33 protein-coding genes are annotated in these 41,662 nt (G+C 65.7%); 10 read left to right on the forward strand and 23 right to left on the reverse strand.

Features of this window, described 5'->3' with window-relative positions:
• The first annotated feature begins 362 nt into the window (after positions 1 to 362).
• Entirely contained in the window at positions 363 to 902 is a 540-nt protein-coding gene (locus ACHFFA_RS01305; protein WP_394269034.1) for a hypothetical protein, read from the forward strand.
• A gap of 200 nt (positions 903 to 1,102) precedes the next feature.
• Complete coding sequence (locus ACHFFA_RS01310; protein WP_394269035.1) at positions 1,103 to 4,183, forward strand: TonB-dependent receptor domain-containing protein; 3,081 nt, start codon at positions 1,103 to 1,105, stop codon at positions 4,181 to 4,183.
• Between the two features lie 90 nt (positions 4,184 to 4,273).
• Here the strand turns inward: ACHFFA_RS01310 and clpB are convergent, their stop codons facing one another.
• Entirely contained in the window at positions 4,274 to 6,853 is a 2,580-nt protein-coding gene (gene clpB, locus ACHFFA_RS01315) for an ATP-dependent chaperone ClpB (RefSeq protein WP_394269036.1), read from the reverse strand.
• A 145-nt stretch (positions 6,854 to 6,998) separates the two neighbouring features.
• On the reverse strand, positions 6,999 to 8,450 hold the full coding sequence (locus ACHFFA_RS01320; RefSeq protein WP_394269037.1) for a helicase HerA domain-containing protein: 1,452 nt from the start codon (positions 8,448 to 8,450) through the stop codon (positions 6,999 to 7,001).
• 166 nt (positions 8,451 to 8,616) lie between these two features.
• Here ACHFFA_RS01320 and ACHFFA_RS01325 point away from each other — a divergent pair, with 166 nt between their 5' ends.
• Together ACHFFA_RS01325 and ACHFFA_RS01330 are read left to right on the forward strand one after the other, a co-directional pair.
• Positions 8,617 to 11,526, forward strand: coding sequence for a M16 family metallopeptidase (locus tag ACHFFA_RS01325; RefSeq protein ID WP_394269038.1), 2,910 nt, complete (start codon positions 8,617 to 8,619; stop codon positions 11,524 to 11,526).
• A 62-nt stretch (positions 11,527 to 11,588) separates the two neighbouring features.
• Entirely contained in the window at positions 11,589 to 11,894 is a 306-nt protein-coding gene (locus tag ACHFFA_RS01330; protein ID WP_394269039.1) for a hypothetical protein, read from the forward strand.
• A gap of 57 nt (positions 11,895 to 11,951) precedes the next feature.
• Here the strand turns inward: ACHFFA_RS01330 and ACHFFA_RS01335 are convergent, their stop codons facing one another.
• The 9 genes from ACHFFA_RS01335 to rpsU all read right to left on the reverse strand — a co-directional run bounded on the left by ACHFFA_RS01335 (position 11,952) and on the right by rpsU (position 23,538).
• A complete protein-coding gene (locus tag ACHFFA_RS01335; RefSeq protein ID WP_394269040.1) occupies positions 11,952 to 12,413 on the reverse strand; it encodes a tRNA (cytidine(34)-2'-O)-methyltransferase in 462 nt (153 codons plus the stop codon).
• A 92-nt stretch (positions 12,414 to 12,505) separates the two neighbouring features.
• Positions 12,506 to 14,017, reverse strand: coding sequence for an Asp-tRNA(Asn)/Glu-tRNA(Gln) amidotransferase subunit GatB (gene gatB, locus ACHFFA_RS01340; RefSeq protein WP_394269041.1), 1,512 nt, complete (start codon positions 14,015 to 14,017; stop codon positions 12,506 to 12,508).
• 46 nt (positions 14,018 to 14,063) lie between these two features.
• A complete protein-coding gene (locus ACHFFA_RS01345; protein WP_394269042.1) occupies positions 14,064 to 18,116 on the reverse strand; it encodes an AMP-binding protein in 4,053 nt (1,350 codons plus the stop codon).
• A 156-nt stretch (positions 18,117 to 18,272) separates the two neighbouring features.
• Positions 18,273 to 19,058 (reverse strand): FkbM family methyltransferase, encoded by a 786-nt coding sequence (locus ACHFFA_RS01350; protein ID WP_394269043.1) that lies wholly within the window; start codon positions 19,056 to 19,058, stop codon positions 18,273 to 18,275.
• A complete protein-coding gene (gene gatA / locus ACHFFA_RS01355) occupies positions 19,046 to 20,533 on the reverse strand; it encodes an Asp-tRNA(Asn)/Glu-tRNA(Gln) amidotransferase subunit GatA (RefSeq protein WP_394269044.1) in 1,488 nt (495 codons plus the stop codon). Before gatA ends, ACHFFA_RS01350 begins: the two co-directional genes overlap by 13 nt.
• Positions 20,534 to 20,535: 2 nt before the next feature.
• Positions 20,536 to 20,838 (reverse strand): Asp-tRNA(Asn)/Glu-tRNA(Gln) amidotransferase subunit GatC, encoded by a 303-nt coding sequence (gene gatC, locus ACHFFA_RS01360; protein WP_394269045.1) that lies wholly within the window; start codon positions 20,836 to 20,838, stop codon positions 20,536 to 20,538.
• 11 nt (positions 20,839 to 20,849) lie between these two features.
• On the reverse strand, positions 20,850 to 22,610 hold the full coding sequence (locus ACHFFA_RS01365) for a DUF4153 domain-containing protein (protein WP_394269046.1): 1,761 nt from the start codon (positions 22,608 to 22,610) through the stop codon (positions 20,850 to 20,852).
• A gap of 9 nt (positions 22,611 to 22,619) precedes the next feature.
• Positions 22,620 to 23,186, reverse strand: coding sequence for an FKBP-type peptidyl-prolyl cis-trans isomerase (locus ACHFFA_RS01370; RefSeq protein WP_394269047.1), 567 nt, complete (start codon positions 23,184 to 23,186; stop codon positions 22,620 to 22,622).
• Positions 23,187 to 23,331: 145 nt separating this feature from the next.
• Positions 23,332 to 23,538, reverse strand: coding sequence for a 30S ribosomal protein S21 (rpsU, locus tag ACHFFA_RS01375; protein ID WP_279349533.1), 207 nt, complete (start codon positions 23,536 to 23,538; stop codon positions 23,332 to 23,334).
• Positions 23,539 to 23,852: 314 nt separating this feature from the next.
• Between rpsU and ACHFFA_RS01380 the strand changes: the two genes are divergently transcribed.
• From ACHFFA_RS01380 to ACHFFA_RS01395, 4 genes are read left to right on the forward strand one after another with little or no spacing between them, the layout of a single operon-like run.
• Positions 23,853 to 24,971 (forward strand): RluA family pseudouridine synthase, encoded by a 1,119-nt coding sequence (locus ACHFFA_RS01380; protein ID WP_394269048.1) that lies wholly within the window; start codon positions 23,853 to 23,855, stop codon positions 24,969 to 24,971.
• A gap of 4 nt (positions 24,972 to 24,975) precedes the next feature.
• Positions 24,976 to 25,629: an HAD-IA family hydrolase gene (locus ACHFFA_RS01385; protein ID WP_394269049.1), complete on the forward strand. Its 654-nt coding sequence runs from the start codon at positions 24,976 to 24,978 to the stop codon at positions 25,627 to 25,629.
• Complete coding sequence (locus ACHFFA_RS01390) at positions 25,626 to 25,847, forward strand: hypothetical protein (RefSeq protein WP_394269050.1); 222 nt, start codon at positions 25,626 to 25,628, stop codon at positions 25,845 to 25,847. Before ACHFFA_RS01385 ends, ACHFFA_RS01390 begins: the two co-directional genes overlap by 4 nt.
• On the forward strand, positions 25,844 to 26,557 hold the full coding sequence (locus tag ACHFFA_RS01395) for an ATP12 family chaperone protein (protein WP_394269051.1): 714 nt from the start codon (positions 25,844 to 25,846) through the stop codon (positions 26,555 to 26,557). Before ACHFFA_RS01390 ends, ACHFFA_RS01395 begins: the two co-directional genes overlap by 4 nt.
• A gap of 34 nt (positions 26,558 to 26,591) precedes the next feature.
• Here ACHFFA_RS01395 and ACHFFA_RS01400 read toward each other — a convergent pair whose 3' ends face one another.
• From ACHFFA_RS01400 to ACHFFA_RS01425, 6 genes are all read right to left on the reverse strand, one after another.
• The gene (locus ACHFFA_RS01400; protein WP_394269052.1) at positions 26,592 to 26,762 is read right to left on the reverse strand and encodes a CsbD family protein; all 171 of its coding nucleotides are present in this window, start codon (positions 26,760 to 26,762) and stop codon (positions 26,592 to 26,594) included.
• A 78-nt stretch (positions 26,763 to 26,840) separates the two neighbouring features.
• Complete coding sequence (locus tag ACHFFA_RS01405) at positions 26,841 to 27,485, reverse strand: DsbA family protein (RefSeq protein WP_394269053.1); 645 nt, start codon at positions 27,483 to 27,485, stop codon at positions 26,841 to 26,843.
• Positions 27,486 to 27,489: 4 nt separating this feature from the next.
• A complete protein-coding gene (locus tag ACHFFA_RS01410; RefSeq protein WP_394269054.1) occupies positions 27,490 to 28,074 on the reverse strand; it encodes an ABC-type transport auxiliary lipoprotein family protein in 585 nt (194 codons plus the stop codon).
• A gap of 11 nt (positions 28,075 to 28,085) precedes the next feature.
• A complete protein-coding gene (locus ACHFFA_RS01415) occupies positions 28,086 to 29,036 on the reverse strand; it encodes an MlaD family protein (protein ID WP_394269055.1) in 951 nt (316 codons plus the stop codon).
• Positions 29,037 to 29,039: 3 nt separating this feature from the next.
• Complete coding sequence (locus ACHFFA_RS01420; protein WP_394269056.1) at positions 29,040 to 29,942, reverse strand: ABC transporter ATP-binding protein; 903 nt, start codon at positions 29,940 to 29,942, stop codon at positions 29,040 to 29,042.
• The gene (locus ACHFFA_RS01425; protein WP_394269057.1) at positions 29,942 to 31,054 is read right to left on the reverse strand and encodes an MlaE family lipid ABC transporter permease subunit; all 1,113 of its coding nucleotides are present in this window, start codon (positions 31,052 to 31,054) and stop codon (positions 29,942 to 29,944) included. The genes ACHFFA_RS01420 and ACHFFA_RS01425 overlap by 1 nt, the downstream gene beginning before the upstream one ends.
• Positions 31,055 to 31,144: 90 nt before the next feature.
• Between ACHFFA_RS01425 and ACHFFA_RS01430 the strand changes: the two genes are divergently transcribed.
• Positions 31,145 to 33,868, forward strand: a complete 2,724-nt coding sequence (locus tag ACHFFA_RS01430) for a valine--tRNA ligase (protein ID WP_394269058.1) — start codon at positions 31,145 to 31,147, stop codon at positions 33,866 to 33,868.
• Position 33,869: 1 nt separating this feature from the next.
• Positions 33,870 to 34,604 carry a 7-carboxy-7-deazaguanine synthase QueE gene (locus ACHFFA_RS01435; protein ID WP_394269059.1) on the forward strand — a complete coding sequence of 245 codons (735 nt, stop codon included), beginning with the start codon at positions 33,870 to 33,872 and terminating at the stop codon, positions 34,602 to 34,604.
• A gap of 18 nt (positions 34,605 to 34,622) precedes the next feature.
• On the opposite strand, the gene ACHFFA_RS01440 is transcribed toward ACHFFA_RS01435, so the two are convergent.
• From ACHFFA_RS01440 to ACHFFA_RS01465, 6 genes are all read right to left on the reverse strand, one after another.
• Positions 34,623 to 36,599 carry an ATP-binding protein gene (locus ACHFFA_RS01440; protein ID WP_394269060.1) on the reverse strand — a complete coding sequence of 659 codons (1,977 nt, stop codon included), beginning with the start codon at positions 36,597 to 36,599 and terminating at the stop codon, positions 34,623 to 34,625.
• 107 nt (positions 36,600 to 36,706) lie between these two features.
• Positions 36,707 to 37,417, reverse strand: coding sequence for a TIGR02186 family protein (locus ACHFFA_RS01445; RefSeq protein WP_394269065.1), 711 nt, complete (start codon positions 37,415 to 37,417; stop codon positions 36,707 to 36,709).
• A gap of 47 nt (positions 37,418 to 37,464) precedes the next feature.
• A complete protein-coding gene (locus ACHFFA_RS01450; RefSeq protein WP_394269061.1) occupies positions 37,465 to 38,370 on the reverse strand; it encodes a sulfite exporter TauE/SafE family protein in 906 nt (301 codons plus the stop codon).
• A 45-nt stretch (positions 38,371 to 38,415) separates the two neighbouring features.
• Positions 38,416 to 39,471: a hypothetical protein gene (locus ACHFFA_RS01455; protein ID WP_394269062.1), complete on the reverse strand. Its 1,056-nt coding sequence runs from the start codon at positions 39,469 to 39,471 to the stop codon at positions 38,416 to 38,418.
• A gap of 2 nt (positions 39,472 to 39,473) precedes the next feature.
• Positions 39,474 to 40,022, reverse strand: coding sequence for a hypothetical protein (locus ACHFFA_RS01460; RefSeq protein WP_394269063.1), 549 nt, complete (start codon positions 40,020 to 40,022; stop codon positions 39,474 to 39,476).
• A 1,039-nt stretch (positions 40,023 to 41,061) separates the two neighbouring features.
• Positions 41,062 to 41,662, reverse strand: a 601-nt coding sequence (locus ACHFFA_RS01465; protein WP_394269064.1) for a carbonic anhydrase family protein, incomplete at its 5' end; no start/stop codon positions are given.

The raw sequence follows: 41,662 nt of genomic DNA on the forward strand, positions 1-41,662 counted from the left end.
GTGGCGGCCGCCGGCTCGGTGCCGGGTTCGTTGATCTGCTCGTCCGACTGCGCGAACGCCGGCGTGGCGATGAGCGCGCCAGCCATCACCGTGCTAGCGAGCAGCGCGGTCTTCTTGAACTGATAAGACATGCTTGTCCCCTTTGATGCGAGAGCGACGGTGCACCCCCCGAATACCGGAACTTCTTCCGATTAGGCGCGCTCTTGGCAAACGAGACCCGTCCGCGCAATGATGCGCGGGCGGTTTTGCCTGCGTATATCCCCGAGTGTTGCATTCTTGAAACATTAGCCGGCTCGCGCTTCGGGACGCGTGCCGCTAGGTTCGCCCTGTCAATTTCCGCGAGCACAAGGATCGAACCGACCATGATCTTCCCCGCCTCATTCCATAAGCGCGCTACCTTCGCCGTCATCGCCGCGCCCTTGCTGGTCGTCACGGCTTCGCCCGCGGGTGCGCAGGACAGCGCGGCCGCCGGGCTCGTCGACGCCCTCGCCGCGTGTCGCTCCGTCTCTGCTGCGGAAGAGCGGCTGGCCTGTTACGACCGCGCCTCGGCGGCTCTTGTCGCGGCCAGCGAAAGCGGCGAGGTTCAGGTCGTCGGCCGCGAGGATATCCGCAAGACGCGCCGCGGCCTGTTCGGCTTCAGCCTGCCGCGCACGGGCCTGTTCGGCGGCGACGGCGGGGCCGAGGAAACGGCTATCACCAGCACCATCACCCAGGCTCGCCGGGTCGGCCGCGAGGAATGGCTGATCACCATCGAGGAAGGCAGCGTCTGGCGCGTCGGCGATGCTCCCCAGCGTTTCCGTCCGAGGGCCGGAAGCACGGTCGAGATCGAGCGAGCGGCAATGGGCTCGTTCTGGATCAGGGTGGACGGCACGACCGGGGTCAAGGGCCGCAGGGTCGAATGACCGGCCGATCGGCCCAAAAGCAAGGTGTGTCCAAATGGCACCACCTGCCGGCCAATTGTTCAATTCTTTCGCTCGAGGTTGCTTTCCCGTTTCGAAAATGAATTATCCGGCCCCTTCCAGTGAGTAACCGCGGCATCGAGCGGGCGGACCTGGATCGCAATCTCGGCGTACCGCCTCGGCGGACCAGACAAGGGGCCAATATGAATCAGATTTCACTTCTCACCACGCTGCGCGCTGGGTTGCTGGCAGGTGCCGGCCTCTTTGCGTTCAGCCTTGCGCCGGCCGCGGCGGCACAGAGCGCCGGCGACAATCCGCCGGACTGCCCCGATGAAAACAACGACGGCGTCTGCGACGATGAATCGACGCTGAGCAATGCCGATACAAGCGCCGAAACGCCGAACGCGATCGTCGTCACCGGCTCGCGCATTCGTCGCAACGAATATTCGACGGTCGAGCCCATCACGGTCATCACCGCCGAGGAAATCACCCAGGCCGGTTTCAACTCCGCGACCGACGCGTTGCAGAGCGGTGCGGTCACGCAGGGTTCGGGCCAGATCAACAATTACTATGCGGGCTTCGTGACCGATGGCGGCACCGGTGCGAACACGCTCGGTCTGCGCGGCCTCGGCCCGGCACGTACGCTGATCCTGCTCAACGGCCGCCGCCTGGCGCCCGCCGGGACGCGCGGCGCCGTGCTTTCGGCCGACCTCAATGTCCTGCCGACCGCGATCGTCGAGCGCATCGAAATCCTCAAGGCCGGTGCCTCGTCGGTCTACGGTTCGGACGCGATCGCCGGCGTAGTCAACATTATCACCGACAACCAGATCCGCGGCCTTTCGCTCGAAGCGCAGGTCAATGTACCCGAAGTCGGCGCCGGTACGGACTACCGCGTTGCCGCCACGTTCGGCTTCGGCAACGATCGCCTCGATGTCATCGGCTCGCTCGAATATCGTCAGCGTCAGGGCCTCCGGCTGAACGACCAGGACTGGTTCAACTGCCCCATTCCGGGCTATCTCGACGGCGAAGGTTCGGAATTCGGATCCGGCGATCCATTCCCGATCGGCGATCCGCGCAACTGCTTCACGCTCGACAATGGCGGCGTGACGATCAACACGCTCGGCCTGCCGACCCGTCTGGGCGTCGGTCGCACCAGCGGCCTTCCCGGATCGTTCAATCGCTTCGTCCCCGATGCAAGCAACGTCGACGGCCCGACTCCGGGCTTCCTCGGCGTCGGCACGTATGACCGCGACACGTTCGATCCGGCCAGCCAGCAGGAATATCTCGTCACTCCGGTCAAGATCTACACCGGGTTCCTGCAGGCATCCTACGATATCGACTCGCTTGGCCAGGCGGAAATCTATGGGGAAGTGCTCGCCACCCGTCGCAAGTCGGAAGCGCCGCTCTATCGCCAGCTTTCGCTCGACTATCTCCAGGGCAGCCCGCTGATCCCCGAAGAGTTCCGTAACGGCGCCTTTCTTGCACCCAACAGCACGTCGAGCGGCCAGATCGTGGCGGCCCGCGCCTTCATCGGCTTCGGTCTCACCGATTCGTCGCAGAAGGTCGACTACGTGCGTGCCGGCGGCGGTATTCGCGGCAACTTCTTCCTGTCCGACTGGCGTTACGACATCTACGTCGGCAAGTCGTGGACCGATGGCGAAGCCCAGATCGAATCGTTCCTGACCGATCGCCTGGCCAATTCGCTCAACGTAGTCCAGAACGAAGACGGCACGTTCAGCTGCGCCAGCGCAGCCAGCAACCCGTCCTGCGTTGCCGCACCGGTGCTCAACGCCGACACCATCGGTGGCCGTCTGCCGCAGGCATTCCGCGATTACATCCTCGCCAACACCATCAGCACCAACATCTTCCGTGAAACAACCTTCGCGGTGGGACTTGACGGTCCGATCATGACGCTGCCCGGTGGTGACGTGCAGCTCGCAGTCGGTGCGGAATACCGCAAGCAGCGGATCGATGACACGCCGGACATCAATGCCATCAACGGCAACCTCTACGGCCTGACCACGTCCGACCCGACCCGTGGTTCGGATAGCGTCAAGGAAGCCTACGCGGAAATTTCCGTTCCGCTGCTGGCGGATCGTCCGTTCTTCGAAAACCTCACCTTGAACGGCTCGGTTCGTTATACCGACTATCGTTCGTACGGCAGCGACGTGACCTATAAGATCGCCGGCGAGTGGGAGTTCTTCGACGGCTTCGGTATTCGCGGCAGCTACGGCACGTCGTTCCGGGCACCTGCCCTGGCCGAGCAGTTCCTGGGTGCGACGAGCGGCTTCCTTGGCGCGGCGTCCGATCCGTGCGACCTCGACAACTTCCCGCGGGTCAATGGGCAGCCCAACCCGGCTGGCTATTCACCGCGGCAGCAGACCATCGCCGCCAACTGTGCCGCAATCGGTCTCGATGTCGCCACCTTCAACCAGAACAGCAGCGTGACGACGTTCAGCCTGGGCGGATCGGAGTTCGGTCTCGAGGCCGAAACCTCGACCAACTGGACTGTCGGCGTCGTGGTCAACCCGCCGATCCCGGAATCGGTCGGTTCGCTCAGCCTTGCGCTCGATTACTTCGACATCAAGGTATCGAACGGCGTGTCGCAGCTTGGTGCGGGCAACATCCTCAATCGTTGCTATTCGGACCCGGCGTTTGCACCCGAGGCCGGCTTCTGCCGTCTTATCGAACGCGACGAGAACAACATCCTGACCGTCAACAACGGGTACGTGAACCTCGCGACCGACATCGTGAAGGGTTACGAGTTCAATGGCCGCTTCGCCACTGACCTCCTGTTCGACAACCGGCTCGTCCTGAATGCGAACGTCACCAAGTACACCGAACAATCCAGCCGCCTGTTCCCCGACGAGTTCCTGACGGACGCCAACGGGACCTATGTGACGCCGGATTGGGTCGGCAATTTCGATGCCACCTACACGATCGACAGCGTGACGATCCGTTACGGCCTCGACTGGATCGACGGCAGCAGCGGCACCTACGAACTGTTCGCCTTCGACGAGACGATCGGCGAGGTCGACGAGGCGCTGGCTCAGGCTTATCGCGACTTCTACCTCCTCGAAGTGGACGATTACTTCCTCCACTCGGCATCGGTCCAGTTCGACGTTGCCGACGAGTTCGAATTCACGGTCGGCGTTCGCAACCTGCTGGACACTCAGCCGCCGCGGATTTCGGCAGCGGTGAACACGGTTGGCAACGCGCCGCTCTATTCCGGGTTCGATTACGTTGGACGTCAGTTCTTCGCGAACGCAGCCTTCAAGTTCTGATCCGCAGGACCGCACAACGAAAAGGCCCCGGGAAACCGGGGCCTTTTTTTATGCTCGGCACGGGGTGGCGGAGAACGACTTAGGGCAGCCTCATTCCACCCGCATCGCCAATTCGCCCTCGCCCTCCTCGATATGGACGCGCGAGCCATCGGGCACTTCGCCCTGCAACAGCTTTTCCGCCAACGGGTCCTGGAGATACCGCTGCACCGCGCGCTTGAGCGGGCGTGCGCCGTAGACCGGATCGTAACCCACCCGGCCAAGCCAGGCGCGCGCGCCATCGGTCAGGTCGAGCACGATCTTGCGATCGCGCAGCAGCTTCTGCACCCGCGCCACCTGGATATCGACGATCGGGGCCATGTGCTCCTGCGCCAGCCGGTGGAACAGGATGATCTCGTCCAGCCGGTTGAGGAACTCCGGCCGGAAATGGGCACGGACCACGTCCATCACCTGCGGCTCGACATCCTTGACCTGCTGGCCATCTTCCAGCTGGGCGAGATACTGGCTGCCGAGGTTCGAGGTGAGGATGATCAGCGTGTTGCTGAAGTCGACCACCCGGCCCTGCCCGTCCGTCAACCGCCCGTCGTCGAGCACCTGCAACAGCACGTTGAAGACGTCCGCATGGGCTTTTTCGACCTCGTCGAACAGCACGACCTGATAGGGCCGGCGGCGGACCGCCTCGGTCAGCACGCCGCCCTCCTCGTAGCCGACATAGCCGGGAGGCGCGCCGATCAGCCGGGCGACGGCGTGTTTCTCCATGAATTCACTCATGTCGATGCGCACCATCGCGCTGTCGTCGTCGAACAGGAACCCGGCGAGCGCCTTGGTGAGCTCGGTCTTGCCGACGCCGGTGGGGCCGAGGAAGAGGAAGCTGCCCAGCGGCCGCCCCGCATCCTGCAGGCCGGCACGGGCACGGCGCACCGCCTTAGAGACCGCCTCGATCGCCTGCGCCTGCCCGATCACCCGCTTGCCGAGGATGTTCTCCATGTCGAGCAGCTTCTCGCGCTCGCCCTCCATCATCCGGTCGACCGGGATGCCGGTCCAGCGGCTGACCACCCCGGCGATATCGTCCTCGGTGACCTCTTCCTTGAGCAGGACGTTGCCGGTCTGCGCGCCTGCTTCGTCGAGCCGCTTTTCCAGTTCGGGAATGCGCCCGTATTGGAGCTCGCCCGCCTTGGCGAGGTCGCCGGTGCGCTGTGCCTGTTCCAGTTCGAGCCGCGCCGCGTCGAGCTCTTCCTTGATCTTCGCCTCGGCGTGAATCTTGTCACGCTCGTTCTGCCAGCGGGTGGTGAGTTCACCCGATTGCTGCTCGAGCTCGGCCAGTTCGCGCCGCAGGTTGGCCAGACGATCGCGCGAGGCCTCGTCGCTTTCCTTCTGCAGCGCCTGCTCCTCGATCCGCAGCTGGATGATGCGCCGGTCCAGCGCCTCGATCTCCTCGGGCTTCGATTCGACCTCCATGCGGATGCGGCTGGCGGCCTCGTCCATCAGGTCGATCGCCTTGTCAGGCAGGAAGCGGTTCTGGATGTAGCGGTGGGAAAGCTGCGCCGCGGCGACAATCGCGCCGTCGGTGATGCGCACCCCGTGGTGCAGTTCGTACTTGTCCTTGATGCCGCGCAGGATGCTGATCGTATCCTCGACGCTCGGCTCGTCGATATAGACCGGCTGGAAGCGCCGTTGGAGCGCGGGGTCCTTCTCGACATACTTCTGGTATTCGTCGAGCGTGGTCGCGCCGATGCAATGCAGCTCGCCGCGGCTCAATGCGGGCTTGAGCAGGTTGCCGGCGTCCATGCTTCCCTCGCTCGCGCCGGCGCCGATCAGGGTGTGCATCTCGTCGATGAAGAGGATGATCTGCCCCTCGGCGCCCTTTACTTCGTCGAGCACGGCCTTCAGCCGTTCCTCGAACTCGCCGCGGTATTTGGCCCCGGCGATCAGCGCGCCCATGTCGAGCGCCATCAGCGTGCGGCCCTTCAGGCTGTCGGGCACGTCGCCGTTGGCGATGCGTAGCGCCAGGCCCTCGGCAATGGCGGTCTTGCCGGTGCCGGGCTCGCCGATCAGCGCGGGATTGTTCTTGGTGCGCCGGGCGAGAATCTGAACCGTGCGGCGGATTTCCTCGTCACGTCCGATGACCGGATCGAGCTTGCCCTCGCGCGCGGCGGCGGTGAGATCGCGCGCGAATTTCTTCATCGCATCATAGCTGTCCTCCGCGCCCGAGCTGTCTGCGCTGCGACCGCCGGTGACTTCCTGGATTGCTACTTCGAGGGCCTGGACATCAATATTCGCGGCCTTGAGAGCGCGGCTGGCGGGATTGTCTGCCAGCAGCGCGAGGCCTTGGAGCAGGCGCTGGACCGGGACAAAGCTGTCGCCCGCCTTTTGGGCCAGCTGCTCCGCCTGATCGAGTGCGCGCACGGCATCATTGTCGAGCCCCGGGGTTTGCTGCGCCCCGCCGCCGGACACCGCCGGTATCCGCGCCAGCCCGGCATCGACCTCGGTAATGGCGATCCCGGGATTGCCGCCGGCCCGCTGGATCAGCTGCGCGGCCATGCCCTGCTCGTCCTCGAGCAAGGCCTTGAGGATATGCAGCGGCGAAATCCGCTGATGGCTCATCCGGATGGCGACGGTTTGCGCGCTTTGCAGAAAGCCCTTGGCGCGGTCGGTAAACTTTTCGAGATTCATCGTGTCCCTAGCCCCATGTCGATTGCGTGCCAGCGATATGGTGTTGCCCTTTCGCAACACAAGATGCGGTAAGGTTTAACCGCTGACTGTCATGATTCAACCATGTCCTGGCGCGCGGGCCAAGGGAGCGCTGGACCCGCCCCCGTCAGTCGGTCGTTGCGGTGTCGAGCCCGGGAACCAGCACGCTGCGCCCGCCGCCGAATTCCTCGCGGATGACGATCAGCCCCTGCCGTTCGAGATGATCGAGCAGACGGCGGATGCGCCCGGGCGAATGCGACCCGTAGGCGCGCCCGATCCGGCCCTCGTCCACCGGTGCCCCGCCCGCCTGCGCATCCATGGCGAGGACGAGGAACGGCGCCAGCAGATCGTCGTCCAGCCCCGCGGCCAGCGACAGGATGCGATCCCGCATCCGCCCGTCGATCCGGTCAAGCCCTGCCGCAGCGATGGCAAAGCGGCGGCGGAAGGCGCGTATATCGGGCATCGGGCCGATCACCCGTTCCTGCCGGCATCGGGCAAGAAAGCTTTGATATTGCGCGCTGGAACTCTGGAATGCCGCATCCTCGCTCTGGGCGAGGGCGGCTATGATCGCATCGATCCGCTCTGCGGGCGAGGATCCGGCGGGCTGATCATCCGCCGACGGGGCGGCAGGCGCGATGTCGGTCCGGGCGATCCGATCGACCACGGCGTCCACCGGCGGCGCGGGCGGGGGCGACGGCGGCCTCGCCGGTTCGCGCACCTCGTCGGCAAGGTCGCGGGTCAGGAGATCGGCCATGTCCGCCGGCGCGGTTTCGGGCATGGCGAGCAAGCCTTCGCTGCGGACCTGCGCCCCGGTCTCCACCGGACCGATCCGCACGGCGACCGGCCGGCGACTGATCGCCGGACCAAGCGCCAGGAAATGGCCCCGCTCCAGTTCGCGGATGCGTTCCGCCTGCCGTCGCTCCATGCCGAGAAGATCCGCGGCACGGACCATGTCGATATCGAGGAAAGTGCGACCCATCAGGAAGTTGGATGCCTCTGCCGCGACATTCTTCGCCAGCTTCGCCAGCCGCTGGGTGGCGACGATCCCGGCCAGCCCGCGCTTGCGTCCGCGGCACATCAGATTGGTCATCGCCGACAAGGTCAGGCGGCGGGTGTCTTCCGCCATTTCGCCCGCTGCGGCGGGGGCGAACATCTGCGCCTCGTCCACCACTACCAGGGCCGGATACCAGTGTTCGCGCGGGGCATCGAACAGGGCGGTCAGGAATTGCGCGGCGCAGCGGATCTGCTGTTCGACCTCGAGCCCCTCGAGCGCGAGAACGACCGAGGCGCGATGTTCGCGAATGCGCCGCGCCAGTGCCTCGATCTCGGCTGGCGAATAGGCCGAACCGTCGATCACGACATGACCGAAGCGATCGGCAAGACTGACGAAATCCCCCTCGGGATCAATCACGACCTGCTGCACCAGCCGGGCACTTTGCTCGAGCAACCGGCGCAGCAGATGCGATTTCCCGCTGCCGGAATTGCCCTGCACCAGCAACCGCGTGGCGAGCAGTTCGGCGATGTCGAAGTCGATCGGCTGGCCGCTCGCGTCGTTCCCGATGGTTATCCTTGGCTTCACCCGCCCTGCCTAGCGGGCGTTTGCCGGCGGGCGAACCGCGAGTGCGGTAGTTTTGCCCAGCCGGCTTCCCCCCGGACAAATCGCCCCGAGACGACGAAAGGCAGTGACGGGCAACAAAAGGCGCATTAGGCTCTGTCGGCTTATTACAAACAGGGATTTACCGATCATGCGCGCAGTCTTTGCCTCCGTCAGTCTGATGGCCCTGGCCCTATCGGCCTGCACCAGCATGGGCGACACCTCGTCCAGCGCTGCGGTCGCCCGCGCCGATACCGCCGTGCCGGCTGCCGCCCCCCGCCCCGCCAGCCTCGATGAACTGGCGAGCGAGGTGAACCTGCCCTATGACAAGTTCACTCTCGACAACGGGCTTACGGTCGTGGTCCACGAGGATCGCAAGGCCCCGCTGGTCGGGGTTTCGGTATGGTACGACGTTGGCTCGAAGCATGAGCCGGTCGGCAAGACGGGCTTTGCCCACCTGTTCGAACACCTCATGTTCAACGGCACCGAGAACGCACCGGAAGACTGGTTCGAATATATCCAGCAGATGGGCGGTACCGACACCAACGGCACGACCAACCCGGACCGGACCAATTACTTCCAGACCGTGCCGACCGGTGCGCTCGACCGGGTGCTGATGCTCGAATCGGATCGCATGGGCCACCTGCTGGGCGCGGTCACCCAGCAGAAGCTCGATAACCAGCGCGGCGTGGTCCAGAACGAAAAGCGCCAGGGCGACAATCAGCCGTTCGGCCTGCTGCGCTACGAGATTTTCGAGAACCTGTTCCCCAAGGGTCATCGCTACCATCATTCCACGATCGGCTCGATGGGCGATCTGGATGCCGCCTCGATGGAGGACGTGCAACGCTGGTTCAAGGACCACTACGGACCCAACAACGCGGTGCTGGTCCTGGCCGGAGATATCGACACCGCCACCGCGCGCGCGAAGGTGCAGCAATGGTTCGGCGCGATCCCGCGCGGGCCCGAGGTGGTTCATCCGCAGGTGACCGTCCCCACGCTGGAGGCGGCCAGGACCAAGGTCGTCAATGACGATATCTCGACCACCCGGATCTACCGCATGTGGACCGTGCCGGGCGAGAATGCCGCCGAATCGGTTCCGCTGAACCTCGCATCGACCGTGCTTGGCGGGCTGGCGAGTTCGCGGCTCGACGAGGCGCTGGTGCGCCAGGATCCGGTCGCGGTCAGCGTCGCCGCGTTCAACTTCACCATGGAAGATGCCGGCGTCTTCATCGTCCAGGCCGATGTGAAGCCGGGAATGGACCCCGCCGCGGTGGGCGCCAAGCTCGATGCCGAAGTCGCCCGCTTCATCAGCGAAGGCCCCGATGCCGACGAGCTCGAACGGGCCAAGATCAGCACCATGGCAAGCGTCATCCGCGGGCTGGAACGGGTCGGCGGTTTCGGCGGCAAGGCCCCGCAGCTGGCGGGCGGCGAACTGTTCATGGGCGATCCGGGCTTCATCGAAAAGCAGCTCGAGCAGATGGCTGCAACCACGCCCGAACAGGTCCGCTCGCTGATGCAGCAATGGCTGACCCGCCCGGTCTTCGCGCTTGAATTTCGCCCGGGCGAGCGGCTCGAAGGCGGCGAGAACCGCGGTGGCGCGATCGCCGGGGCCGACACCCTGGGCAACATCGCACAGGCCAATTACTGCCAGCCCGATCAGTGCGATCAGATGGCCCTTGGCACCTTCGCCCAGGCAAGCCGCGAGACGCTGCCAGAGCTGGCGCCGCTGACCAATCTCGATTTCCCGGCCATCGAACGCACCACGCTGTCGAACGGGATGGAGGTCTATTTCGCCCGCCGCGACGCGGTGCCGACGGTGTCGGTGGCGGTGGAATTCGATGGCGGGCGCGCGGCAGAGGACCGGGCGACGCTGGGCACCCAGCGTCTGATGCTGAACTCGATGGACGAAGGCACCGAGGAACTGACCGCCGGCGAGTTCGCCAAGGCGCAGGAGCGCCTCGGCGCGCAGGTGTACAACGGCTTCGATGCCGACTGGACGACCTTCGCCCTCGACGCCCTGGCGCCCAATCTTGCCCCGTCGCTCGAGCTATTGGCCGATTACATCCGCCGCCCCGCCTTCCGCGAGGCCGACGTCGCTCGCAAGCGCGTGCAATTGCTCAACGCCCTCAACGCCGAGCTCAAGGATCCCAATTCGATCGCCGAGCGGGCCCTGCGCGAAACGCTTTACGGGGAACACCCCTACAGCCTCCCCAGCTCGGGCCTCGGTTCTGCTCAAACACTGGAGGGGCTGACCCCGGCGGACCTGCGGCGGTTCCATCAGACCTGGCTGCGCCCCGATATGGCGCGCATCTACGTCGTGGGCGATACCTCGCTCGCCGAAGTCACCCGCCTGCTCGAGGCCAGCTTTGCCGACTGGCAGGCCCCCGGCACCCCCGCGCCGACGCGCGAATACGATGCCGCGATCCCTTCCGCGAACCAGCGGATCGTTCTCATCAACCGGCCCAATTCGCCCCAGTCGGTGATCCTTGCGGGTCAGGTTCTCGACCTGCGCGGGCAGACCGATGACCTTACCCTCTTGCAAGCATCGAACGAGGCGCTTAGCGGCGGCTTCCTGTCGCGGATCAACATGAACCTGCGCGAGAACAAGGGTTGGTCCTATGGTGCGGGCGGCGGGGTCGGCACCGCGCTCGACCGCGTCTACTATGGCCTTCAGGCCCCGGTCCAGGCCGACCGCACCGGCGAGGCCATCGCCGAGATCCGCCGCGAGATCGGTGATTTCACCAGCACGCGCGGGGTCCAGGCGCCCGAACTGGAACGGATCGTCAATTCCAACATCCGCGATCTGCCGGGCCGGTTCGAAACCGCCGATGATGTGCTGGCCGGCCTCAAGTACATCGTGCGCTACAACCGCCCCGATACGTACTACGAAACGCTTGGCCGTACCTATGAGGGCCTGACCGCCGCCCAACTCGACGCGATCGCCCGCAAGACCTTTGCGGAACGCGATCTCGTCTATGTCGTGGTGGGCGATGCCAAGGTCGTGCGTCCGCAGCTCGAACGGCTGGGCCTGACGGTCGAGGAACGAACCCTCACCCAGTGAACTTATTGACAACGATGTCAGCACGCCCGAAGGCGGCGGGCATCAATTCAAAGGAGAAAGCAATGTCGGTAGCCGGCACGTATGAAACCACCGTCAAGAGCCCGATGGGCGACCAGAAGGGGACCTTCACTGTCGTTCCGGGCGATGACGGCCAGTCCTTCACCGGCTCGATGGCGGGCGGCATGGGCTCGATGACCGTCAAGGACGGCACGATCGACGGCGATACGCTCAAGTGGAAGATGGACATGACCGTCCCGATGCCGATGGAACTGAACTGCGAAGCCAAGGTCGACGGCGACCAGCTGACCGGCAAGGTCAACGCCGGCGCGTTCGGCGACATGCCGCTGACCGGCCAGCGCCAGGGCTGAGCGCAAGCCTGCATGTCAGACAGGGCCGTCCGGGCGACCGGGCGGCCCTTCGTCGTTCTAGTCGGTGAATTGCTCGCGCAGGGCCTGATAGGCTGCGGCGGCGACCGTATTGGCAAGGTTGAGCGAGCGCACCTTGTCCGATCGCATGGGCAGTGACACCAGACTGCCCGCATGACGCTCGACGATGGTGGCCGGCAGCCCCTTCGTTTCGCGCCCGAACACCAGGTATGCGTCGGCAGGATAATGCGGCGCGTAGAAGCTGCGCGAGGCATATTCCTCGAACAGGAACAGCTGGTCCTCGCGCGGCTGCCGCGCATCGACAAACGCATCCCAGCTGGCGAATTCGCACAGGCGGATATGCTGCCAGTAGTCGAGGCCTGAGCGCTTAACCCGCCGGTCGCTGATGTCGAACCCCAGCGGGTGGATCAGTACCAGTTCGAGATCGAGCGCAACGCAGGTCCGCCCGACGGCGCCGGTATTGCCGGGAATTTCCGGATGGACGAGGACGATCGACGTCACGCGATGGTTACTCGCCTTGCGGCAGCAGCCGTTGGCGCAGTCGCCCCCACCGCTCCTTCAATGCGACGATCACGTGCGCCCCCATGTCTGGTTCAGCCGTCGAGTTTGTCTTTCAGCAACTGGTTGACTACCGCCGGGTTGCCCTTGCCCTGCATCGCCTTCATCGTCTGGCCGACGAAAAAGCCGAACAATTTGTCCTTGCCGCTGCGGTATTCGGCGACCTTGTCGGCATTGGCGGCGAGGATCGCATCGATTGCGCTTTCGATCGCGCCGCTGTCGCTTACCTGCTTCAGCCCGCGGGCATCCGCGATGGCTTCGGGATCGCCGCCATCGCGCAGGACGATCTCGTAGATTTCCTTGGCCTGACCGCCAGAGATCTCGCCCTTGTCCTGCATGGCGAGGATCGCGGCCTGCGCGTCTGCCGTCGCGTTCGCCGTGACGGCATCGGGACCCAGCGCCTTCATGACGCCGGGCGCGACCGACAAGGCCCAGTTCGCCACCTGCGTCGCCACCGCCGCCTCGGGCTTGCCGATGCGCTCGGCGGCCGTGCGCAGCAGCGTCTCGAAGCGGGCGAAGGTCTCGACCTCGGCGGTCAGCTCACGCGCGTTGTACGGGGTCAGCCCGAGTTCGGTTTCGTAGCGGCGGCGCTTGGCATCCGGCAGTTCGGGCAGCGATGCCCGGCATTCGGCCAGAAACCCCTCGTCCAGTTCGAGCGGGAGAAGATCGGGATCGGGGAAATAGCGATAATCATGCGCGTCTTCCTTGCTGCGCATGGTCCGAGTGGTGCCGCTGTTGGGGTCGAACAGCCGCGTTTCCTGCACCACCACCCCGCCGTCTTCGATCAGTTCGACCTGCCGGCGGGCCTCGTATTCGACCACCTGCATGACGAAGCGCACCGAGTTCACGTTCTTCGTCTCGGTGCGCGTGCCGAAGTCCTCGCCCGGACGGCGCACGCTGACATTGACGTCGGCTCGCATCGAGCCTTCCTCCATGTTGCCGTCGCAGCTGCCGACATAGCGCAGGATGCTGCGCAGCTTGCGCAGATAGGCGCCGGCTTCGGCGGGCGAGCGCATGTCGGGCCGGCTGACGATTTCCATCAATGCCACGCCGCTGCGGTTTAGATCGACATAGCTCATCGTCGGATGCTGATCGTGCATCAGCTTGCCGGCATCCTGTTCGACGTGGATGCGTTCGATCCCGATCGCCTTGTCCGCGGCGATCCCGGCCTTTTCGTCGGCCTCAATCGTCAGGGCGCCCTCGCCTACCAGCGGGTGAAAGAGCTGGCTGATCTGGTAGCCCTGCGGCAGATCGGCATAGAAGTAGTTCTTGCGATCGAACCGGCTCCAGCGGTTGATCTCGGCCTCGATCGCCATCCCGGTGCGGACCGCCTGCCGAATGCATTCGCGATTGGGCACCGGCAGCATTCCCGGCATCGCGGCGTCGACAAGGCTGACCTGCGAATTGGGCTCGGCCCCGAACGCAGTGCTGGCGCCGCTGAAAAGCTTGGCGTTCGACGTGACCTGGGCATGGACCTCGAGGCCGATGACGACCTCCCATTCACCCGTTGCGCCCGTGATGTGGTAGTTTGCCGTCTGCTGGTTCATGCCTTGCGGCCTAGCCCCATCGGCATCGTCTGAAAATAGGGGACGATCACGCAGGCCCGATATCGACGAACACGTTCGAACTGCGATGCGCACGGCGAGCGATCAAGGCCTTGCGCACGATCCTCTGAAGCCTTTGCCAGAACGCCCACACGAGGATCCCGCCCAGCAAGGCGCCGATGAAGTAGACTTCCGGAATATCGGGAACGCCCAACCGCTGCATGACCACGCGCCAGTGGAAATGGGTAAGATAGATGAACAGTGTCGCGCCAGAGAGCATCATCAGCGGTCGCTGGAATACGCGCATGAACGGCAATCGCTCGAGAAACAGCAACGCAAGGCCGAAACCGATGAGGAACATCCATCCGCCCGACGGATAGGTCGCGAGGCTCAACCCGCCGAAGACAATCACGAGAGCAGCAACAAGCAGCCGGGTGCGCAAGCTGCGGCGGCTGGCGAGCGCGCAGATCATTCCGATCGCCAATGTGCCGAGATGCGTCGTGGGCAGGTAATTCTCCATCTTCTGGGGTGCGACGCCGTTGGCCCAGAAGTCATCCACCCACATGGCGGGAAGAAAGAAGCGTCCAATCACCCCCAGGCACAGCAGGGCCAACGCAAACTGCATCGGCCCGTGCCGCACGATGCCGCCGCGGATATTGAGCCACGCCAGAGCAGCGACGAAGGCGATCATCTGGAGGAAGCAATGGACGTACCACAGGAACATGTCATGCCCGCCGCGATAGCTGTCGGTGTATTGCGAATAGTCGACGAAATCCTCCAGCAGAAGGATCATGAACGGGCTTGGCGGTTGGGACGTGAAGATGCGCGAGGCAAACAGGGCCAGGCTGTAGAGCCAGACCGGGATAACCACCTTGACGAGCAGGCTGAGCAGCGGCTCGACGGTCTTGCGGCGCATGACCTCGGGGATCTGCAGTCGTCCCATCAGGAAGCCTGCAACCAGGAACATGGCGGTGGTCGCGCCGCCGCCGTACGAAAATACCTGGAAGTGGCCAGCCACCACCAGTGCGATGGCCAGCGCCCGCAGGATCATCGGCGTGTCGATATAGGTCAGAAATCCTGGCAACTTGCGCTGCTTCAGGGCTGCGAGGTCGCAGATCGCCATCGTCTCCCACCGTTCCGGCAGGGTGCCCAGCAATTGCTCCGTGGCCAGCGACACCTCCACGTATGAAAGGCTATCCCCGCCAAGTTCCGCGAAGTTCTGCCGGGGGGAGATGGCCGACAAACCAAGAATGTCGCGCCAGCGCTCGATGATGCGGCCTTCCAGACCACCGACCGAACCCTGCGGAACCGCTGCCGCCCGTTCCTGACGATCCTGTTCGATGATCTGGCGCAGCTGGGTCCGATCAAGCTTGCCGTTGGGCATCAGCGGAAACGTATCGAGGCGGTACCAGCGAACCGGCACCATATACGCCGGAAGCCGTTCTGCCGCCTCCGCCCTGAGACTGTCGGGATCGAAACGCTCGGCCGACATTACGACGAAGGCGGCGAGCCCTTCAGCCTTGCCGTTCCGGAAGGACAGGACCTTGCATCCCATCACCCCAGTGCCTTGCGCAATCTCGCGGGCCACCTCGGCCGGCTCGACGCGGAACCCGCGAATCTTGACCTGATCGTCGCTTCGGCCGACGATCTGCAAACCGCCGTCCGCCATCAGATAGCCGCGGTCGCCAGTCTTGTAATACCTGGTCCCATCCGCCTCGAACGGATGGGGGCGAAGCTCGCCCTGCTCGACATAGCCGAGACTGAGATAGGCTGAGCGGACGACGATATCGCCCTGTTCGTTACGAGCGAGGGGTTCGCCGCGTTCGTCTTCGACCTCTACGGCAAAGCCGGGTACGCTGGTCCCCAGGGGCACCGCGTGCGCATCGCCATGAGGATCGGCGATGCTGTAACTGATCGCCTGCGGGGTTTCGGTAGATCCGTAGAAATTGACCGCGCGGGCAGCAGGGGCGAGGGATTGCATCTCGCGCACGGCCCCCGTGGTCAGAACGTCGCCGCCGAAGAACAGCCAACGCAGCGAGGGGACCGCATGCCCTTCGCCCGCACTCTGGACCAGCAGCCGACCGAGAGGCGGGGTCAGATGGGCGACGGTCGGGCGGGTTTCGGCCAGCCACTCACCCAGCGCGCCGGGGCGCAGGAAATCGATACCCTCCGGTATGGCGAGCTGTGCGCCTGTGCTGAGCGGCAGGAAGATGTCGCGCATGACCGGATCGTGCGCAAGACCCGATAGCATCGTCACTCGATCATCGGCTGTTATGGCAAAGGTTTCCGCCTGCCAGGCGATGAATCTGACCAGCGGCTCATGGCCGGTGGCGATGCATTTGGGTTCCCCGGTCGATCCGGATGTGAAAAGCAGATACGCCGTCTGGTCGGCAGGATGAGTGGGCGGCAGTTCCGCCTCTTCATCCGGCAGTTCCGGGATTTCCTGCCATCCTGCCCCGGTCCCCCGTACAAGCTGTTCCGCTCGCGCGATCAAAGTTCCATGCGCCAGCACCGTCTGCAGGCCAGCCTTCCTGGCGAAAGCAGACAGGCGCTCGTCCGGATAGTCCGGATCGAGCACCGCGAAGGTCCTGCCACAGCGCGCTGCACCGATCATCGCGGCGATCAGCGCAGGGCCACGGGGCGCAAGGATGCCGACCGGCCCGTCGGCGGCCCCTGCAAGAATGGCGCCCGCTGCCGAACTCCATCGGAGAAGTTCTCCATAAGTGTAGTCGCGTGCCCGCGTCACGAGAGCGATACGGTCGGGCGTGCGCCGCGCATGTTCGACGAACCGCTGATGGATCGCGCCTTCAATAGCCGGGGTCGCACTATCGGGCGCCGGGGATCGTCGCGGGCCGGGCGTGGGAACGTCTCCGATCAGGGCGAGGGGCGCAGCCGCGAATGCGCCGAGCAACGCCACCAGCTGTTCGCTCATCAACGCGATCCGGTCGCGTGAGAACCCTGTCGCATCATAGTAGACGGTGAACGACATGCTGCCGGGTTCGAGAAAGAAGCGGAAATTGATGTCGAAGTCGCTTTCGCGAACGACCATCCCGGCATAGTCGATGGCGAGGCCCGCGGCTTGCGGCGCGGACAGCCTGGGATAGCTGTTGATGCCGAAGCTCGGCTGAACCTCGCTCAGTTGCAGGATGCGATGAAAGGGCACCACCTCGTTGGCGATCGCATCGGCGATATGGCGCTTCAGCGACGCGGCGAGATCGGCAAACCCCCGCTGGGGGCAAACGTCTTCGCCGACCAGCAGGGCATTCGAGAACGGGCCGACCGTCAGTTCCGAACCGGGCAAGGCCCGCCGACCGTTGCTTTGAAATGTCGAGGCAACGTCATTCGAGCCCGTTGCCCGGCCCATCAGGACCGTCGTCGCTGCATAGATGAAGGTGAAGGTCGACACGCCGAGATTCTTCGCCGCAGCGCGCACCGAAGCTTCGACCGCGGCCGGGACAGCCAGATCGACATGGCCCGACGGGGGGCCGCTCCACCCAATGGCGATATCGCGCGGCATCCGCTGGCTCGCGCCGACCGAAGAAACACGCCGGCTCCAGTAATCCAGCGCTTCGCGATACTCTTGGGTCTGGTCCCAGTCAGAGACATGGAAAGCGGAATATGGCGCCGCTTTTTCCCCGCCCGGCGCCCTGTCATAAGCTGCGAAAATCTGTGCGGCGAACAGCTGCTGCGAAACCCCGTCGGATACCGAGTGGTGCTGCGCCAGGATAAACAGATGATCATCGGGTGCCAGGCGGGTGAGAAGGAAACGCTGCATCGAGGCGTTGGAAAGGTCGGGCTGGCGCATCACGTAAGGCACGATCCGTGCCCGCAGGGCCTCATCATCCTGCGATCCGTCGGCGTCGAGATATTCAAGGTGGATCGGGCGCGGATCGCGCACTGCGACGAATTGTCTCGTCCCAAGGCGCTCGAACCGCATGTGGAGCACGTCATGACGATCGCAGGCTGCTTGAATCGCGTGCCGCAACCGATCGCGATCAAGCGGCCCGCGGATCCGATAGGCAAGCGGCATCATGTAAACCGGCGCGGTCGTCGTTTCCGCCAGCAGATACCGTTCCTGATTGGGTCCTACACGATTGACCACGCACGCCCCTTCGTTCGCGATCTTCCCGTAAGAATATCGACAATGATCGAACCTTGTATTCCAATATGTTACTAATGATTACATTGAACGCAACCTTTGATCGGCCTCCTGTTCCGTAACCCGCCCGCATGTCGGGCGGTTACGCAGAGCCTTGTTTTAACGGTCTTGTTCGATCGTGGACGCGCGCCTTACGTAAACGAGGTTCTCGCCCCTGATCACGAGATCGAAATCGCGCCGGCCCAGTTCGCGCTGGAACGTGCGGCTGCTGGCGCGGTCGGGGAAGAGATGGTCGTGCGGCTCGATGTAGAGGAGGGCGACCTCGTCGAGCCAGGCGGTTTCGGTGGCGAAAAGATCGTCCTCGAAACCTTCGATGTCGATCTTCACCGCGAACAGTTCGCCGTGATCGACCAAGGCAAGGCACTGCGCGATGGTCATGATCGGGCATCCTCGCGGCGATCGGCTGGTGGTGATCGCATAGGCCCCGGCAGCGGGGTCAAGTGTGACAAACCCGGGCGTACCGCCGATGGCGGCCTCCACTACCGTAATCGCGGCGTGATCGGCGCAATTGTGCCGGGCCCTAGCCGCATTGGCCGGGTCGGGCTCCACCGCGATGATCCTGGCATGCGGCCATTTGCGCGCCAGCCACAGCGCCGAGGCGCCGATATTGGCCCCCGCATCGACGATTACCGGCACCCTGCCCCGCGCACGGATCGCAGCTTCGAATGCGGTCAGGCGTTCGGCGATGGGGGGATGAACGATCGCATATTGCGTGTCGCGCCAGACCTGGCGGACGACCTCGAGGTCGCTCGTTCCGGGGCGCAGCGCAATCCGTCCGCCGCGGGTATCGATCGACCGCTTGCCCAGCGCGCCGCCGAAAAATCGCACCCCGCCGCGAAGCAGGTCCTTCGCGCCTTCGAGCGCCGCGCCTTTCAGGATTGCCACCACCTGTCGGGCTTGGCAGCGAATCCCACCCGCTGCTCGATCGCAAGGGAGGCGTTGAGGACGCTCTGCTCGTCGAACGGCCGGCCGATCACTTGCAGACCCAGCGGCAGCCCGTCGCGGTTGAGGCCGGCCGGCACGCTCATCGCTGGAAGGCCGGCGAGGCTGGCGGGCACCGCGAAGACGTCGTTCAGATACATCGTCAGCGGGTCCTCGTTCAGCGAACCGAGGGGGAAGCTGGCGGTGGGCGTGGTGGGCGCAAGGATTACGTCGCACTGCTCGAAGGCCCGGGCGAAATCCTGCGCCACCAGCGCGCGGACTTTCTGCGCCTGAGTGTAATAGGCGTCGTAGAAGCCGGCGGACAGCACATAGGTGCCGATCAGTACGCGCCGCTTCACCTCGTCGCCGAAGCCGGCTGCGCGGGTGGCGGCATACATGTCCTGCAGGCCCGCCCCTTCGGGCAGCTCGCGCAAGCCGTACCGCACGCCGTCATAGCGGGCGAGGTTGCTCGATGCTTCGGCGGGCGCGATGATGTAATAGGCCGGCAGCGCATATTTCGTGTGTGGCAGCGAGATGTCGACAATCTCGGCCCCGGCATCGCGCAACCACGCCTTGCCCTGTTCCCAGCTGGCGATGATTTCATCGTCGGTGCCGTCCTGCCGATATTCGCGGGGAATGCCGACCCGCTTGCCCTTGAGATCCGGATCGAGGCCGGCTTCCCATTCGGGCACCGGCAGGTCGAGGCTGGTGGCGTCCTTGGGATCGAAACCGGCCATCGCCTCGAGCATGATCGCGCAATCGGTGACGTCACGGGCCATCGGCCCGGCCTGATCGAGGCTGCTGGCGAAGGCGACCACGCCCCAGCGGCTGCACCGCCCGTAGGTCGGCTTGATGCCGCTGATGCCGGTGAAGGCGGCCGGCTGGCGGATCGAACCGCCGGTATCGGTCCCGGTCGCCGCCGGAGCGATGCGCGCAGCCACTGCGGCCGATGATCCGCCGGACGACCCCCCCGGGCTCATCGCGGCATTGCTGCCCGCCTTCTGCCATGGCGACGAGACGTTGCCGAAATAGCTGGTTTCGTTCGACGAACCCATCGCGAACTGATCGAGATTGAGCTTGCCCAGCATCCCGGCGCCGGCATTCCACAGGTTCTGGCTGACCGTGCTTTCGTATTCGGGAACGAAGCCTTCGAGGATGTGGCTTGCCGCAGTCGTCTGGACCCCGCGGGTCGCGAACAAATCCTTCATCCCGATCGGCACGCCGGCCATCTTGCCCAACGGTTCGCCCGCGGCCCGCCGGGCATCGATCGCGTCCGCCGCCGCGAGTGCATGATCGGGGGTGGTGACGATGAAGGCATTGAGCGCGGCTGCGGCATCGACCGCGGCATTGAACGCCTCGGCCACCTCCCGCGCGGTGAAATCGCCGGCGGCAACGCCGTCGCGGATGGCCTTGACGCCAAGTTCGGTAAGGTCGGTCATGTCTATTCGATTACCTTGGGCACGCCGAAGAAGCCGTGTTCGGCGGCAGGGGCATTGGCGAGGACCGCGTCGCGCTTGCCACCGGCGGTCAGCGGATCGGCGTCGACCACGTCGTCTCTCAGCCGCAGGTGGTTTTCGATCACCGCGGTCATCGGCTGGATGTCGCCGGTGTCCACTTCGTCCAGCTGTTCGACCCAGGCGAGGATGCCGTTCAGCTCGGGCACCATCCGGTCAAGCTCGCCCTCGTCCATCCGGATCCGGGCCAGCGCGGCGATCTTCGCGACATCTTCTCGTGTGACTGACATGGCACCGCGCGTTAGCGAGGCGGACCCCCGCCTTCAAGCGCGTTGGCAGGAGTATCGAACGGTTCGCCAACCGGCTGACCGTCGATATAGATCCGCCGCCCGGTCCATTCGCGAATTTCGACCTTTGAGTTCGGCCGCAATTCGGGCACCTGAGGGCTTGTCCGGGGCGCGGCGGGCACGGTTACGATCCCGTCTTCAGCAGGCTTGGGAGTGCTGCGTGCGGGGACGATCCAGTCCGCGACCGACTGCCCCTCGATCAGGCGGACCCAGCGGCCATCGCCCCGCGCGATGCCGGTATCGATGGCGATGCACAGCCCGGTGCAGTGCCATTCCTGCGTCCGCACCCATTGCCGGATACGACCCTCCCACAAGGGATCTTCCGACACGACGCGCAGGTTCTCCATCCGGACGGATGGCGCAATGCTTTCGGGCCCATAGCGCGATGCGGCGGTCTTTTGCGCCAGTGCCTCGGCCGCGGGGGCGGCGATCGCCTCGTCGGGAGAGCTGGCCAGCCGCGCAAGCGCGCGCCGTCCGGCCTCGCCGAAATCCCAGCGCAGGGCGGCATAATCGAACGTGTCGGGCGCGACCTTGCCGGCAGCCAGGCGGGCGATCTGGTTACGGGTCGCGATGGCACCGAAATCGAGGATCGGCAAGGCCAGCAGCAAGGCCAGCACGCTCGTGCCAACGGCGAGGTGGATGTTGGCCCGGCGCAGAATGTCCCAGCCACTCCGCCGGCGGCGGATCGCGGCGACGAAATAGGCGATACCAAAGGCGACCGCGACGATGATCGCGACCAGGCCCCAGATGCGTTCGGGGCTCAGCCCGTGCTGATGGATGCGGGTGCCCAGCGAGATGGCAGTCAGTATCGCCAGGGGAAGGATGCCGAGCGCCAGCACCAGCGCGGCATAACGCATCGCGCGCGAGGCGCTGGCGGCCTCGTCCCGGTCGCGAAGGACCGCATTGACCAGAACGAAGCTGCCCGCAGCCAGCGCCAGCAACAAAGGCGTGGCGCTGTTTGTCGCACTCCATAGCACGTCCAATCCGCTCGTCGCGACCGCCAGCAGGAATATCGTCAAGGCGACCGCCAAGGGCACCGCGATGAGGGCGAGCACCAGCAGCACGACATTCTGAAGGGTGCCGATCACCTTGAGCTGATTGCGCAGCACGCCCAGCGCCGCCCCGAAAGCGAGGCCGGAGAAGACCCAGCCGAACCAGTCCTCGCCCATGAGGTCGCGCAGCAGATCGATACGGATCGCGTGGAACAGTTCGCTCAAGAGAAGGATGACCAGCCAGGCGAGCCCGGTGAAGGCCAGCGCACCGCCGGCGGAGATCGCGTCGGTCCAGACATGGTAATGCAGCGCGGGATAGGGCGTTTCGCCGCGCAGGCGATGCCAGCCGGCCTGGAACAGCGGCAGCGCCAGCGCGCAGGACACCACGCCGCCGGCGAACCAGAAACCACCGATGTCCAGATAGGGGTCGGCGCTTGCCACACGCCAGGCGATGCCGGCCATGACCGCGCCGACGAGCGCCGCAAACACCAGCGGGCCGCGCCAGTCACTTCGATCGAGCGTGAAGGCCAGCGCCAGCGGAGCGAAAAAGGCCAGCGCGGCCAATGCCGCGCGCCACGGTTCCGACGAATTCAAGGCCTGTGGCATCGCCAGCCAGACCAGAAAGCCTGCAAGGCCCAGCAACCCGGCAAGCACCCAGGGGCGCAAGTCCCACTCGCCGTGCGATGATGGATTGGCCGCTTCGTTCACGGCGCCCGCGGCCATGCCGATCGACTAGCGCGGGGCCTCGGGTGCAGGGGCCGCTTCGGGACCGCCCTGCGCGCCCATCTGCGCCTGCAACTGCATGAAACGCTGCTGCGCTTCTTCCAGCGGCATCACGTCGATCACCTCGACCTCGAAGATAAGATCGCTGTTTGGCGGGATCGGCGATCCGGGGGGCGGGTTGGCGCCATACGCCTGATCGGCGGGGATCTCGATCCGGTAGGTGCCGCCTTCGCGGGTCTGCTTCAATCCCTCGACGAAGCCGGGAATCAGTCCGCCGCCTTCCTCCAGCGGAAAGGGCGTGCCGTCCGGGAACAAGCCCGGGGGCAGCGGGCTGGGCTGCGAGCGGTCGAACTCGGTCCCGTCTGGCAATGTGCCCACATACTTGGCGAAAACGACCTGCCCGATATCAGGCGCAGCCCCGGTGCCTTCGACCAGCGTCTCGACCTCGAGCCCGCGGGGCATCGCGGCGTAGGCGAAACCCGCCGCCGCCAGCATCGCCGCCGCCACCCCTAGCCACAGCTTGCCGAGCGAGCCCTTGCGGATCGGGCGAAGGGGGACGCGGGTAATCTCGGTCATCGACAGGTATCCTGATACGCAAAGGGCGCGGAGCAAATCCGCGCCCTCATGGCTTAGCAGCAAGGGCGAGGCAAGGCGCTTTGCCTGTGCCGCCCTCGCCTAACGTGTCGCGCACGGCCCGCTACGAACCGCCCGCGCGGCCGCCTTACTTGACGCCGTCGCGTTCCATCCGCTTGCGCTCGAGCTTGCGCGCACGGCGAACCGCAGCGGCCTTTTCACGGGCGCGCTTCTCGCTCGGCTTCTCGTAGTGGCGGCGCAGCTTCATTTCGCGATAGACGCCTTCACGCTGCAGCTTCTTCTTAAGCGCGCGGAGAGCCTGGTCGACGTTGTTATCGCGAACGGTAATCTGCATACGGTACACAACCTTACTTGACGGGCCAGAGCCCGCCATCGTGCGGGGTGCGCCTCCTTGATATCTCGATCCGGGTCGGATTACATCCGGGTTCGTCTTCACGAAACGAGCCACGCGCCGAATCCGTCACGGGTCGGCTCGCGCGGCGCGCACATACATCTGCCCATTTGCCTTGGCAAGCGTTTGCGGTGCTTCCCACTGTGCGCCATGCGCGCTAGGGCCGGGGCGATGTCGACCTGCCCCCCTGCTCCGCCTTTCGCCCTCTGCGTCGCTCCGATCGGGCAGCGGGTCGCTACGGCGCGGAGGGCCTTTGCATGACCGGCGCGGATGAAGTCCGGCAATTCGCCGTCGCGTCCGACGACGATGGCATCCGGCTCGACCGGTGGTTCAAGCGGCATCTGCCGCAGATCGGTTTTGCAACCATCAGCCGCTGGGCGCGAACCGGACAGATCAGGGTCGACGGCAAGCGCGCACGGCCCGAAGACCGCCTTCTTGCCGGGCAGCAGATTCGCGTCCCTCCGGGCGGCGACACACCCGGACGCCCGCGGCCCGCCCGGCGAGCGCTGACCGACGATCAGATCGCCGAGGCGCGCGCCATGCTGATCTTCGAAAACGAAGCGGCACTGGTGCTCAACAAGCCCCCCGGCCTCGCCACCCAGGGTGGCACCAATACGCACAGCCATGTCGACGGGCTGCTCGATGCCTTCATGGACAGCGACGAGGCACCGCGCCCGCGGCTCGTTCACCGGCTCGACAAGGATACCTCGGGCGTCCTGCTGATCGCGCGCACGCCGGGCAGCGCGGCGTTCTTCTCGCGCCGCTTTTCCGGGCGCAGCGCCAAGAAGATATACTGGGCGCTGGTCGTCGGCGTGCCCGACATTCGTCAGGGCGTGATCGAGGCGCCGCTGGCCAAGCAGCCCGGCTCGGGCGGCGAGAAGATGCATGTCGATCACGAAGGCGGCCAGCCGGCGCGGACCAAGTACCGGGTGGTCGAAAGTGCCGGCGGCAAGGTCGCCTGGCTCGAACTTCAGCCGATGACCGGGCGGACCCATCAGCTGCGCGTGCATTGCGCGGCGATGGGTCATCCAATCGTCGGCGATGGCAAGTACGGGGGCAAGGACGCCTTTCTCACCGGCAGCATCAGTCGCAAGATGCACCTTCATGCGCGGCGGCTGGTGATCGACGACCCGCAGGGCGGCAAGCTCGACGTGACGGCCCCGCTGCCGGAACATTTCGCCGCCAGCATGGCCCAGCTCGGTTTCGACGAGAAGCAGAGCGACGCCACGCCGATGCGTGACGATCCCCCGCCCAAGTCGCGCGAGGAGAAGAAGCAGCAAGCGCGCCAGCATGCCAAGCAATATCGCAAGGCCCAGCGCGCCCCGCGGCGGGCGCGTGGGGCGGCACCGGGCAAGGCCGGCAAGCCCCGGCGGTAATGCGATGACGCGGCTGGCGGTCTTCGATTGCGACGGCACCCTGGTCGACGGGCAGGCCGCCATTTGCGAGACCATGGAAGATGCCTTCGCCGCTGCCGGACTGGCCGCCCCCTCGCGTCAGCATATCCGCCGGGTCGTAGGGCTGAGTCTGCCGCAGGCGATGGCGATCCTCGCACCTGGCGCCGGGGCCGAAGGGCATGACCGGCTGGTCGGCGCCTACAAAGACAGTTTCCGCGCCCGGCGCATCGCCGGCAGGCTGGACGAGCCGCTTTACGAGGGGATCGCGGAACTGATCGTCCGTCTGGCCGATGACGGGTGGCAGCTGGGCATCGCCACCGGCAAGAGCCACCGCGGGCTGACCGCGTGCCTTGCCGGGCATGGTCTGGCCGATCGGTTCGTTACCTTGCAGACGGCCGATCACCACCCGTCGAAACCCCATCCTGCCATGCTCGAACAGGCGCTGGCCGAGGCCGGAGTGGGGGCGGAGGCGGCGGTGATGATCGGAGACACGACCTTCGACATGGCGATGGCCGGCGCCGCCGGGGTGCGGGCCATCGGCGTCGCCTGGGGCTATCACGAGGCAGACGAACTGCTGGCCGCCGGCGCCGGAAGCGTTGCCGAGACGATCGAAGAACTCGAACAGGAGATCCGCCGATGAGCGCCGATCCCGCGCAGGAGCGGCGCACGCTTCGCCGGTTCCTCATCCTTCAGGGGCTGCGGCTGGCGGGTCTGGCCATGGCCCTTGCCGGGGCGATGGCCATTGCCGGCACGCTGCCGCTCAACGAGGCGCAAGGGGCCGTGCTCTTGATCGGAGGCGCGGTCGCCTTCTTTTTCCTGCCGGTGCTGATGGCCAAGCACTGGAAGACGCGGCAATGAAGCGGTTCTACACCGACGTGACCGTCGCCAAGGTCGGCGGCAGCGGGGCGCGCAGCGGCTGGATCGTCAGCCTCGACGGCCGGCCGCTCAAGAGCCAGGGCGGGCGGCCGCAGATCGTTCCCACCGCCGCGCTGGCCGACCTGCTCGCCGCCGAGTGGCGCGATCAGGGCGAGGAGCTCGACCCCGGCGGCTTCGCCTTTCGCGACATGAGCGACTATGCCATCGACGTGGTCGATACCGATCCCGATGCATTGGTGGACAAGCTTGCAGGCTACGGCGAGACCGATACCCTGTGCTATCGCGCCGACCCCGAGGAGCCTCTGTTCCGCCGACAGCACGAGGTGTGGGAGCCCCTGCTGGCCGCGGTCGAACAGCGTGAGGGCATCGCGCTCCACCGGATCAGCGGGGTCGTTCACCGCGCACAGCCGGCGCAGGCCATCGCGAAACTGCGCCGGCGGATCGTGGCGCTCGACCCGTTCCGCCTCGTCGCGCTTGAACAGATCGTTTCGCTCAGCGCGTCGCTCGCTATCGGTATGGCGGCGCTTGAGCCGGATGCGGCCGGCGAAGATTTGTGGGTGGCTGCCAATCTGGAGGAAGACTGGCAGGCGGACCTGTGGGGCCGTGACGAGGATGCCGATGCCCGGCGCGAGCGCCGCCGCGGACATTTCCTCAAGGCGCTGCGGTTCCTTCGCGCCATCGAGGAAGGCTGAACGGGAGCAGGTGCGCCCTGCCCCCGCCGCCGGTTCAGATCTTGTCGCCCAGCGCGCCCTTGACCTTGCCCTTCAGGTTCTGCGCCTCACCCTTGCGCTCCTGCGCGTGACCTTCGGCGCGGGTTGCCGGATCGTCCGACGCCTGCTTGGCGTTGCCGCTGATCTCGTTGGCGATGCCCTTGGCCTTGTCGGTGAGTTCACCCATCGTTCGTCTCCTTCGGGAAGACATTTCCCTTACGGGTAACCGAACGGTACAGGCGGGCCTTGCGTTCCGGGTGCGCGTTCATTCGCCCTCGTCACGGGCCCGGGCGATGGCGCGGGCAAATTGCATTTCCGACAGCGCGCCGAGATAGCGGGTGCGCCCGATGACGTAAGTCGGCGTACCGCGCACGCCGAGCCGCATCGCGTCGCGCTGGTTTTCCCGAAGATGCTCGGTCGGCTCGCCCTGCTTGATACTGGCAAGGATGCGCAGCCAGTCTCCCCCCTCACGCTCGACGATCTGCCTCATCACCGCGGGTGTCAGCTTGCGGGGTTCGGTCATGAAGGCATCGTGCAATTGCGCATAGAGGCCTTGCCGCGCGCCCGCGAGCGCGATCCGGGCGGCATCCTGCGAAACCGGCCCGAACACCGGGAAATCGCGAAAAACGATGCGAACGTCACCCGCCTCGTGCGCCGCTGCCAGCATAGCCGGATGGGCCCGGCGGCAGGCGGGGCACTGGTAATCGGTGAAGACGGTCAGAACGACCGCGGCGTCGACCGGGCCGGTAGCAGGGGCGTTCGGAGCGTTCGCCAGACGGTCTGCCAGCGCCGCATCGATCGCCGTCCCCTCGACCCGTACGAAGCGCAGATAGAGCGAGGTGCCAAGCCCCAGCAGGACAGCTGCGGCCAGCGCAAGCGTCGCGCCCCGCCCCGGACGCGGCGGATTCAAGCGATCACCCGGCCCACTGCGCCACTTCGAGGGCGACCTGATTGGCCGCCTGATTGAGCGCCGGGCCGATGGCTGCCGCCTCGGGCGCGATGCCGGGAACGATGGCCTGGAACCGGCGCGTCGTCACCCCGCCGCCCTCGCCAGGCAGCACCCCGTCGAACACCAGAACGACCGACGAGGTCTGCGCATCATAGCCGAACTGGCGCAGCGTTCCGCCGAGGCGCACCGGGGCCAGCGCGCCCGGATCGTCGCCATCCACCACGACCCGGTTCGATTGGGTGCGGATGGTTTCGCCGATCAAGCGGCGCAACAGGCGCGCAGGCTTCTCGACCCAGACCGCGTCCTTCACATAGGCGATGCTGGTGGCATCGACCTGCACCGGAACGCGGGTGACATCGAGTGCGGCGGTAGTCTCGAATTCGCCGAGCACGATCGGGGTGCCTGCCGCCGACGAGGCTCCCGACCCCGCCGGCGCGGTGTTTGTGGGAGTGAGGGTCAGCAGGCTTTCAGGCGTCTCGGGTCCGAAGCTGAGACAACCGGCCAGGAGCAGGGCGGGCGCGAGCGCGGCGAAGGCACGGGCGATGGGCATGGCAGGGTGTCTCACTTCGGTTCGTAATCGGGCACGGGCTGGCTCGAAAGCAGCGCGCCGGCGCCCTGTTCGTCGATCTTTTCGGTCACGTCGCGCAGGGCCTTGCTGGTGGCCCGCAGGTCGCGCAAGGTCGCCTCGGCCGCCGGCAGCGTGCTTTCGGTCAGCTGGCGGGTGGCGGGGCGCGCTTCTTCGAGCGTGGTCTGCAGCGCGGATGCCGCCCCGCTGGCCGAATCGAGCGTTGCGCGAAGTTGCTGGGCGATCGCCTGCCCTTCGGACTTGATGATCCGATCGGTGGACGCGGTCACCTTTTCGAACTCGTTGAGCGCCTCCGATGCCTCGCGCAGGGTGATCTGCAATTCGGCCATCGTCCTCTCGACCTGGGGCGCCGCATCGGCGAAGCCCGCGGTGATCTCGTTCGTGTTGGCGAGGATACCGGCGATCTCGCCCTGGTTCTGATCGTCGAGCAGTTGGGTCAGCCGTTCAGTCAACGTCGCGAGCCGTTCGAGCAGCAGCGGGGCGTTGGAGAGGATGGCGTTGAACCCGCCATCCTGCGGCGGGATGACCGGCACTCCTTCGACGCAGGCGGTGGTTTCGCAACTGATCGGCGGGGCGCCGCTGCGTGCGCCGTCGAGCATGATGGTGGAAACGCCGGTGAAGCTGCCTTGGATCGTCGCCGTGGTGCCGACGAGGATTGGAACATCGTCGTTCACGCTGATCCGCACGCGAACGAATTGCGGATCCTTGTCCCACAGCACGATCTGCGACACCTGCCCCACCGGTACGCCCGAAAAGGCGACCTGGCTGCCGGTGTTGAGGCCGGAGACGGCCTGCTTGAAGAAGATATCGTATTCCTTCTGGTCAGCCTCGCCCAGGCGCGCCAGCCAGACGATGAACAACGCCAGCGCGGCGAGGATCGCCAGCGTGACCGCCCCCACCCACACGTGATTTGCCCGCGTTTCCATTCGTTATGCCTTATCCTTGGTGGCGGGGAAGTTGTCCAACGCTTTGACCGCGTGTGCCGCGACCGGCTGGTCCATGTGTCGCCGCAATTCGTCGAGCGCCTGCGCCGTCAGCGCCGCGCGGCCCCGCGGACCGTTGAAATATTCCTGGATCCACGGGTGGTCGAGCTGCATCAGATTGGGCACGGTATCGACCGCGATCACGCGCTTGTCGGCCAGGACCGCCACCCGGTCGCAGATCTCGTGCAGGGTGTCGAGGTCGTGGGTGATGAGAAAGACGGTGAGGCCGAGCGTCTTCTTCAGCTCCAGCGTCAGCCGGTCGAACGCCGCCGCACCGATCGGGTCGAGCCCGGCGGTAGGCTCATCGAGGAACAGCAGTTCAGGATCGAGCGCCAGTGCCCGGGCGAGGCCAGCGCGCTTCTTCATGCCCCCCGAAAGCTCGTTGGGGTATTTCTTCACCGCTTCTTCGGCGAGGCCCGAAAGGACGACCTTGTAGCGCGCGATCTCGTGACGCAGCGTGTCCCCGATTTCGGGATAGAACTGCTTGAGCGGCACTTCGACATTCTCGCCCACCGTGAGGGTGGAGAACAGCGCGCCGCCCTGGAACAAGACGCCCCAGCGGTTGCGCACGCCGCGCACGTCGTCCGGCTCGCCATCGGTAAGCGAGCGGCCCAGCACCGTGATATCGCCCGCCGCCGGCAGTTGCAGCCCGATGATCGAGCGCATCAACACCGACTTGCCCGTTCCCGAGCCGCCGACCACGCCGATGATCTCGCCCCGCCGGACCTTGAGATCGAGCCCGTCATGGACCGTCTGCTCGCCGAAGCGGTTGATCAGCCCTTCGACGACGATGGGATATTCGCCGCGGAACCGTTCGTGCTGGCCGGGCGGGGGCAGATCGTCCGCCATCAGGCCCAGCCCACCCGCGTGAAGAACACCGCGAAGAACGCATCGAGGACGATCACCGTGAAGATCCCGGTCACGACAGCCATCGTGGTCCTGAGGCCGACCTCTTCGGAATTGTTGCGCACGTTCATGCCGTGATAGCAGCCTGCCAGCGCCACGATCAGACCGAAGACCGGCGCCTTGATAAGCCCGACCCACAGATCGTAGGTCGGCACCACTTCCTGGATGCGCAGCAGGAACGACCAGAACGGGATGCCCAGCGTCAGGTCGCCGATCACCGCCCCGCCCAGGATCGACATGACGCAGGCATAAAAGCCCAGCAGCGGCATCATGATGATCGCCGCCAGCACCCGCGGAATGACCAGCGCCTCCATCGGCGAAATGCCGATGGTGCGCATCGCATCGACCTCCTCGGTCAGCTTCATCGTGCCGATCTGCGCGGCGAAGGCGCTGCCCGAACGACCCGCGACCATGATCGCGGTCATCAGGACGCCCAGTTCGCGCAAGGTGATGCGGCCGACGAGGTTGACCGTCAGCGTTTCCGCCCCGAATTGCGCCAGCTGCACCGCCCCCTGCTGGGCGATGACGATGCCGATCAGAAAGCTCATCAGGCCGACGATCGGCAAGGCCGAGACGCCGACCAGCTCCATCTGCCGCACCAGCGCAAGCCCGCGGAAGCGGCGCGGATGGCGGATGACGTTGCCGGCGGCCAGCAGCAGGGCGCCCAGGAAGCTGAGAACGCCGAGCAGCCCGCTGCGCCCGTTGTAGATCATTTCCCCGATCGAGGCCGGAACCCGGCGCGCAAGTGGCAGGCGCAGGGCGGATACCTTCTCGTCACTGGGGAAGCGGTCGATCGCGCTCACCAGCCGTGCGGCGCGCTCGCTCGCGCCGGTGATCTTGGCATCGTGAATGCCGGCCAGATTGGCTGCCACCCAGGCGCCGACCGTATCGATCTCGCTGACGCCGGACAGGTCCACCCGGGCGATCGGGCCGTTCAGCGCGCGCAGCTCACGATCCACCCTGCCGACGGTGGACACGAGCCACGGGCCGGCCAAGGTCAGGATCGCGCCCCCTTGTGCCCCCTCGTCCAGTTCGTAATGCGCGAACTCTGCCATTCGCGCGGCCTATGCGGGGAAACGCCCGCCACGGCAAGCCGCCTCGCGTCGCCCGTTGCATCGCACAATGGGCACTGGCATGGGCAATGCATGACGACCGAGCTTGCGAAAACCTTCGATCCTGCCGCAATCGAGGCGCGCTGGTATGCCCACTGGGAACAGCACGGCCTGTTCCGTCCTGCGCGCCCGGAGGCCGAACCGTTCACCATCGTCAACCCGCCGCCGAACGTCACCGGTTCGCTCCACATCGGGCACGCGCTCGACAACACCTTGCAGGATATCGTCGTGCGCTACGAACGGCTGCGCGGCAAGGATGCGCTGTGGGTGGTGGGGACCGATCACGCCGGGATCGCCACCCAGATGGTGGTCGAGCGCCAGCTCGAGGCCGCCGGCGACAAGCGCACCAATCATTCGCGCGAGGAGTTTATTGCCAAGGTCTGGGAGTGGAAGGAGGAAAGCGGCGGCACCATCACCGGCCAGTTGCGCCGCCTCGGCTGCTCGATGGACTGGAGCCGCGAGCAATTCACGATGGACCCGCATTTCACCGCGGCCGTGACCAGGGCGTTCGTCGACCTCTATGACGCGGGCCTCATCTATCGCGACAAGCGGCTGGTCAATTGGGACCCCAAGCTCAAGACCGCCATCAGCGACCTCGAGGTGGAGACCCGCGAGGTGCAGGGCGGCTTCTGGCGCCTGCGGTATCCGCTGGCGGACGGAGTCACGTTGGATGACGGACGCGACTTCATCGAGGTCGCCACCACCCGGCCCGAGACCATGCTGGCCGACATGGCAGTGGCGGTGCACCCCTCCGATGCGCGCTATGCCAGCGTGATCGGCAAGCATGTCGTCCTCCCCCTGACCGGGCGCCGGGTGCCCATCATTTCCGACGAGCACGCCGACCCCGAACTGGGCAGCGGCGCGGTGAAGATCACCCCGGGGCACGATTTCAACGATTTCGAAGTGGGCAAGCGCGCCGGGATCAAGGCCGCCGAGATGCTCAACATGCTCGATGCCAACGGCGACGTCTGCCAGACCGCCGACGGGCGGGTGCCGAAGGAATTCCTCGGCCTGCACCGCTTCCGCCGCGACGCCGTGGACGGCGCCCGCGAACTGGTCGTGGCGCGGCTCAAAAAGCTCGGCCTGCTTGTCCCCCATGTCGACAAGGACGGGGCGGAGCATGATGCGGAGCCCCGCACCATCGCCACCCCCTTCGGCGACCGCGGCGGGGTGGTGATCGAACCCTGGCTGACCGACCAGTGGTATGTCGACGCGGAGAAGCTGGCCGCCGCCCCGATCGAGGCGGTGCGCAGAGGCGCGGTCGAGATCGTGCCCAGGACCTGGGAGAAGACCTTCTTCAACTGGATGGAGAACATCCAGCCTTGGTGCGTCTCGCGGCAATTGTGGTGGGGGCACCGGATTCCGGCTTGGTATGGACCGGATGGCAAGGCCTACGTCGCAATGACAGAGGCAGATGCGCAGGCCCAGGCAGGTCCAAGCGTTGCTCTTTGCCGGGACGAGGACGTCCTCGACACCTGGTTCTCCTCCGCCCTGTGGCCCTTCGCCACCCTTGGCTGGCCCGATGCCGATGCAGGCCTGCTCGCCAAGCACTATCCCAACGACCTGCTTATCTCGGGCTTCGACATCCTGTTCTTCTGGGATGCGCGGATGATGATGATGGGACGACACCTCACCGGCGAGAATCCGTGGAAGCGGCTTTATCTGCACGGCCTTGTCCGGGCGGCGGATGGCGCCAAGATGTCGAAATCCAAGGGCAACGTGGTCGATCCACTCGGCCTGATCGACCGTTACGGCGCCGATGCCTTGCGCTTCTTCATGGCGGCGATGGAGAGCCAGGGGCGCGACATCAAGATGGACGAGAAGCGGGTCGAGGGATACCGCAACTTCGCCACAAAGCTGTGGAACGCAGCGCGCTTCTGCCAGGCCAACGGCATCGGCGCGAGCGACACCATCGCCGCCCCGCCCGCGCGCCTCGCTGCCAACCAGTGGATCATCGGCGAGGTGCAACAGACCGTCGACGCGCTCGACAAGGCGCTGGCCGACCTGCGCTTCGATGCGGCGGCCAACGCGATCTATCACTTCGTCTGGGACCGTTTCTGCGACTGGTACCTGGAACTGATCAAGCCCGTCCTTCAGGGCGAGGTCGACAATCCGGCCGCCAGCGAAACCCGCGCCGTCGCGGGCTGGGCACTCGATCAGATCCTCGTCATGCTGCACCCCTTCATGCCCTTCGTCACCGAAGAGCTGTGGCACGCGCAGGGCGGCCGGGCGGACTATCCGCTGATCACCGCGAAATGGCCGGAACCGCAGGCCGATGTCAGCGCCGATGCAGTCGCCGCGATCGACTGGGTTATCGCGCTCACCACCGCCACCCGCGCCGCCCGCAACGAATTGGGCATCGCGCCGGGCGTCAAGCTGGCGGCATGGATCGAAGCGCCCTCGCCGGTCGCCGCCGGGGTACTCGAACGGGCGAGCGCAGCGGTCGAGAGGCTCGCGCGTCTCGCGCCCGTCCATGTCGGCGCCGCGCCCCCCGGTCCGGCGATGCAGATCGGTGCGGGGAGCGATGCGGTGATCGTCCCGCTCGAAGGGGTGATCGACATCGCCACCGAGAAGGCTCGGCTGGCCAAGGCGATGGACGCGAGCGCCAAGGAGCACGGCGCGCTCGGCAAGCGGCTGGCCAACCCCGCCTTCGTCGAACGGGCCAACCCCGAGGCGGTGGAAAAGGCCCGCGCCGATCACGCGCACCACTCGTCCGAGATCGCCCGGCTGGAGGCGGCGCTGGCGCGGCTGGGTTGACGTGCCCCTAGTCCTCGCCACCGATGACACAGGGGGGCCGGAAATCTTCGCCTCGCTACAGGGCGAGGGGCCGAGCGCCGGGATGCCGGTCGCTTTCATGCGGCTGTCGCGCTGCAACCTCGCCTGCGTATGGTGCGATACCGCATACACCTGGCATTTCGAGGGCGACAACCGCCCTCACCGCGATGGGGTGACATACGAGCGGCGCGCCAACCAGGTGACGCTGGACGAAGCCGAGGTGGCGCAGCGCATCGCCGCGCTCGGCCAGGGGCGGCTGGTGGTGACCGGGGGCGAGCCCTTGTTGCAGGCGCCCTCACTGGCGCGGATGCTGGCCTTGCTGCCCGATATCACCGTGGAGATCGAGACCAACGGCACCACCGCCGCGCCGCCCTCGCTGGACCGGCGCATCGCGCAGTTCAACGTCAGCCCCAAATTGTCGCACAGTGGCAATCCGGCGGATCTCGCACTGCTGCCGGAACGGTTGGACGCCTATGCCGCCGACCCGCGCGCGTGGTTCAAGTTCGTCATCGCCGCGCCTGAGGACGTTGCCAAAGTGCGCGAATTGCAGCAGCACCATGCCGTCCCGGCCGAGCGCATCTTCCTGATGCCCGAGGGGACCGACAGCGCCACCCTGCGCACCCGCGAGCAGTGGCTGGCCCCCCTATGCCTCGAACACGGCTATCGCATGAGCGACCGGCTGCACATTCACCTCTACGGGGATACGCGCGGCACCTGACCAGTCGGCGGCTGCGGCTCAGCCCTGGCTGCGCCAGCGCTGGACCGTGCGTTCGACAACATCTTCCTCGCCGCCCGACTGGTTCCACATCTCGATAAAGCTCGGGTCCTCGGACGCCGGGCGCTTGATTTCCTCGAGATTGTCGAACGACACGCGGATGGGAATGGCGACGCCCTCGCCGCAGATGATGCATTCGCGGTTGCGCAGCGCGGGGATGGCATCGAGGAAGCCGCGCGCCCCTTCGGGCATCGCGGCGCGGACGAAATCCTGGTCCCGGTCATTGTTGAGGCGCATCGAGATGATCGTGCCGCACTGCGACAGCACGCCTTCGGCAAGATCCGAAGGACGCTGCGTGATCAGGCCGAGGCTGATGCCGTACTTGCGCCCTTCCTTGGCGATCCGCGAAAGGATGGTGCCGACCGAATTGCCTTCGGCGTTCTTCTCGCTCGGCACATATCGATGCGCCTCTTCGCATACGAGAAGGATGGGGGTGGTCTTCTCCTCGCGGCCCCAGATCGCAAAATCGAAGACCAGCCGGCTGAGCACCGCGACGACGGTCGAGGTAATGTCGGAAGGCACGCCCGAGACATCGATGATCGAGATCGGCTTGCCGTTGGCCGGCATGCGGAAGACCTTGGAGATGAAGTCCTTCATCGTATCGGCCACCAGCATGCCGGAGAACATGAACTGGTAGCGCGGATCGCTCTTCAGTTCCTCCAGCTTGGTGGCGATACGCATGTAGGGCGCCGAATTGGTCGCCTTGTCGAGCGTGCCCATCGCATCCTTGATCGCGTTCGACAGGTCGGACAGCAGGTAGGGGATGGGCGAATCCACCGTGATCTTGCCCATCTTCTCGGCCAGCCGGCTTTTCTGGCGCGACTTCAGCAGGCACTTGGCCAGAATATCGGCATCCACCTGGCGGTCGTTGCCGTTGCTGGTGAGCAGCACTTCGCAATGCTCTTCGAAGTTCATCAGCCAGTAGGGCATCTGCAGGTTCGAGACGTCGAGGATGACGCCGGTCTGCTTGAACGCCGCGGCATATTCGCCATGCGGATCGATCATGACGATGTGGCCTTCGGGCGCCGCTTCGCAGATCCGGTGAAGGATCAGCGCCGCGCTGGTCGACTTGCCGGTCCCGGTCGATCCCAGCAGCGCGAAATGCTTGCCCAGCATAGCGTCGACATAGAGGCCGGCGCGGATGTCCTTGGTGGGATAGACCTTGCCGATGGTGATGGCGCTGCGTCCACCACTCGCGTAGACCTGCTTCAGATCCTGCGTGCTGGCCGGATAGACCAGCGCGCCGGGCACCGGATAGCGGGTGACGCCGCGCCGGAATCCATGCAGCCGGCCGGTGACGCGTTCCTCGGTGCCTTCCCCCAGGAAGTCGATATTGGCGAGGATCGAGCCCGCCTTGCGGTCCTGCCGCTGGTTGCGGACGCTGGCGATCAGCCAGGCGTTGCCGACGCGGATCTTGATCTGGCTGCCGACCTGCCCGGCCATCGCGACGGCGGGATCGGCATCGTCGGCGCATTCGGTCAACCGCTGGAGATCGACTGCGATCATCGAGCCCGACCCGGCGATCTCGAGCACCACGCCGATCGGCAGCGAGGCGTTCTCGCTGACGGATTGAGGGGCAGGTTCCGGCACGACCTCCACCGGCGGTTCGGACGGAGCGGGGGACTGGCGCGGCGGCGCCTCGCCCGATACCGCCGCCGGCGCGGACGGCGCGGCGGGCAGGGGCGCGGTACAAGGCTGCGACGTTTCGTAAGCGCCGGCTTCAGCGGCATCCGGAACGGGCATTGCCGAGGGGGGCGTTGCCGAGGGGGGCGTTGCCGAGAGGGGCGTCTGATCGACCGGCTCCGCTTCGGGCTCCGGCTGAGATTCCGCCCGGCGGATGCGGTCGCGCAGGGTGCTGCTGCGGCCCTGCGGCGGCTCTGCCCCCTCTTCGCGGGACGGGTCGAAGGTACGCAATGTGCGGCTGGTCATGTCGTTCATGGTGACGGCCCTGTCCTTGGCTTCGCGCAGCGCGCTCTACCTGCGTCAGATGGCAGCGGGCGGTTAAGAACGGGTCAACGCGCGCGCCGAACGCGGCGCCGGCAGCATCACAGGCGGGCGAACAGCCGTCCTGCGCCCCAGCCCATCCCGACCGACAGCAGCACCGCCACCAGCCCGTAGGCAAGCCCGTAATTGCGCGCGCTGTCTTCGACGAAGCGCTCGAAGCCGACCTTGCGCACCTCGACCTCGGTCGTGGCCGAGGCGACGACGCGGCCGCGCGACACGGCAAAGGTTTCGGCCGTGTAGGTTCCGGTCGTGACGTTGGAAGGAAGTGCGATGCGGGCCTGGTACAACACCCCCTCGACGATCCGCACCCCGCCGAAATCCTGCTTGTAGAGACCCTGCCGCCGTTTGAGATCGACGAGCCCTGCGGCAAATCGCGACAGCGCCTCGGGGTCGATCGAGCCACTTGGCGACAGCTGGATGTAGCGGGTGCCGAACTCGAAGATCGCGGCGGTCTTTTCATCCACGATGGTATCGATCGGCGCGGACGAGGCGACCGCGAAGAAACTAGGGACCGAACGGAAATCGCTGCTTTCGGCGTTGATCCAGACCCCGGCGAAGCGCTCCTTTTCGCGCAGGCGGACGGGTTCGCTGGGCCCTTTCAGCACCACCACGATGGCATAGTCGCGCGCCGCCTGCCCGGCAGGATCGAGGACCGCCCCGAACAGCAGCAGTTCGGTCCCGGTGAAGCCCTGGCGCACCTGCACCTCGTGTTGCGAGATTTCCGGCACCAGGACCGGATCGCGCTGACCCATCAGGGCGAACGCCGCCAGCAGTACCAGCCAGGGGCGGACCGAACGGGTCACAGCGGCGCCAGCGTGTAAATTTCGTCCGGACGGTAGAACAGCCCCAGGAACATGCGAAAGGCGATGACCAGCACGATGGCAGCAAGGATCAGCCGCAGATATTCGGGTTTCGCCCGCACCGCCCATTGCGAACCGATCTGCGCGCCGGAAACCGACCCCAGCAGCAGCAGCGCGACCAGCACGATATCGACCGCGCGCGTCGTAAGCGAATGCATCATGGTGGTGGCAATGGTGACGAACAGGATATTGAACAGGCTCGTCCCCACCACGACGTTCGCGCTCATGCCGAGGATGTACAGCATCGCCGGCACCAGAATGAAGCCGCCGCCGACCCCCATCAGCATGGTGAGGATGCCCACCACCACGCCCACGATCAGGGGCGCCAGCGGCGAGATGTACAGGCCCGAGCGGTAGAAGCGGTACCGGAACGGAAGGCTGGCGACCAGCGGGTGATGCCGCCTTCGGGCCACCACGCGCGTGCCGCCGCCGCGCAGGGTCTGGATCGCCTCGCGCGCCATCAGCATGCCGATCGATCCCAGCAGCACCACATACAAGGCGTTGATGACGACATCGATCTGTCCGATGGCACGAAAGAACCGGAACAGCAGCGAGCCGATACCCGCGCCGATGATCCCGCCTGCGGTCATCACCGCGCCCATCCGGTAATCGACCCCGCCCCGCTTGCCGTGCGCGAAAACTCCCGAAACGCTCGCCCCGGTGACCTGGGTGGAGGCCGAGGCCGCGGCGACCGTCGGCGGGATGCCGTAGAAGATCAGCAGCGGGGTCGTCAGGAACCCGCCGCCGACGCCGAACAGGCCCGAAAGGATGCCGGTCAGCGCGCCAAGCGTGACGATCCACAGACCGTTCACCGAAAGATTGGCGATGGGCAGGTAGACGTCCATCGCCCTGCCCTATCCGAGGGGGGGCGGGGAATGAAGTGGCTTCACCTAAAATCCGGTCGACAGCGTCAGCGTCGCACCTCCGGCAGGGGCAGCGTTGCCGGCGACCCGCACGCGGTAGTCCGCCGTCAGCCGTACCGCGGCGCCGGCGAGCGGCACATCGAGGCTGAGCGAAGGGCCGAGGTCGAGCCGGGCCGTACCTTCCTGTGCCCCGCCCCACACCCCGGCCCCGGCACGCACGGTCGCCGGTCCGGCGCTGGCGAGCGGGCGGTCGGCCACAGCCATCCCGTCAGCAAAGGCGCTAGCGTCCCGCCCGCCGACATAGCCCGCCTGGCCATAGGCGCTGAGGTCGAAGGCCGCAGGAAGCGCGACATCGCCGACACTGGCGGTGACGAAGGCGCTCGGGCGTACTTCGATGTCGCCGACGTGTTCGGTGAGGCGGGCTTCGGCATGGACGGCAAGCGGCAAGGCGGGCAGCGGCCGTGCGCGCAGGCCAACCGCGCCTTCGCTTTCCCCGCCGGCGATCAGCGCCTTGCTCAGACGGGCGTAGACTTCGGGGCGGCGGGACGAAGCCGGCGCGAGCGCGTAGGCCACCACCGCCCCCGCCTGGCTCGCTCCGTAAAGCGGGACGCGCCCGCTCGCGGCGGTTCGCGATCCCTCGCGCAGGAACAGCCAGGCATCCACCCGCAACCGTGAAGGCCGCGCGGCGGCCGTAAGGTAAGGCGGGGCGGCATCGCGGCGAGCCATCGCCTCGCCCGCGGTCGCCGGGACCGGCGGAAGGCTGTACCCGGCAAAGCCTTCGAACATCGCCAACCCCGACGGCGCCGAGGCGGGGCGACCCGGGTGGCCAGCGATCGCATTCCGGCGCAAGCCGGCGCCGTGCGGTGCCGCGGCGGGCGGCAGCAAGCGAACCGTGCTCGGGATGACTGACGGAACCTGTAGCGGCGCGGCGTCCGCCAGTACTGCGACCGGTCTGGCGACGTCGGCAATCATCTCGGCCGGCCACGGGCTTTCCCACAGGGCGGCACGGGCCAGGGTCCAGCTCCCCAGCAAAAGACAGAGACAGACCAGCGGCCGCCCCCGCGCATGCCAGTGCCCGGGCATCGTCAGGCTGCCTTGGCGCGCGGCGGGGCGGCGGGATGGGCGCGATGCTCGGTCTTGTCCCACACCACGGGCTGGCCCCGCAGTGCGGCAAGATAGGCTGCCACCGCCCGCCGTCCGCTCATGATGGCGATGATGTTCGAGACCACCACCCGGGGGACCGCCATCGCTCCCTCGCGCCAGCCGAATTCGCGTCCGGTAAAGATTGCGCGCAAGAGGCACCGCCACGCGAGCCCGGCGAGATTGAACGCCAGCAGCACCTTCAGCACGGGCGTGAGCGGCAGGGGCCGCACCAGCTCGAAATGGGCCAGCGCGTGCAGCGCTGCGGTCGATGCGATCAGGACATAGGCCAGCGCCAGCAGGACGGCAGCGAATGGCCCCTTACGATCGCGCAGCATCATCCAGCGCGACAGCCCCCCGCCATGCCAACCCAGCCGGTCCCAGCCTTGCAAGGCGATGCCATGGGTCCAGCGCGTCTTCTGGCGCACCGACGCGGCAAGCCTGTCGGGGAAATACGCGCGGGTGGCGATCAGCCGCCCGCTGCGGGTGCGCATCCTGATGAACCGGGTCTTCCCGCCCAGCGCGGTGATCTTGTGCCCCAGCTCGTATTATGTGTAGTTCGATCTTATGCTGACAACATTCTCCAAAGTTTGCAATTACAATATGTTACAGCTGATAGTGTCGACATAATCTCGGCGAGACCTCGCGCGAAGCTGGAGTGCTTCTGCAATTCGCGATGCCGTTCATTCAATATTCTTGCTCGTCAGCATAAACGCCGAACTTCACGTATTAGGTGGCTCCTCTGAACCGGGACGAAGCCGCGGGGAGCAAACTTTGAATGCTTTCGGCTGCCACTTGCCGTTAAATTCCAGCAACCTGAACGGCGCTCCTGTTTCCTGATCGCCAAAATTGAGCTGCCTGCCTTCGCGGTAAGGTTGAAAGTAGAAGTAGCTCGCGCGAAATTCTTGGACGCCATTCTGCACTAGCGTCTGTACGATAGCATCCATCGCATCGAGAAGTTCGTGCGGTTGATAGCCTCCGTGTAATCTTACGCGCACTTGTCCTGCACCTTAACCTGGTCCTCAAGCCGGGCCTTGGTAACATCCGCGACTGAGTCCGAACGCGCTGCCGTCTTTAGGCAGGGCCTTGGACATACACGACAGCGACCCGGCCAGTTGCACTGACCAAGCCTCAGTCGTCAGATGGAGTTACCAAGCTCCAAGCCGCCATTTTCGCGACACTGCATTCACTATCGCACCGATGATTCCGAAAGTCATCTGCATTGCTTTTTTTTGGCTCGGTTTCTGCACGAAGAAGCGTGAGATGGTGAGCGTCCGATCACGGCCGTGGCGTGCGATGGCCACTTTTGAGATCGCGACGCCCCCTCTCTCATGACTGCTGATAAGGTAGGACCCGTCGTGCAGGAGCCTGACCTTGGGCGTCAGCTTCGCGCCCCATCTCGGTCACTCGGTGACCTGATCGTCACGCCCGAAAGCGGACGTGTATTCGAAGCGTTCTGGTCGGGCAGAGTTGCGCGACAGTCGGGAAAGCGTTTGCTAGGACATCGCTCGACACCGATTGCCCTTTGCCGTGTCATGAGCGGAACAGAACCTCGCCGGTCTCCATATCATAGACTGCGCCGGTTATCGCGATGTCGCCATCTTGTTCCATAGCCAGAAGAACTTCGCTGTTTTTCCGGATGTACTCCACGGTCAGATCGACGTTATGTTCGACAACCGATTGAACCAGCATGGCATTTTCGCTGCTGCGGTTCAGGTCGCCCGCGTCTTTCAACGCACGCTCGACGGCAGGTTCGATTTTCTCGAAGAGACTAGGCAGATGGCCCAGCTCTACCTGGTCGATAGCACCTTTTACGGCGCCACAAAGGCCGTGGCCCAAAACGAGGACAAGCTTCGCACCCGCGGCCTTACATGCGAATTCCATGCTGGCGATGATGTCGGTATTGGCGAAATTTCCGGCCACTCGAGCGACGAACAAATCGCCGATGCCGCAGTCAAACACATCTTCAACTGGAATACGGGAATCCAGACATGAAAGGATGACGGCTTTGGGGAATTGGCCGCTTGCCGCCTTGCGCACCTGTTCGGTGTGGTCGCGGAGAGTCACTTCTCCTGCAACGAAACGACGATTGCCTTCCCTGAGACGATCGAGAACAGCTTGCGGCGTCAAGTTC

The organism is Qipengyuania sp. (genome assembly GCF_043423005.1).
In the GTDB taxonomy this organism is placed as follows: Bacteria; Pseudomonadota; Alphaproteobacteria; order Sphingomonadales; family Sphingomonadaceae; genus Qipengyuania.

Coding starts and splice junctions, on each gene's coding strand:
- gatC (WP_394269045.1), bottom strand. CDS start 20,838: ATGTCAGTCACACGAGAAGATGTCGCGAAGATCGCCGCGCTGGCCCGG.
- ACHFFA_RS01445 (WP_394269065.1), bottom strand. CDS start 37,417: ATGGGTCAGCGCGATCCGGTCCTGGTGCCGGAAATCTCGCAACACGAG.
- ACHFFA_RS01460 (WP_394269063.1), bottom strand. CDS start 40,022: ATGCGCACCCGCAGCGGGCGGCTGATCGCCACCCGCGCGTATTTCCCC.
- ACHFFA_RS01370 (WP_394269047.1), bottom strand. CDS start 23,186: ATGACCGAGATTACCCGCGTCCCCCTTCGCCCGATCCGCAAGGGCTCG.
- ACHFFA_RS01410 (WP_394269054.1), bottom strand. CDS start 28,074: ATGCCCATCGCCCGTGCCTTCGCCGCGCTCGCGCCCGCCCTGCTCCTG.
- ACHFFA_RS01310 (WP_394269035.1), top strand. CDS start 1,103: ATGAATCAGATTTCACTTCTCACCACGCTGCGCGCTGGGTTGCTGGCA.
- ACHFFA_RS01395 (WP_394269051.1), top strand. CDS start 25,844: ATGAAGCGGTTCTACACCGACGTGACCGTCGCCAAGGTCGGCGGCAGC.
- ACHFFA_RS01455 (WP_394269062.1), bottom strand. CDS start 39,471: ATGCCCGGGCACTGGCATGCGCGGGGGCGGCCGCTGGTCTGTCTCTGT.
- rpsU (WP_279349533.1), bottom strand. CDS start 23,538: ATGCAGATTACCGTTCGCGATAACAACGTCGACCAGGCTCTCCGCGCG.
- clpB (WP_394269036.1), bottom strand. CDS start 6,853: ATGAATCTCGAAAAGTTTACCGACCGCGCCAAGGGCTTTCTGCAAAGC.
- ACHFFA_RS01440 (WP_394269060.1), bottom strand. CDS start 36,599: ATGAACGACATGACCAGCCGCACATTGCGTACCTTCGACCCGTCCCGC.
- ACHFFA_RS01450 (WP_394269061.1), bottom strand. CDS start 38,370: ATGGACGTCTACCTGCCCATCGCCAATCTTTCGGTGAACGGTCTGTGG.
- ACHFFA_RS01380 (WP_394269048.1), top strand. CDS start 23,853: ATGACCGGCGCGGATGAAGTCCGGCAATTCGCCGTCGCGTCCGACGAC.
- ACHFFA_RS01390 (WP_394269050.1), top strand. CDS start 25,626: ATGAGCGCCGATCCCGCGCAGGAGCGGCGCACGCTTCGCCGGTTCCTC.
- ACHFFA_RS01420 (WP_394269056.1), bottom strand. CDS start 29,942: ATGGCGGACGATCTGCCCCCGCCCGGCCAGCACGAACGGTTCCGCGGC.
- ACHFFA_RS01425 (WP_394269057.1), bottom strand. CDS start 31,054: ATGGCAGAGTTCGCGCATTACGAACTGGACGAGGGGGCACAAGGGGGC.
- ACHFFA_RS01385 (WP_394269049.1), top strand. CDS start 24,976: ATGACGCGGCTGGCGGTCTTCGATTGCGACGGCACCCTGGTCGACGGG.
- gatB (WP_394269041.1), bottom strand. CDS start 14,017: ATGAACCAGCAGACGGCAAACTACCACATCACGGGCGCAACGGGTGAA.
- ACHFFA_RS01330 (WP_394269039.1), top strand. CDS start 11,589: ATGTCGGTAGCCGGCACGTATGAAACCACCGTCAAGAGCCCGATGGGC.
- ACHFFA_RS01365 (WP_394269046.1), bottom strand. CDS start 22,610: ATGGCCGCGGGCGCCGTGAACGAAGCGGCCAATCCATCATCGCACGGC.
- ACHFFA_RS01325 (WP_394269038.1), top strand. CDS start 8,617: ATGCGCGCAGTCTTTGCCTCCGTCAGTCTGATGGCCCTGGCCCTATCG.
- ACHFFA_RS01415 (WP_394269055.1), bottom strand. CDS start 29,036: ATGGAAACGCGGGCAAATCACGTGTGGGTGGGGGCGGTCACGCTGGCG.
- ACHFFA_RS01430 (WP_394269058.1), top strand. CDS start 31,145: ATGACGACCGAGCTTGCGAAAACCTTCGATCCTGCCGCAATCGAGGCG.
- ACHFFA_RS01305 (WP_394269034.1), top strand. CDS start 363: ATGATCTTCCCCGCCTCATTCCATAAGCGCGCTACCTTCGCCGTCATC.
- ACHFFA_RS01400 (WP_394269052.1), bottom strand. CDS start 26,762: ATGGGTGAACTCACCGACAAGGCCAAGGGCATCGCCAACGAGATCAGC.
- gatA (WP_394269044.1), bottom strand. CDS start 20,533: ATGACCGACCTTACCGAACTTGGCGTCAAGGCCATCCGCGACGGCGTT.